61 protein-coding genes, 2 tRNA genes and 1 pseudogene (1 of these 64 only partly in view) are annotated in these 57,302 nt (G+C 46.8%); 10 read left to right on the forward strand and 54 right to left on the reverse strand.

Annotated elements, in window-relative coordinates; all coding sequences use genetic code 11:
• Window positions 1-244: 244 nt before the first annotated feature.
• From KI809_RS09220 to KI809_RS09235, 4 genes are read right to left on the reverse strand one after another with little or no spacing between them, the layout of a single operon-like run.
• Window positions 245-1,510: a glycosyltransferase family 2 protein gene (locus tag KI809_RS09220; protein WP_214171256.1), complete on the reverse strand. Its 1,266-nt coding sequence runs from the start codon at window positions 1,508-1,510 to the stop codon at window positions 245-247.
• Window positions 1,500-3,968, reverse strand: a complete 2,469-nt coding sequence (locus KI809_RS09225; RefSeq protein WP_214171257.1) for an AAA family ATPase — start codon at window positions 3,966-3,968, stop codon at window positions 1,500-1,502. Before KI809_RS09225 ends, KI809_RS09220 begins: the two co-directional genes overlap by 11 nt.
• Entirely contained in the window at window positions 3,968-5,224 is a 1,257-nt protein-coding gene (locus KI809_RS09230) for a metallophosphoesterase family protein (RefSeq protein WP_214171258.1), read from the reverse strand. The genes KI809_RS09225 and KI809_RS09230 overlap by 1 nt, the downstream gene beginning before the upstream one ends.
• A 40-nt stretch (window positions 5,225-5,264) precedes the next feature.
• Window positions 5,265-5,669 carry a (deoxy)nucleoside triphosphate pyrophosphohydrolase gene (locus KI809_RS09235; RefSeq protein WP_214171259.1) on the reverse strand — a complete coding sequence of 135 codons (405 nt, stop codon included), beginning with the start codon at window positions 5,667-5,669 and terminating at the stop codon, window positions 5,265-5,267.
• Between the two features lie 204 nt (window positions 5,670-5,873).
• On the opposite strand from KI809_RS09235, the gene KI809_RS09240 reads away from it, so the two are divergent.
• On the forward strand, window positions 5,874-6,479 hold the full coding sequence (locus KI809_RS09240) for a lytic transglycosylase domain-containing protein (protein WP_214171260.1): 606 nt from the start codon (window positions 5,874-5,876) through the stop codon (window positions 6,477-6,479).
• Window positions 6,480-6,515: 36 nt separating this feature from the next.
• Here KI809_RS09240 and KI809_RS09245 read toward each other — a convergent pair whose 3' ends face one another.
• The 19 genes and pseudogenes from KI809_RS09245 to KI809_RS09335 all read right to left on the reverse strand — a co-directional run bounded on the left by KI809_RS09245 (window position 6,516) and on the right by KI809_RS09335 (window position 25,137).
• Window positions 6,516-6,794 carry a DUF3820 family protein gene (locus KI809_RS09245; protein WP_246559325.1) on the reverse strand — a complete coding sequence of 93 codons (279 nt, stop codon included), beginning with the start codon at window positions 6,792-6,794 and terminating at the stop codon, window positions 6,516-6,518.
• 52 nt (window positions 6,795-6,846) lie between these two features.
• Entirely contained in the window at window positions 6,847-7,107 is a 261-nt protein-coding gene (locus KI809_RS09250) for a hypothetical protein (RefSeq protein ID WP_214171261.1), read from the reverse strand.
• On the reverse strand, window positions 7,107-7,289 hold the full coding sequence (locus tag KI809_RS09255; protein ID WP_214171262.1) for a hypothetical protein: 183 nt from the start codon (window positions 7,287-7,289) through the stop codon (window positions 7,107-7,109). Before KI809_RS09255 ends, KI809_RS09250 begins: the two co-directional genes overlap by 1 nt.
• Before the next feature lie 408 nt (window positions 7,290-7,697).
• Entirely contained in the window at window positions 7,698-9,440 is a 1,743-nt protein-coding gene (locus tag KI809_RS09260) for a tetratricopeptide repeat protein (protein ID WP_214171263.1), read from the reverse strand.
• Window positions 9,427-10,167, reverse strand: a complete 741-nt coding sequence (locus KI809_RS09265) for a dolichyl-phosphate beta-glucosyltransferase (RefSeq protein WP_214171264.1) — start codon at window positions 10,165-10,167, stop codon at window positions 9,427-9,429. Before KI809_RS09265 ends, KI809_RS09260 begins: the two co-directional genes overlap by 14 nt.
• Before the next feature lie 530 nt (window positions 10,168-10,697).
• A complete protein-coding gene (locus KI809_RS09270) occupies window positions 10,698-10,976 on the reverse strand; it encodes a hypothetical protein (RefSeq protein WP_214171265.1) in 279 nt (92 codons plus the stop codon).
• Between the two features lie 38 nt (window positions 10,977-11,014).
• A pseudogene (locus KI809_RS09275) lies at window positions 11,015-11,464 on the reverse strand (JAB domain-containing protein); the annotation flags it as partial.
• A 47-nt stretch (window positions 11,465-11,511) separates the two neighbouring features.
• Window positions 11,512-11,742, reverse strand: coding sequence for a hypothetical protein (locus tag KI809_RS09280; RefSeq protein ID WP_214171267.1), 231 nt, complete (start codon window positions 11,740-11,742; stop codon window positions 11,512-11,514).
• A gap of 126 nt (window positions 11,743-11,868) precedes the next feature.
• Window positions 11,869-12,474 (reverse strand): hypothetical protein, encoded by a 606-nt coding sequence (locus KI809_RS09285; RefSeq protein ID WP_214171268.1) that lies wholly within the window; start codon window positions 12,472-12,474, stop codon window positions 11,869-11,871.
• Window positions 12,475-12,993: 519 nt separating this feature from the next.
• A complete protein-coding gene (locus KI809_RS09290; RefSeq protein ID WP_214171269.1) occupies window positions 12,994-14,562 on the reverse strand; it encodes an ATP-binding protein in 1,569 nt (522 codons plus the stop codon).
• On the reverse strand, window positions 14,538-16,115 hold the full coding sequence (locus tag KI809_RS09295) for a radical SAM protein (protein WP_214171270.1): 1,578 nt from the start codon (window positions 16,113-16,115) through the stop codon (window positions 14,538-14,540). Before KI809_RS09295 ends, KI809_RS09290 begins: the two co-directional genes overlap by 25 nt.
• Window positions 16,112-17,149 carry a DGQHR domain-containing protein gene (locus KI809_RS09300; RefSeq protein ID WP_214171271.1) on the reverse strand — a complete coding sequence of 346 codons (1,038 nt, stop codon included), beginning with the start codon at window positions 17,147-17,149 and terminating at the stop codon, window positions 16,112-16,114. The genes KI809_RS09295 and KI809_RS09300 overlap by 4 nt, the downstream gene beginning before the upstream one ends.
• Window positions 17,150-17,162: 13 nt before the next feature.
• Entirely contained in the window at window positions 17,163-18,284 is a 1,122-nt protein-coding gene (locus tag KI809_RS09305) for a DGQHR domain-containing protein (protein ID WP_214171272.1), read from the reverse strand.
• 1 nt (window position 18,285) lies between these two features.
• Window positions 18,286-19,794, reverse strand: a complete 1,509-nt coding sequence (locus tag KI809_RS09310; protein WP_214171273.1) for a RelA/SpoT-related domain-containing protein — start codon at window positions 19,792-19,794, stop codon at window positions 18,286-18,288.
• A gap of 43 nt (window positions 19,795-19,837) precedes the next feature.
• Window positions 19,838-20,836 carry a ParB N-terminal domain-containing protein gene (locus tag KI809_RS09315; RefSeq protein WP_214171274.1) on the reverse strand — a complete coding sequence of 333 codons (999 nt, stop codon included), beginning with the start codon at window positions 20,834-20,836 and terminating at the stop codon, window positions 19,838-19,840.
• Window positions 20,829-22,313, reverse strand: a complete 1,485-nt coding sequence (locus KI809_RS09320) for a DEAD/DEAH box helicase (protein ID WP_214171275.1) — start codon at window positions 22,311-22,313, stop codon at window positions 20,829-20,831. The genes KI809_RS09315 and KI809_RS09320 overlap by 8 nt, the downstream gene beginning before the upstream one ends.
• A 6-nt stretch (window positions 22,314-22,319) precedes the next feature.
• A complete protein-coding gene (locus KI809_RS09325; RefSeq protein ID WP_214171276.1) occupies window positions 22,320-22,721 on the reverse strand; it encodes a hypothetical protein in 402 nt (133 codons plus the stop codon).
• 1 nt (window position 22,722) lies between these two features.
• A complete protein-coding gene (locus KI809_RS09330; RefSeq protein WP_214171277.1) occupies window positions 22,723-23,730 on the reverse strand; it encodes a ParB/Srx family N-terminal domain-containing protein in 1,008 nt (335 codons plus the stop codon).
• Between the two features lie 414 nt (window positions 23,731-24,144).
• On the reverse strand, window positions 24,145-25,137 hold the full coding sequence (locus tag KI809_RS09335; protein ID WP_214171278.1) for a helix-turn-helix transcriptional regulator: 993 nt from the start codon (window positions 25,135-25,137) through the stop codon (window positions 24,145-24,147).
• Window positions 25,138-25,379: 242 nt separating this feature from the next.
• Here KI809_RS09335 and KI809_RS09340 point away from each other — a divergent pair, with 242 nt between their 5' ends.
• Window positions 25,380-25,949: a hypothetical protein gene (locus KI809_RS09340; protein ID WP_214171279.1), complete on the forward strand. Its 570-nt coding sequence runs from the start codon at window positions 25,380-25,382 to the stop codon at window positions 25,947-25,949.
• 28 nt (window positions 25,950-25,977) lie between these two features.
• On the opposite strand, the gene KI809_RS09345 is transcribed toward KI809_RS09340, so the two are convergent.
• A complete protein-coding gene (locus KI809_RS09345) occupies window positions 25,978-26,313 on the reverse strand; it encodes a helix-turn-helix domain-containing protein (RefSeq protein WP_214171280.1) in 336 nt (111 codons plus the stop codon).
• A 149-nt stretch (window positions 26,314-26,462) separates the two neighbouring features.
• Between KI809_RS09345 and KI809_RS09350 the strand changes: the two genes are divergently transcribed.
• Window positions 26,463-27,122 (forward strand): hypothetical protein, encoded by a 660-nt coding sequence (locus KI809_RS09350; RefSeq protein WP_214171281.1) that lies wholly within the window; start codon window positions 26,463-26,465, stop codon window positions 27,120-27,122.
• Between the two features lie 152 nt (window positions 27,123-27,274).
• On the opposite strand, the gene KI809_RS09355 is transcribed toward KI809_RS09350, so the two are convergent.
• The 4 genes from KI809_RS09355 to KI809_RS09370 all read right to left on the reverse strand — a co-directional run bounded on the left by KI809_RS09355 (window position 27,275) and on the right by KI809_RS09370 (window position 29,682).
• A complete protein-coding gene (locus KI809_RS09355) occupies window positions 27,275-27,724 on the reverse strand; it encodes an FtsZ/tubulin family protein (RefSeq protein WP_214171282.1) in 450 nt (149 codons plus the stop codon).
• A gap of 140 nt (window positions 27,725-27,864) precedes the next feature.
• Window positions 27,865-28,215 carry a hypothetical protein gene (locus KI809_RS09360; protein WP_214171283.1) on the reverse strand — a complete coding sequence of 117 codons (351 nt, stop codon included), beginning with the start codon at window positions 28,213-28,215 and terminating at the stop codon, window positions 27,865-27,867.
• Window positions 28,216-28,251: 36 nt separating this feature from the next.
• Window positions 28,252-28,617: a hypothetical protein gene (locus KI809_RS09365; RefSeq protein ID WP_214171284.1), complete on the reverse strand. Its 366-nt coding sequence runs from the start codon at window positions 28,615-28,617 to the stop codon at window positions 28,252-28,254.
• A gap of 135 nt (window positions 28,618-28,752) precedes the next feature.
• Window positions 28,753-29,682 (reverse strand): hypothetical protein, encoded by a 930-nt coding sequence (locus KI809_RS09370; RefSeq protein WP_214171285.1) that lies wholly within the window; start codon window positions 29,680-29,682, stop codon window positions 28,753-28,755.
• A gap of 210 nt (window positions 29,683-29,892) precedes the next feature.
• Between KI809_RS09370 and KI809_RS09375 the strand changes: the two genes are divergently transcribed.
• The 7 genes from KI809_RS09375 (at window position 29,893) to KI809_RS09405 (ending at window position 33,335) form a co-directional block, all read left to right on the forward strand.
• Window positions 29,893-30,195: a helix-turn-helix domain-containing protein gene (locus KI809_RS09375; protein ID WP_214171286.1), complete on the forward strand. Its 303-nt coding sequence runs from the start codon at window positions 29,893-29,895 to the stop codon at window positions 30,193-30,195.
• Between the two features lie 2 nt (window positions 30,196-30,197).
• Complete coding sequence (locus KI809_RS09380) at window positions 30,198-30,854, forward strand: ImmA/IrrE family metallo-endopeptidase (RefSeq protein ID WP_214171287.1); 657 nt, start codon at window positions 30,198-30,200, stop codon at window positions 30,852-30,854.
• A gap of 109 nt (window positions 30,855-30,963) precedes the next feature.
• Window positions 30,964-31,218, forward strand: a complete 255-nt coding sequence (locus tag KI809_RS09385; protein WP_214171288.1) for a hypothetical protein — start codon at window positions 30,964-30,966, stop codon at window positions 31,216-31,218.
• Window positions 31,219-31,230: 12 nt separating this feature from the next.
• Window positions 31,231-31,566, forward strand: a complete 336-nt coding sequence (locus KI809_RS09390; RefSeq protein ID WP_214171289.1) for a hypothetical protein — start codon at window positions 31,231-31,233, stop codon at window positions 31,564-31,566.
• Window positions 31,566-32,081 (forward strand): hypothetical protein, encoded by a 516-nt coding sequence (locus KI809_RS09395; protein ID WP_214171290.1) that lies wholly within the window; start codon window positions 31,566-31,568, stop codon window positions 32,079-32,081. Before KI809_RS09390 ends, KI809_RS09395 begins: the two co-directional genes overlap by 1 nt.
• Window positions 32,074-32,877, forward strand: coding sequence for a HesA/MoeB/ThiF family protein (locus KI809_RS09400; protein ID WP_214171291.1), 804 nt, complete (start codon window positions 32,074-32,076; stop codon window positions 32,875-32,877). The genes KI809_RS09395 and KI809_RS09400 overlap by 8 nt, the downstream gene beginning before the upstream one ends.
• Before the next feature lie 59 nt (window positions 32,878-32,936).
• The gene (locus KI809_RS09405) at window positions 32,937-33,335 is read left to right on the forward strand and encodes a hypothetical protein (protein WP_214171292.1); all 399 of its coding nucleotides are present in this window, start codon (window positions 32,937-32,939) and stop codon (window positions 33,333-33,335) included.
• A 34-nt stretch (window positions 33,336-33,369) separates the two neighbouring features.
• Here KI809_RS09405 and KI809_RS09410 read toward each other — a convergent pair whose 3' ends face one another.
• The 26 genes from KI809_RS09410 to KI809_RS09535 form a co-directional block, all read right to left on the reverse strand.
• Window positions 33,370-33,981, reverse strand: a complete 612-nt coding sequence (locus tag KI809_RS09410) for a hypothetical protein (RefSeq protein ID WP_214171293.1) — start codon at window positions 33,979-33,981, stop codon at window positions 33,370-33,372.
• A 406-nt stretch (window positions 33,982-34,387) separates the two neighbouring features.
• Window positions 34,388-35,164, reverse strand: a complete 777-nt coding sequence (locus tag KI809_RS09415; RefSeq protein ID WP_214171294.1) for a DUF3631 domain-containing protein — start codon at window positions 35,162-35,164, stop codon at window positions 34,388-34,390.
• On the reverse strand, window positions 35,161-35,529 hold the full coding sequence (locus tag KI809_RS20515; RefSeq protein ID WP_246559326.1) for a helix-turn-helix transcriptional regulator: 369 nt from the start codon (window positions 35,527-35,529) through the stop codon (window positions 35,161-35,163). The genes KI809_RS09415 and KI809_RS20515 overlap by 4 nt, the downstream gene beginning before the upstream one ends.
• A gap of 192 nt (window positions 35,530-35,721) precedes the next feature.
• On the reverse strand, window positions 35,722-36,069 hold the full coding sequence (locus tag KI809_RS09425) for a hypothetical protein (protein WP_214171295.1): 348 nt from the start codon (window positions 36,067-36,069) through the stop codon (window positions 35,722-35,724).
• Window positions 36,070-36,078: 9 nt separating this feature from the next.
• Window positions 36,079-37,284, reverse strand: a complete 1,206-nt coding sequence (locus KI809_RS09430; protein WP_214171296.1) for a tyrosine-type recombinase/integrase — start codon at window positions 37,282-37,284, stop codon at window positions 36,079-36,081.
• Between the two features lie 178 nt (window positions 37,285-37,462).
• Window positions 37,463-37,539: transfer RNA gene (locus KI809_RS09435), tRNA-Pro, on the reverse strand.
• A gap of 8 nt (window positions 37,540-37,547) precedes the next feature.
• Entirely contained in the window at window positions 37,548-37,907 is a 360-nt protein-coding gene (locus KI809_RS09440; RefSeq protein WP_214171297.1) for a MerR family transcriptional regulator, read from the reverse strand.
• 10 nt (window positions 37,908-37,917) lie between these two features.
• The gene (locus KI809_RS09445; RefSeq protein ID WP_041971884.1) at window positions 37,918-38,196 is read right to left on the reverse strand and encodes an integration host factor subunit alpha; all 279 of its coding nucleotides are present in this window, start codon (window positions 38,194-38,196) and stop codon (window positions 37,918-37,920) included.
• A 93-nt stretch (window positions 38,197-38,289) separates the two neighbouring features.
• Window positions 38,290-40,695 (reverse strand): phenylalanine--tRNA ligase subunit beta, encoded by a 2,406-nt coding sequence (gene pheT / locus KI809_RS09450; protein ID WP_214171298.1) that lies wholly within the window; start codon window positions 40,693-40,695, stop codon window positions 38,290-38,292.
• Window positions 40,696-40,740: 45 nt separating this feature from the next.
• Window positions 40,741-41,757: a phenylalanine--tRNA ligase subunit alpha gene (pheS, locus tag KI809_RS09455; RefSeq protein ID WP_214171495.1), complete on the reverse strand. Its 1,017-nt coding sequence runs from the start codon at window positions 41,755-41,757 to the stop codon at window positions 40,741-40,743.
• Between the two features lie 77 nt (window positions 41,758-41,834).
• Complete coding sequence (gene rplT / locus KI809_RS09460; protein ID WP_214171299.1) at window positions 41,835-42,188, reverse strand: 50S ribosomal protein L20; 354 nt, start codon at window positions 42,186-42,188, stop codon at window positions 41,835-41,837.
• 110 nt (window positions 42,189-42,298) lie between these two features.
• Window positions 42,299-42,496 (reverse strand): 50S ribosomal protein L35, encoded by a 198-nt coding sequence (rpmI, locus tag KI809_RS09465; RefSeq protein ID WP_214171300.1) that lies wholly within the window; start codon window positions 42,494-42,496, stop codon window positions 42,299-42,301.
• Window positions 42,497-42,515: 19 nt separating this feature from the next.
• Entirely contained in the window at window positions 42,516-43,028 is a 513-nt protein-coding gene (gene infC, locus KI809_RS09470; RefSeq protein ID WP_214171496.1) for a translation initiation factor IF-3, read from the reverse strand.
• Window positions 43,029-43,185: 157 nt separating this feature from the next.
• A complete protein-coding gene (thrS, locus tag KI809_RS09475) occupies window positions 43,186-45,096 on the reverse strand; it encodes a threonine--tRNA ligase (protein WP_214171301.1) in 1,911 nt (636 codons plus the stop codon).
• Window positions 45,097-45,168: 72 nt separating this feature from the next.
• Window positions 45,169-45,243: transfer RNA gene (locus KI809_RS09480), tRNA-Val, on the reverse strand.
• Window positions 45,244-45,268: 25 nt separating this feature from the next.
• The gene (locus KI809_RS09485; protein WP_337833299.1) at window positions 45,269-46,402 is read right to left on the reverse strand and encodes a glycosyltransferase family 9 protein; all 1,134 of its coding nucleotides are present in this window, start codon (window positions 46,400-46,402) and stop codon (window positions 45,269-45,271) included.
• Window positions 46,403-46,550: 148 nt separating this feature from the next.
• Complete coding sequence (locus KI809_RS09490) at window positions 46,551-46,733, reverse strand: hypothetical protein (RefSeq protein ID WP_214171302.1); 183 nt, start codon at window positions 46,731-46,733, stop codon at window positions 46,551-46,553.
• A gap of 18 nt (window positions 46,734-46,751) precedes the next feature.
• On the reverse strand, window positions 46,752-47,801 hold the full coding sequence (locus KI809_RS09495) for a glycosyltransferase (RefSeq protein WP_214171303.1): 1,050 nt from the start codon (window positions 47,799-47,801) through the stop codon (window positions 46,752-46,754).
• On the reverse strand, window positions 47,798-49,768 hold the full coding sequence (locus KI809_RS09500; RefSeq protein WP_214171304.1) for a glycosyltransferase family protein: 1,971 nt from the start codon (window positions 49,766-49,768) through the stop codon (window positions 47,798-47,800). The genes KI809_RS09495 and KI809_RS09500 overlap by 4 nt, the downstream gene beginning before the upstream one ends.
• On the reverse strand, window positions 49,765-50,820 hold the full coding sequence (locus KI809_RS09505) for a glycosyltransferase family 2 protein (RefSeq protein WP_214171305.1): 1,056 nt from the start codon (window positions 50,818-50,820) through the stop codon (window positions 49,765-49,767). Before KI809_RS09505 ends, KI809_RS09500 begins: the two co-directional genes overlap by 4 nt.
• Complete coding sequence (locus tag KI809_RS09510) at window positions 50,804-52,099, reverse strand: radical SAM protein (protein WP_214171306.1); 1,296 nt, start codon at window positions 52,097-52,099, stop codon at window positions 50,804-50,806. Before KI809_RS09510 ends, KI809_RS09505 begins: the two co-directional genes overlap by 17 nt.
• A 36-nt stretch (window positions 52,100-52,135) precedes the next feature.
• Window positions 52,136-53,380 carry a class I SAM-dependent methyltransferase gene (locus KI809_RS09515; protein ID WP_214171307.1) on the reverse strand — a complete coding sequence of 415 codons (1,245 nt, stop codon included), beginning with the start codon at window positions 53,378-53,380 and terminating at the stop codon, window positions 52,136-52,138.
• A gap of 132 nt (window positions 53,381-53,512) precedes the next feature.
• Entirely contained in the window at window positions 53,513-54,652 is a 1,140-nt protein-coding gene (locus KI809_RS09520; protein WP_214171308.1) for a glycosyltransferase, read from the reverse strand.
• On the reverse strand, window positions 54,649-55,920 hold the full coding sequence (locus tag KI809_RS09525; protein ID WP_214171309.1) for an ABC transporter ATP-binding protein: 1,272 nt from the start codon (window positions 55,918-55,920) through the stop codon (window positions 54,649-54,651). The genes KI809_RS09520 and KI809_RS09525 overlap by 4 nt, the downstream gene beginning before the upstream one ends.
• Window positions 55,920-56,795, reverse strand: a complete 876-nt coding sequence (locus tag KI809_RS09530) for an ABC transporter permease (RefSeq protein ID WP_214171310.1) — start codon at window positions 56,793-56,795, stop codon at window positions 55,920-55,922. Before KI809_RS09530 ends, KI809_RS09525 begins: the two co-directional genes overlap by 1 nt.
• A gap of 3 nt (window positions 56,796-56,798) precedes the next feature.
• Window positions 56,799-57,302: the end of a radical SAM protein gene (locus KI809_RS09535; RefSeq protein ID WP_214171311.1), read on the reverse strand. Its footprint extends 759 nt past the window's final position; only the last 504 of its 1,263 coding nucleotides appear in the window; its start codon lies off the right edge, out of view; its stop codon occupies window positions 56,799-56,801.

The raw sequence follows: 57,302 nt of genomic DNA on the forward strand, positions 1-57,302 counted from the left end.
CACGCCAGGGTCAAAAGAAGGATCGTTGCCATGAATGGCCTCCTTGATGGAGATGGACAGCGATCTATCTTTAGCCAAATGAATGCCAAGCGTAACTACATGATTTAGTTAAGATACAACCAGCGACACCTGAACTGAACCTGAACATCAAGCACCATACTTAAACAGCAACTAATGTGTTCACATTAAAATTGCAGCCACCTGCAAACAATGAACCCCAGGCTATGTGTCGGTCGGCCGGTTGTCAAACTGGGCTGTTCTGCACCATTCTTAATAACTCAAGCTGCGCTTTCACCCCGGTCACAGGCTCCAGTCCGGCCATGGCCAAAAGCTCCGGGACCGCCTCTTCAGGCCCGCACCGGAGTAAAGTCTCAGAGAAATGATGGATCAGCTTCATGGTCCTCAGGGCATCAAACCATTCATGAAATGCCGCCAGCAACGCCTCATTGGTCTTTTTCCCCCGACAAATCCGTTCCCATGATCCCATAAACCCCTCCCGCTCAAGATACTGGGCCAGCATCGGCGAAATGCTCTTGGCAGCAGTAATTATCGTCTCACCAGGCGCCTCCAGGCAGCCTGTTGCCAGCGAGAGCCACTCCCGGAGCAGGGCAAAGCATTCGGCCCGGTAAAAGGTAATAGAGTCGTGATCGCCTGCCAGGGCCTTTGAAACGGAGCGGCCGGTGCCGAACGGAACCCGGTGGGACGGTCGCGGTGAGGGATAAACCGTTGTGCCGCAGACCATAGCAATACCAACGGTCTTTTTCAGCTGCTGCAGAAAGTAGAAGTCTTCTCCGGCGCGGCGGCTGTTCATCCCGCCACAGCGGAGATAAGCGCTCGCCGTGCAGGCCATGGCGCTCCCGACTGTATGAAAGGCATAGGGTGAGCCGGCATAAGACTGGCCAAGCACATAGCAGCGAAGAAACAGTTCATACCGGTCAATGATATCCTGCCCGGCAGCAGTCGGGGCGTTCTGGTGGCAAAACGGGATGACGGCGCCGCCAGCGGACGACCTCCTGAAATGCCCGGCAATGGCCGTCAGGTAATCTTCACCCACCAGAGTATCGGCATCCAGGGCCACCAGCACTGGCCCGGCTCCATTCCAGGCAAGCAACGGCAAGGCAAGATCAAAACCGATCTTCCGCGCCATCCCCACCCCACCATCACGCACCGGCAGTTCCAGGCCGGGCGAGGCAGCATCGACCCACGCCAGATGCAACGGCAGTCTCTCTGCCAAAGCCGGGAGCATCTCCAGGGTTGCCACATTGTCGGCCTTGTCCTGGGGATCGGCATCCTCGCGATGGTTAACCACCACCACGACGAGAAACTGCCGGAGCAACTCAGGATCGGTATGCACAAGGGAGTCAAGGGTCAGAGAGAGGTTGTCGCTTTCGGCAAGGGATGGGATGACCACCGCACCGGAGAAACCGGCAGCATCAATCCCGGAAAGAGACCAGGGAGACCGGATGGCCCGCCGCTCAAGATAGGTTGCCAGCCTCAGTCTATCCGGCATCAGTAACCAGGAGAGATTCCTCACCGATTTGCAGCATCTGGTCGGTGATCTCGGTGAAAGCCACGTCATGACTGACCAGGAACAGCTGGTCGTACCAGTGCTCGGTCACCTCTTCCCGGCCAACGTCGATGGCGCGGAAGGCGTGGGCCAGATTTTCCCGACGCGAGGCATCAAGGTTCGAGGTCGGCTCATCGAAAAACGCGATGCGCGCGCCGATGGTCTGGAGCAGGGCCAGCCGCAAGGCAACGACGGCGCTCATGGTCTGGCCGCCGGAAAGCTGGTCGTCGCTCCGCTCGCGCAGCACGCCATCAGCCAGGTCGCGCAACATGATCTGGTAGTGCTCTCCCCAGATCAGCTCCTCGTCGGTTTCGCTAATGGTCCGGTAGATCCGGTCCGCCCTCAGGGTGATCTCCTCGCGAAACCGCTCGGACAGCTGCGCCGACACATTCTTAAAAACCTGGTTGCGCAGAAACTTGACTAGCTTCTCTTTCTCCTCGTAGTTCCTGATCTTGGCCTGTTTGGCATTGATCTCCTCCTGGAGGCGTTTCAGGCTGGCCACTTCTTCTGTCAGCCGCTGCCGGTTTCTCTCCAGTTCAGCCAGCTGTTGCCGGCAGGTTGCCACCTCGGTCAGGAAACGATCCTTTGCCCCTCTCAGCTCCTGGTGTCTCTCAGAATGGTATGCCGCGCGGCACCGCTCCAGCTCAGCCTGCTTGCCGGACCTGGCCGTGTGCAGCTCCTCCAGGGCTGTTTGCCATTTGGCCAGAGTCTGGCTCCGGTTTTCAAGATCATCGGCATCCTTCAGGTGCGCGTTAAAGGTGTCACGCGCCGCCTGGAAGCTTATGCGCTCCTGTTCACAACTTTTGATCAACTCGTCCAGACCGGAAAAGACCTGCAGCTCGGTTTTACGGGCACTGACAAGCGACACGGCTGTTGTCTGCTGCTCCTTCAGCACCGCCAGTTTATCGGAGCGCTCGCGATTTTTCCGGAGTCGCGCCTCCAAGGCAAGCGCCTGCTTGTCAAGCTCCTGCAAGCGCACCTTGCGGCCATGCAGCTCTTTTCCTCCCTGTTCCGCTTCTGAAACCTTGTGGGCCGCCGCTGTAATCTGCTGATCCAGGGTGGCCATTGCGCGATCAAGGTCGTCAATCCGTTCGCTAAAGAGATCCTTGGACGACTTGTCGGCGACATAAAGACACTGCTCCTGAAAAAACGGGCAGCTCCCTGCAGCCAGCTTCTCTTTCCCCTCCACAAGACCGGCGCGCCGCCCTTCCAGTAGAGCGCGCTCTCCCTTAAGCTGGTCCAGCTGACTGCGCAACTCCGGAAGCGCGGCAGCGGTCTGTCGCAACGTGTCATCGACCTGCAAGTCAGTTCTGGCCTTTACCAGGCCGGCATCTTCCTCTGCCAGCTGTTTGCCGATCTGCGCTATCTCGACCTTCTCATGGCCAACAGCCTGGGACAAGCGGAGCGCCTCCTTTTCCAGAGAAGCAATTTCATGCTCTATTGCCCTGCGCTGCTGCTCCCTGGCCCGAAGCTCTGCCAGACGCAACTCGGCCTGGTCGTAGGACTCCTTCCCCTTGCGGGACTGCTCGACCACAGTCCTGGCTTTCCTAGCCTCATCCACCCGCAGTTTCTGGGTGGCGATCTTTTCGCCGCCATCTTTGACACGGCCTTCAAGCAGTTGAACCTCGGCTGTAATAGCAGTTATCGCCTTTTCCCGTGCATCCAGGTCCGACAGGGCTGCCTCCAGCTCCTTGAGCGCTCCCCCCTTCTCTGCCAGTTGCTGCTCCACCTGTCCCGCTGTCTCCCTGTTACCGGCCAGCTCCAGCTCTTTCTGCGGCAGCACCGCGACCTGTTCCTGCTTTACTGCAACCTCGGCGGCAAGCACCTTCATCTTTTCCTGCAACGCCGAGAGTAAGGAGCTGGTTCCTTTATAGGTCTTGCGCCAGGCATCAATGCCAAGGATCTCGTCAAACGCCTCCTGCCTTTTGGTGGGCTGTTTGATGACAAACGGCCCGAGAAAATCGTTCTGGAACGGTCCGATCACCAGCTTGAACTGCTCAGCCAACGGTCTGCCATTATTGAGGCCAAGTAGTTCAGCAATCCTCGCCTCGGTCTCCTCGATCCGGGCGTGCTCCTCCACCTCAAAGGCTCCGTCGCGCTCCTTGGCCAGTAGCCATTTGGACGGGGTGCCGACCGTACGGCTCACCTGCCAGGTCGTGTCATCGTCAGTGCGGAAGGTAACTACTATTTCTCCACGCTTGGCGCCGATGGAGAGAAAGCGATCGACGTTGGAGACGAAATCGCGGGCATCCACCCCGAACAAGGCATAGCCGATTGCCTCGAAGATGGTGCTCTTGCCTGCGCCGTTGGGGCCGGAGAGGACGTTGATCCCTGCCGAGAAGCAGAGTTGCGTGTCGCGATGGGACTTAATGTTCTTCAGCTGGATCGAGAGTATCTGCATCAGGCTGGCTCCCTCAGCAGCAGACCAAGCAGCTCTTCGCCGTCAGTCTCACCCTTGAGGACCTGATCACGGATGGCCAGCGAAAGCCGAACCAGCTCCTCTTCGTGCCCCTTGTAGTCGCTCTTGGCCGAGACCAACTCCCGGAGAACGTCCCGCTCAATCTCAGACAGGCTCCGCTTGGCCACTGCCTCCTCTTCGCCACTACGGGTCACCAGTGAAAGATGGTTCTTGATCTCCACATGCAGCGGATTGCAAAGCTCGGTCAGTATCAGCTTCAGCCGCTCGCGCCCTAGTTCGAACGGGTGAAACGCCACCCTGCCGCTGAGCCTCAGCTCCAGCAGAGGCCTCCGGTTATCAGCAGTGCTGCCAAGCTTCTCGTTAACCTGGCAACGCAAGCGCTCCAGGGCATCAGCCGCGTGTTCTGCCCCGTCAAGGTTGATGGCCATAACCAACATCGGGCGGGGATTGCTACGGCGAAACTGGTGGTGATACCCTCCTGACTCAACGGTAACCAGGTAATACCCCTTGTCGTACTTCTCCTCGCCAAAATTAACGCACTCCGGAGCGCCGGGGTTGAAGGCGTAACTGCGGCCTTCAGGGGTTTCTATGGTGTAAGGTTTGTGGCCATGTCCGAGGGCAACGTAATCAAAGACCTCTGCCAGCGGTAGCGCCTCTTCCGGCTTCATATTGCCTATCTCTACCGGCGAATAGTTCCAAACCCCGACATGAAACAGCAGGAGATTGCTCCTGGTGGTTACGGCCTCGCAGATTCGCGCCACATGGGCTCCGGCCTGAGTGCCGATGTAACCGAGGCCGTAGATATTGAGGCCGTTGATTTCAATGTGCCCCCCCATGCCGGTCTCGGGATCGAACGGGTCAAAGTGATAACCGCCGCTTTCGGTGCGTGAGGGGCGCAGCAGGCGGATGTATCCCATTTGGGATAGCGCCTCCATCCATGAGATGCTGTCGCGACGGTGGATCCAGTCGTGGTTACCCTCAACCGCGATGCAGGGGATCCCGGCGTCCTTGAGCGGCTGCAGGGTCTCGATGGTGCGGGCAAAGGTACGCGGCAGGATCTGGCCGGTGTGGAACAGGTCGCCACTGATCAGTACGAACGTCACCTGCTCGACAACGGCGTCAGCAACAATAGCTTCAAGCATGTGGAAGAAGTCTTCGTAACGCTCGGCCGCACCGCTAGAGGTGCGGTAGGTCTTGCCAAGGTGAATATCGGCGGTATGGAGGAATCTGATGGTCATAGAATTATGGTTTCTGTCCACAGGGCGGACGCTGGTAATATCAAGAACGTTGCAGAAGCAGCTCAATCACCGGCAGATCTGCCTCAGCCCAGTCAGGGGTGAGTAGCTCTTCCGGTGCCAGCCAGGCAATGGCGGCGTGTTCATGGAGCACGATCTCGCCGGACTCGATTGTACAGACAAAAGGGAACAGTGTCACCGTAAAGGTCTGATAATTATGGGTAGTAGAGGGGAGAGCCTCTCCCACACGCACCTGTACCCCCATCTCTTCAACCAGTTCACGCCGGAGACATTGCTCCGCAGTTTCACCCGGCTCGAGTTTGCCACCAGGAAACTCCCATTTGAGCGGCAGGCTCATGCCGGCGCTGCGTTGAGCAGCAAGGACCAGGCCGTCACGCTCGATGATGGCGCAGGCCACCTTGATATGGTTATTGACAACATGGCTCAAAGCAAACCGTCCGGAGAGATCTCATTTACGCGGCCTTGCCGCCGCTTCTGTATATAGGCCTTACACTTTATGGAAATAGATGTCAATCCACTCCATGGCAAGGGGCAGACAATCAGATAATCCATGGAACAGCTTGATTAATTGTGCTAATAATAACAATACACGTTGCTGATCACCTCAACTCCGGATAACAGGCTCGCGTCAATGAGAATGATCGCTGGTTGCTGCCTCGCTATAATACTCTTTTATGCCTCTGCCGCCAAAGCTGAAGATCTCTGTTTCGACGAGGCAGGGATGCAGTATGGGATCAATCCCCAAATACTCAGAGCGATAGCAAAGGTCGAATCAGGGTTCAACCCTAGAGCTGTCAACAGGAACACCAATGGCAGTTACGATTTCGGGGTGATGCAGATCAACTCTCTCTGGGGGCGTACCTACGGCGAGGAATGGTGGAGCACCCTGGGGGACCCCTGCACCAACATCAAGGCCGGGGCCATGATATTGGCTTCATGCATGAAGAAATACGGCTATTCCTGGGAAGCCATTGGCTGCTACAACAGCCAGACACCGGGAAAGCGCAACAAATACGCGATTACGGTATTCAAGCAGTTGCAACGCATCGAACGCGACGAACGTCTGGCTTCAGCCAAATCCATCAAGGATAATCCCAAGGATACCAGCGCGGTACCGGTCACCAAGCCGCTAGCAGCCCAGCAACAGAGCGTCCCTGAAGAGGAAAAGCTTGCGCTGCAAAACCAATCCCCGGCCGAAACAGAACCGGAACAGTCAATCGCTCTCTCCGGAGAATAGCAGCAGCCCGGATTGCGAGGTATGGCTTGTTTTTGTTTAATTACTCCCCGTTCCTGGTGCTCTACCCGGTCGCAACGGTTCAAAAAGATATTCCAGCCCATTGGCCTTGATATCATAAACCGCTTGTAGCATCCGCCCCAGCTTTCCCTCGGGAAACCCCTTTTTAGCAAACCAAACAACATAGGGCTCAGGCAGGTCTATTAACAACTGGCCCTGGTATTTTCCGAACGGCATACGCATTTCAGCCAGCTCAATCAGGTCGTCGGGGTTGCCGGACGCTTCAGTACACGGGCGCAAGGTATCCATGCTCATCATAATGTGCCTTTTTTACCTTATTTGAGGATGACAAACAGATCCATTGAATGAATCACTTGCCCAGCTTATCCTCAAGCCTTTTGATAACCTCGGCAACGGTGCCCTCTATATCGTCGCCGCGAACGGTAAAGTAGAGAAATTGCCCCGTGTAATGCGACCAGTAGATGTCTTCAACCGGAAGCGGCTCAAGCAGGGAATCAATCTTCTCGTAAGAGATGAACGGATCACCGTCAGGCCATTTCTTGTCGAGCTTGGCCTGCTGGCTATCAGTCAGAGGGATCCTGTAAGTAATCGCATAGATTTCGGCCTTCATTACGGTTTGATATAGGCGTTCAGGCCGATAGTAACCGGCTTGCCGTCAACCATGACTGAGGTGACAGTATTCCCCCTGGTGCTGGCAACGACCAGGGTCTTGCCGGATGCCGATGGAGTGGGCTTCTCCAGATCGATCTCAATGCAGAGCTTGTTGTCTTTGATGTCAACGGTCATGGACATGTTCTGTTCCTTTCTAGATCTGCCATGTGTTTAGCCACTCTTGCGAAGCTTGTCTGGGAAATGCCTTTTACAGAAATTGCAAAGCGCCTTGGGATATCAGACGTAGCCATAAGAAAGCGTTGTAAGAAACTCGGTATTGAAACCCCTCCTCAAGGCTATTGGTTGAAATCAGAGGTACGAGTTTTTAAATAGATTAGCAACATTAGTTAAGAGGTTTTGTGGTTAATGGATACCCACATAAATTGTGTGGACATTTATTGATTTGCTTAACACGGACAAGGTAACAACTAGTTTTACCTTTAACTTCCCAACGTTGAAAGGTTGAATCTCCTTGAAGTTAGACAATAAGTGTAACGTCCCTTGAAATACCAAGACTGGCTCAACTGACAAGATTCAGAAGAAATTTCTTCAGTGACTCAGCTTCCGAGCAAGAATAAGCTCAAGATTCCTCTGCGTATCCAAATCTTTGGGATTTATCGTAAGGGCAACTTGGTATTCCCTGATTGCTGCATCCAAATTTCCTTTCTTTGCAAGTGCATTCCCCAGGTTATTGTGGGCCTGAGCGTGATCAGGGTTTAGAGTAAGTGCCACCTGGTATTCCTTAATCGCTGAATCCAACTCACCTTTACGAGCAAGAGCAACTCCCAGGTTGTTATGGGCCTGTGCGTAATTGGGATTCAACGTAATAGCCATTCTGAATTCCATTATAGCGGCATCAATAATTTCTTTCTTAGCAAGAGCCAATCCAAGATTGTAATGAACCTCTGAATCCCTAGGGTCTATTCGCAGGGCTTTCAGATACTCATTGATCGCTCCATCCAAATTACCTTTGTCGGCAAAAGCAGCACCCATAGCAAAGTGAATAAAAGAACTTTCCGGAGATTTTTGTAGTGTGTCAGAAAATAGACTTATCTCGTCGCGCCAAACCGTATTTCTGTTTATTGTCCCAATAGAATATACCACTACGACAAGCAGTAAGAGGGCAGAAAGAGTTTTTCTTCGATAATCATTATTTATTATTTTCATAGTGGATAATAATCCTAACATCAGAGCAAAGCCAATGGATGGGAAGTAAGCATATCTTTCAGCAAAAGTATTTTCCCCAAGCTTCCTGATATACAGAACTGGTAACAATGGCATTGTTATTATTATTAATCCGAAAAAAGCAGACTTACATTTTTTAAACAACACATATCCCAAAACAATAAATGCGACAACTATGACAAGTGAATATAACCATACAATATCTGTAATAGAATGTACCGGATGTAGAACATAGAAAGCATTCAGATTAACCGGCAAGATAAGTTTCTCGAGGTACTGACTAAAAAGCGGCACAGTATTGATTATTACTTCAAATGTGCTGAGTTCCTGATACCTGTTGGATGGAGCCATGCCACTTAAAGCATTAAACCTTAAGATCAAATATATTCCGATAATTACAATAAATGACAGATATCTCATGATACTACTGCGTATATTGAATTTTTCCTTACCGTAAATGCTGTCATATATGGCTAATATAGGCAGCAGAGCGATAGTCGTCTCCTTGCACAGCATTGAGATACCAAAAAAAATCAGAGAATAAACATGGCCTTTATCAAAAATAACTGTGGATTTCATATGAGAATAAAGGGAGAGCAGGCAAAATAAAGTGAATGAAAGCTCTGGCACACAAGCTATCCAAGCAATCACTTCTGTGTGAATAGGGTGGACAGCAAAGACCAGCGCAGAAACAAGAGGAACAGATAAAAATGTATTTTCAGTGGTTAATTTATCATTACGAACAAGTAAGGCAGCAACCCAAAAGACAAGTATTGTCACAGCAACGTGAAGAATAATATTTACAAGATGAAATCCCCACGCCTTAAGTCCAGCGAATACATGATAATTAATAAGGTATATAACATTCATCATGGGGCGATAATAGTTTGATATCCCCTTAGTTTCGGCATGAGTAGCATCATTCCAAAATATATCCGGGATATATTTTGTGTCAGTGATCCATGGATTATTTACTATTTGAGCAATATCATCATAAACAAAATCATTATATAAAGTATTAGCGTTGACTATTATTGCACAAAGCACAATTACTAATAATTGAATTTTAGTTACATCCAACTTATACCTTATTTTAAATGCTACCATAGAACCCTCTTAAATAATTTAAACGCACTTTCAACACATCGGTAAACATTAGCCAAGAGTCTCTAAACAGTTTAACTTTAGTAATTGGTATATCCGTCCAGTTTACTGAAACCTCTTCAATTTTGTATCCTTTTATTTGACTAATAAAAAGCAATTCAACATCGAATCCAAAACCATTAATCTGCTGAAGCGGAAAAATTGTTTTTGCTGCCTCTTCTGTAAAAAGCTTAAACCCGCATTGCGTATCATGTATGCCTTTAACCGTCAGTAACCGTGCAATAAAATTAAATATTGAGCCAATAATTTTCCTATGCAAATGCGCTCTTATAGTACAGGAATTGTCCTTTAAAGCACGAGAAGCAATCACCACAGCAGCACCGGAATCAATATATTTTTTTAGTCGATCTAGCTCATTTATTGGTGTTGCACCATCAGCATCGGCAAATAATCGAAGTTTACCTTTAGCCAGCAACATGCCAGTCTTAACAGCATATCCTTTCCCACAGTTATGCGATAATCTGATGAGTTTAATATTGGGGTTGTTCTCAGAATAACTCTTTACAATAGCTGACGTGGAATCGGTACTCCCATCATCTACGACAATGATCTCATAACTAATGTTATTCTGGGATATGTACGCCAAGATACTATTGAGATATCCGGGAAGGCGACTTTCTTCGTTATACGCTGGAATTGTTATTGATATAGCAGGAAAGTGATTTTCCATAAAATCCAAATACCGAAAATACTGGAATTAGCATCGTTCATTATTCAATCTACGATATTTTGCAGCATTAGGGCAAAAGAGGCGATGGCAAGAGATACACTTCATTATGTCTTTGTCCTGTTTTCAGCGACACTAGCAGGAAGCAGGCGGAGTAAGAATTTACCCTCTTACTCCGAGCTCTGCAAGCTCATAATCTAGTATAGAACCTACAGGTGTTAATCAGATTCCAATTAAACCCGTCAGTGCGGTCATAAAGAGTGTCATACAAAAGCATCAAGGGGTTACGGCAAATACCGTAACCCCTTGATTTTAATGTGCGACACCACTTTAACTGACGCTTTAACTATTTGATTCATATAACTAATCTCCAGTTGTATTTTCACAGATATACCAAAACATATACTTAAACATAATTCTTTGGTGTACAATCTTGGTTTATCCGCCAAGGGATTAAATTTTTTCCGTAAAATAGCTTATATTGATTTTTCATGCCACTCTTAATACTGAGAGCCACAACTCCGCCTTACGATTTAATATTCATCTGGAAACAACACTGTCGTTACAGACCGGTCCCATTCCGTTATTACCCATATCGTCGGCAACCCCTCTTTCTTGTATACCGAGAAGAGTCGCTCACCTTCCTGTAGTGCCAACTCATTGCTACCCCTATCTTCATCGCAGACATCGCCCCAGTCACCGGCCATGTGCCGATTCAGCGACAGCATGACTTGTTTGGCAAACTCCTCGTTGATAGCTATCAAATCATTAACGCCCCTGGTTACAACCAGTTGCCCAGGATTGAATTTCATGATCGCCACTCCTTCCCGTATTCTGTGTTGTGCATTTCTCATAACAGCCCCAAACTTACGAACGAGGCATAGCTGTCACCGATTATGATGTGGTCAAGTACCCGCACACCGATGACATCCCCCGTTTCTCTCAACCGACGCGTTATTTCTATGTCTTCCCGGCTCGGTGTCGGATCACCGGTCGGGTGATTATGCACAAGGATGATCGCCGCCGCCGATGACAGCAGAGCCGTCTTGAATACCTCCCTAGGATGAACAATGCTCTGGTTCAGAGAGCCGACCGATACCTCATCTACGCAACAAATTCGGTTCTTGCCGTCCAGGTGAATGGCCAGAAAATATTCTTTTGTCTCCTGTCGCAAATAGCCGAATGTAGTGAATACCTGCTCCGGGCTGTTGTACCGGGTAAACGGCGGCAAGTACCGGTTAAGCTCTTCCTTTATGGTCAACGTTTCATAGACCGCCCTGATTTGTTTAAGTTTGATCGTTCGTGTTTTGGCCGGAACCTGTTCCTGGCCGAATAATGTTTCGACGGTCATGGTGTCATCCTCCTCAGTCGGTTGGTGTCTATGTCGATGGTGTAGCCGTTGGTTTCCAGGATGGCCCAGAGGTCAGTCAATGCCGAACTGAGCAGTTCGGCGTCATCCTTACCGATCTCATATTCTTCAATGGCACCTGATACCCTCTCGATGCTTTTGATCGCTGCCGCAACAGCCTGCAATACCGTGCGGTTGATATGCCCTTGCGGTGACAATTGTAGGCTCATGACGCTTTCTCCTTTCAAATAAGCTGGTTACGCAATACTCCTTTGCGGACGCACGTCAGCCCGAAAGGAAACCTCTGGCGGTTCCTCGGGTTGATCTTTACTGAGTTTGTGGTCAAGGGATGGTTGTTAAGGGCTGATGCGGTTTAGCAGAAAGCATTCCCGGTTATCGGTACTGCCAAAGATATATTTGTTGTTGTGATGATTCCTGGCTCCAGTAAAATCTCGGTCCAGCCAGTCGCACCGAATGAGTAAGTTTGCTTCCTGGTGGCCGGAGTTAAGATCAAACTGTACGGCATCGTTATTAAGATACCTTCTGGTACGTGGCGACGGGTCGAAACAATGCAACCAGCCGTCTTCATGGTAGAACGCCAGGATGTAATGCCAGAAGTTATTACTTGAGTGAACACAGAGAAGTGCCGCGCCGCCATCTTCGATACAGCCGATGATTTTACTTTTTTTACGTAAATGGACCTGTGTGCCGTAGATTAGTTTGGCTTCGACGGCAAAGCTTTTGTACCGGGGGTCCCGGTAGCTGTTGAGCAGATAGGCCATCTCCCTTGTTGCCCGTTCCGATGTTCCCCGAGAGGCGTCGCCATCTAGGCAATCTTTGTAAACTCTGTAGACGATGAACGGTGGCACCTCATGTCGGTGGAACAGGTAACTCAGTCCATTAATGATGCATGAGGGCGTGCAATCATAATTTGAGACCTGTTGTCGAAAGTTTGATTTCATAACCTCCTCATTTCTTCAAAAGTTCATTACACTTCGGTATCGGTATGTTGCTGCTCTACGACATTACCTCCTTATGCAAATTATTTGGCGGGCAAAAATAAGAAATGCCGACACTGTCTGGGGGTAAGTGTCGGCAATCCTTATATCTTGTTAAAACAATAGGTATGCAGGGGCTTTAATCAGGTCAAGTTATGATGAGCAACAAAGATGGAAAGATGAAATCCCTTGCTAATAAAACCACTATGCTTAATTCAACCAGCTGTTACATAATATCAACAATTACCTCTTAAATCAAGCACTTATGCAGTTATTTGTGCTATTATTGACAAAAAAGTAAATAAAATAACGCTAAATACAAGAAAAGAGTCACACAGGTCCGAAAAACGCCTGTTAGTAGCCGTTTTGACTCTTTTACCTCCACATTCCTTAGCCATCAGTAGCCATATTAAGAGATAACGTCCTTTTCCTTCCTGATTCTGCCAGTTTGCCCTTTTTTTGTCATGACCGAAGTATTCCTATTTATTTTCCCGAATAAACAACACCATTCATCTTGTGATTTGCATAGGTCGAATTCGTAAAGTCGGCAAATATCTGTTGGAGGATATCTTCAGGTTTTTTACTTGTGCTGTAGTTAGCAACGATAGTTTTAGCGACATGCTTCAGCAGTTCTTTGCTATCTATGTGCTTCAGCTTCCGCCCATCAAGCACATGTTCCAACAGAACTGGCTTTGGGTCAAATGATTCCATTTTTTCACGCAACATATCCAGCCGTGATTTCATCTCATCAGAGATTCCATGTACGGCAACTTTTTCCAGGTTCGACAACGACAAACGAGAGTTCTCTATGGCTTGATGATAATGTTCTTCATCTATGTACGTCAGAGGGTCATTAATCAGTTTTTCTAGTTGTTCAAGAGAGCCCTGAATTCTTGCACTGGCTATTCTAACGTTAGAAGACTTGCGACACGCGCTACTAAGATGACGACCTAGAGCATGTGCTTGCTCCAGGAATCTCTCAAAGTTGGGAGTGTGTTCAAATCCGTCTCTGCGTGCGTTAGGCTTAAGGGAATTATCAACTACATGAATCTCACCAAATTGCCAGCCGGAGAACCGAGGCTCTGAGAACTTGTCATCTAGGCAATGTTCGCCACCTACCTCAATATTCCCTTGCCGGATTCGGATTCCTTTCACGTTCAGAGTGTTTGGCAATGTAGCCAGAAACTGAGTCCTGGCGTACCAACCAAGAGCAATGGTTTGTCCTTCTGTGCCTTTGAATTGGAAATATTCTATTCCTTGGATGAAGTCAGAACTATTAGTTGAGAGCTTAACTTCATCAGCATACGGGCGGAAGACCTCACGGCCATTGACGAGAATCCGATAACAGCGGTAATCGCTTACTTCAGATAAATATTCGTGAATTGCTGGGGCATGCAAGAAAACTTCATGGTTATACGAAACTGGGGCGCTGTGAGCTAAGTAGTCATTTACCGACTTAAAGTTCATCAACATATCTGAGTGGAACCGGTGAACATTACGAATGGTCACACGGAAAAAGTGGTCTGGGGTCTCTTCAACAACATCATCATATTCCAGCGTAGCGACTGACTGAATCATTTCAGAGAGCGTAATATTGCGCTGGGTATCTGCCGCAATAGAGTCAAACTCTTTTCGGTTCCAGCGAACAACCGAAACCAACTCGTCTCCCTTGGAACGGGTTTCAAAAATCAATTCATCGCAGTACGCAAGCCCACCAAGTCTGCCTATGCCACGAAAACCTCTTTGATTCGTCCCTTCTTTCGGGCTACAACCTATATTGGTAAGTACGCTATGAGCAATGTCATTATCAAGTCCTTGGCCGTTGTCTTCGATTGTAATTGACCGGTCGTGGCCACTAAGTGTGATGGAAATATGGGCGGACGTTTGATCGATAAGCCCGCTTTCTACTGCAAGATCAATAGAATCAACTGAGTTCTGAATATACTCCCGATATATCATCAGAGGGTTATCGTACATTCCTGATGTCACGATATCGAATAACTGCCTACCGATAACCGGTTTCTTTTCTATTTCAGATACCACTCTAGCCATTTCTTGACCTCTTCATTTTTGACCGTATTAAAAGCCTGCTTGATTGCCTCTTTCGAACAAGGAGACACGGCATCGTGAAATTCGAAAAAAACTTCGTCCTGCGAGCTTAGGAGCCGCAGAATGAATTCGCGAAACGCCTCTACGTTCCCGGTTCCTGGCTTTCTGTCCGGATTGTTTGGGTAAATTCTTGCTTCATACTTGTCGCGATATCTAATTAGTTCTTCCGGCATGTAGAGATTAGCTATATATTCCTCATACGTTTCCCCGATTGCCCGCAAAGCAAGTGTCGGCGTGGGTGAAATGGCTCCGTGGGAAGCTCCCTTGATGATTTCAATGTTGCGAGTAAAGCGTTTTGTCCAGCGTGCATCATGCAGGTAATCGATATTCCTGTCAGGCTTGGGGGATACGTAATCACGGGCTCTGTTCAAGTGTTGAGGAGAATTGTCCTTAATCGGTGCAAATCGCATCGGGTAGCTGTAAATCGCCGCTGCCGCCTTGCCATCCGCATGACGCCATGACTGGTTGATGTCAATGTTGATCTTCAAACGTTCGTATAGGTCACGCGGAGTGTCCTTTTCGTTGTAAAGCATGTAGTTCGAAAACTCTTTAAAACCGTGCCTCTGTGCAACATTGACGGCATTAATGTAACGGTCTCTGTAGCTTAATCGGTCGAAAGCTATCCGCATCGGCTTGATGTGCAACTGCTCAAGCAGCGTAATGTTCTCTTCATTAATATGTGTCGCCTCAAGGCCCTGGTTAAAATCTATGACGCGACTGCGGGGTGGTACAGTACCTTGTGTTTTTTCGCCTCTTCCGTAACCTAATTCGACAAGATCTTCGACGATTCTGTTCAGACTTGGAGATGCCAGCACGTTGTTGTCCATCAACTTCAGGCGGGATTTATCGCCGTATAATCTACGCATTTCACGAATCATTGGCTTGATGTCTATATAGTCGCAATACGTTGGTTCGATCTCCGGAACACCGCACCACTGACATTTATGGGTACAGCCACGTGTAGCGTAAGCATAGTAAGTATCGTTGACGGCGTATAAATTTTGAGGGAGAACATCGTATGCAGGGGGGAGAGAATCTATGTTCGTGTCGTCATCAAATCCGATTTTTCGAGCGGTATCGAGGATGCCAACGAAAGGCTGAATTCCAGTCTCTTCAAAGATGTCATTCGGCATGATAGAGGCCATAATGCCACCGACAAATATCTTGTGGACGGAACCACCCACCGCTTTCTTATAAAAGTTGATGGTTTCAATAACGTTCTTCCAATCGAACGTAAAGAGAGTGGTGATGTAGATCCGATCCCACAGGAGCTCGTGAGAAAAGAGGTCTTGCTCTTTGACAACAGACTTGTCGCAACCATTGACGAAAACTATAGTGTCGCCACGTCGTTTGTGGAAGGTCGCCAGCTTTAGTAACCCAATAGGCGGATACCAGAGGCTTTCGTCGTCACGCTTCTTTGCGCTCCCAGATTCTGCAGCCTTTCTAAAACTCACAGAACCATGCCGATAGTCAGGCTCAACCAGAAGGACTCTCAAAGTGACACCTCGTTCTTGAGAGCCTGATAAACATCTTGCGCACCTTTCTTTCCGCCTACATAGGCGAACCTACCTTGTGACGACCAGTCGATGCTTGACTTTAGAGGTAAAAGCATGGACATGAAGTAATCAATTGAAAAATCAGCTTTTGGATTACTCTTTACAATGTCCCCAAGTAATTGCATCAGGGCGTAAAGCCCGACACCCTTAGTGATTAGATTGCTGCGATGGTCTTTCCAAGCATCCGAAAAGATTGTTTGCACTGCTTTCCAGAAGCACAGGACAACCTGGTATTTCCCTTCAATGGATATATCGAGTATTGTTCTGGTCTGGGCAAGAAAAGTCTGAACAGTCTTCTGCATCATACGGAAAGAAGTACGTCGTTTGAGACCTGAAGTGGTTTCACCGCCATAGCGAATGAGTTGATACCAGGGAGAAGCTGGGTCCTCATTTAAGCGACGGGAAATAAAGAGGTGTGGAGCATCCTTGGTAAGGTCAGACAGCAGCTTGCTTTCGTGATAATCAGTAAGTGAACTAGAGAGTCCTTTCGCCTTACTGTTGATAACATTAAAAATAGCCATCTCTTGACGAAGGTCTAAACCAAGATAAATCATGAAGGCAAGGGGTAAATCTACTCCTCCCAATTCACCAAGCCGATGCTGACAATCAACTTGCGCTAAACAACGGACTCCATCTTCCAGTGTAAGGAACGCTGAATTGCCAGACCCTTTTTGTATTGACCAGGACCGGCATAATTCATTGCGTAGGTTAAAAATTAGAGGAGGTGTTGAGCTTGCATGACGAAGTATATAATTTCTAAAATCAAGGCTATGGTTTCTGTTATATGGGCGTTGATACCCTTCCCCAGTATCTTCGTTTAGGATGTCAGAAAAAGAGTTTTTGCAAAGAAATGAAGCTGTTGCAAACCCTAGAAAAACCTCTAAGCCCCCAGCTACACCGACAATACCAGGGATAGTCGTCGCAGTATTTTTCTTCATTTTGAAGAAATTAACTGCAAAACAATGACGTGTCAACCTTTATCCGCATTCACTTATTTTGGATAAGATTCTTTACTTTTGTGACACCTGACTCCGAGCTTAATCCTGAAAACAATTGTCCAGCCATCCAATCATCAGATTTCAAGCTACTAGAGTCTATAATGTTCTCAAATCTCTCTAAAGCAGCGTCGCTAAAACCATTCAGCTTTACCACCTCACCCAAAATCCCATTAATTGCCTTTGCACCCAAGGTTTTTTGAATATAGCAACTCTTGTTGTATCTAGTTTCGTGCAATTGTTGCTCTTCGTCGTAATTGAATTCAGTTGAAAAGCATTTTTGCCACTTTTTAGCAACGATCTCCCAAGCAGATTTTATTATTGCAGATATTTCTTTAGAAGCTGTTTCGGTGAATACTATCAATTCATGGGGCTCACAACCTATATTGTATCCTGAAATACCTATATATTTATCAACAATAGCCTCAATTGAATCACTAAATGTGTTTACACCTACAACACCTAACACTACATCGGAATGAATATCGAATTTAATTGCTTTATACCAGACACTATTAGAATCTTCTTTTAGTTCATATGCAACTTTAATGGCAATGTGCTTACTTACTTTTGTTATGCGTTTTTCGAGAATTTCATAATTGTGATTTGCAAGCTCAGCTAAATCTGTACGTATTCGCTTAGCTTTAGAGTTAATGTCTGTAAAAACATTTACCTCCGAAGATCTGTTTTCGTTGCTTATTAATAGGATTATAACATTAAAAATGTAGTCATTCAGACAGGGATCCTTCTCAGCAGCAACACGTACTCCTTCAATTCTGTGTTGACCATCCACTATTCTGAATATGTTTGATTTATCGATATTATCAAAATCTATTTCTTTTGTTCCATCCTTTGTGACAACATGTTTTTTTATTGTTTCTTTATCGGCACCAAGAATAATAGATGTCGGCAAAATCTTGGCTTTTTCTGGATCAAGCATGTACTTAACTATTTTTCTATAATGTTGTGGCTCAGGTTTCCTTTGATATCCGTAGTCAGATTCACCGTATACCATAACGTGGCTGTATGCTGTAATTATCCGCAACGGTAAAGCGAGGCTAATATATTCTTGATTGAACTGTTTGTATGACAATACAGTGAATTTGTTGTTCATGCTATTCTCCTCGGTTCATATGAATCAAAATGTTGTCAATACCATGTTCAAGCTTAATCACCAGCTTTTTATCTATAGCATCATTTTCTTTCATGTTTTTAATACATTCCTTAATCATCATTGGGACAGATGATTCAAATTGTCCATCGTTCACATCTTCAATAAACATTTTATAATCACCATCAAATGCCTGAATAATGTAAGCAGATAATATTAAATTGCGGTCGTCAACATTACGATCTTCATCCCAATAATCATTGATATAATTAATTTGCTTAATTAAATCTACATGACAAGTGGTTGACAAATATATCTTAGCCGATGGAATGTACTTTATATACTCAGTAGTGCAAATTACTATATAGTCATTTACTTTACCAATATCAAAATTTGGATTATTTTGAATTATTTGTTCAACTAAATATTTATTTAATTGCTTGATGTATTCAGTGAATGCTGGCCTGTAATTCACAATGGACACTTCATCATTATTTTTTTGAGAAAACCACGACATGAATGCGGATTCAAGAATCATTAACTTATAATCGCGATTTCTTATATTAACATAGTGCTTAACATCATCATCATCAGATCTTATCTCCAATGATTTAAAGTTTATCTCAGGAATAGTATTATCAATTGTCACACCGATGGCCTTGCAGAAATGTATAAGTTGCGGAGATATGTCAGTAATATCATAATCTACTTTGAGCTTTTCACAAATAAGTGGTGAGAGCCTTTTTTGCAACAAGTCACACTCGGTAATGAAATTTGACCTTTCATTATATTCTTTATCAGATTCACGTATATCATGTAAAAAATGTTCTAATTCACTTAACAACATGCCAATTCTATTCATAGAAACTTGAACTGTGCTTTTTATAGGACTTACTTTGTAGTCTTTGTAAAAGATAGTGTGGTCAAGATCACCCCAGGCAGAATCAATTTTGCTCTTAATTTGAAGCTCAAAATTACATTCATTTTGATAGGCTGCTTTTATATTGTAAATTGAAAGACCGTTCTTCATTGATAATGGCTGGTCTTTGATGTCTATGAACTTAATATGCTTTTTTTCTAAATTTGATAAATTGTTCATAATTAAGTCGTATACTTTATGACAATCAGTTTTTAGTTCTGTAATTATCTTAATACCAATGATATCGCCAAGCAATTTAACCTGTCTTTTTATAACCTCAGGCTTATGCATTACATCATCACAACTTGCCAAAGCTGAATCTACAATAAATTTCAACCCATCACTTTTCCTTATAAATTTTTCACTTAGGCTGACTGGATCTTTTATCCTGTAAACAATGCTGTATAATTTTTTAGTTGCGACTGAATTGCTTATTATCAAATCGAATTTTGAGGCATTATCGTCAAGTATGCTGGCCAAGTCGGTTTTTATATTGTTGGCAATAGTATCTAATTCATTTTTTATGGCTCCAGTCTTATAATAAGATATAACCTGTTCAAGTATTGATACGCTATTATCAATAATATCCGGCATATTACTACCTCTTGATTAAAATTAACCATCTATAACAACTAATCTAATTTAACTTTTCTATCAATTTCTCTATTCTTTTATGGATTCTATTAATTTCAAAAATGCATTTGTCCCTGATTTCTTTTGAGAGAGACAATAAATCTTCCTCTGTTTCATGTTCAACTATCCAACTTCGGAATTTATGCAATGTCTTATAGCAGCCATCACTGTGCCCTTGGTCAACTGCGGCATCATAGGACTGTTTAAAGTCCTTTTCACCTGAAAGAAATTTGTTAATGGTCCTAGGTTTTGCTGCAAGTATAACCTTTAGCTTATCACGAACATCTGCTGCTCTAGGAATCTCACCAGTTTTAACCTTAGTGATAAAAACACAATCAAGCTGCTCATAATCTTCCTGTAATTGTCTGATGTTTTTTATTTTCAGATATTCTTCATAGTAGCTCCAGCGATTGAGGTCAGTATCACTGGCTGATTTCATGAACTCGTAGGTATTAATAAGTTTGTTGACAGCATTGGTAGTCATGCTCAGTTCTCTGGCGATCTCTTGCGTCGGAATCCCTATAACCTTATGACGTCTATATAGATAGCCAGCTTGCTCATAGGGCGCCCAATCTTTCTTTCCGATTATGTGATATTCGCCCAGCAGGGCGAAGACCAAGTCATCACTGATGTCGCCGGGCAGGACTTTGCACTTTATACGGCCCCATTTTACAGGGTCCTTCTCAGACAAAAGGCGGTACGCAGCCAGTCGGCTGTTCCCTTCAAGCACCAGATTCCCGCGTACAATGATGGGCTCGTGAAGCCCGCCATTATTCTTAATGGATTGCACCAGCAGCTTAACGTGCTCCATGTCCTTGAGGGCTTCAAATATCTCATTCTGTGTAGGTTCTTCTGACGCCATCCCTACAATTGTGTAAATACGAGGGTTTTCAGGGAAAAATATCAAATCATTATGAGATACATAGCCAACCTGTACGGCAATTTCATCGCCGCGTAGCGTCAATGTCCCGTGCTCTACGTTCGACAAAGCGACCTCAGTCATTATTCACTCCTGCATTCAGAATTTCACGGAGAATCCTGCCAAACTCATACGACATTATTCGGCGATACTCTTCCAGGTCTATGTCGTTTTGAACAAGTTGTGCTGCCGCATGTTTGGCGGATAAGAGAACATCCACCCATTCATCAATAGAATCCTGCATGATAAGGTTATAGACATAACAAGTCTTTTGTTGTGAAATACGGTGAATTCGGTCTTGAGCTTGTAAGTAGTCGTCCAAGCTGAAACAACGGTCATAAAAAATGGCGTTATTGGCAACAGTAAGAGTTAGCCCCTCTTTGGCTGAACCAGGTGTGGCTATGAGAACTCGTGCAGCAGGGTCGGTCTTGAAACGTTTGATATGCTCGTTACGATCTTTGATCGGCAGTTTCCCGTATACTGTGCATGGAGAATGTTCAATTAGTTCCTTCGCAAGCCAGACTGCATTCTCGTTGAATGATGTCCAAATAATAGTCTTCTCACCTTTAGAAGTGCTTTCGCTGAGGAGTTCCCGAAGAGTATCCATTTTACCTGGCGTGGTACTGTATCCACCATCAATTAGCCTGGGGTTAGATGCGACCTGAACCAACCGCAGCAGCAGCTTAAGAGTAGAATCGGAAATGTCCTCGACAGGCTTGCCGTTTTTGAGAATCACGAGGCGGAGCTCGTTAATTAGCTGTAGATAAATTTCCAGTTGGCGAGATTCCCAAGAGCATTGGACCGATTGAATAACTTTGTCTGGTAACTCAATAACACCGGACGTTTTGGTTTCACGAACCGCAAATGATGCAATTCGAGAAAAGATTCCCGAGAGCTTTTTTTCAAGGTCTATCTGCCGTCCTATATCATCGTACAGATCATTATCAAGATTGGTCTCTCGCTTAAACTCGGAAAAATTGGTGCCGAGACTCTTACCTTGATCCAAGAAGTAAATTTGAGCCCAGATGTCGTAGGGTCTGTTTGCCGCAGGTGTTCCTGTCATAATTACCCGACGTTTGAAGAAGGGAATCAGTTCAAAGAATGTCTGAGTAATCTCTGAATCCGGTGTTTTGATCTTAGCAGCTTCGTCGAGGATAACCCCCACGTCGCGGGTCTTGGAAAAAAGTTTAATTCTGTCCTTCTCGCTTTTTATCGTTTCGTAGTTTGCAACCACGAGCCTTACCGGGCTGTTTAATACATAGAAGTTTTCTTGTCTGTTCGCACTCAGAAACCGAGGTTTTATGAAGCAATGGGTAGTAAGCTCATCTGACCAGTTTTGGATTAGAGACTTCTTGACAACCAGGATAACTGTATCAACGGCCTTTTGCTGAAGCCAGTTTAGCAACAGATCTATTGCTATCTTAGTCTTACCAAGCCCCTGTTCATGGAATATCGCACCATATTCGAGATTACAGAGGGCCATGACAGCATCATGCTGGTACGGGAAACTCTGATGCTTCGTACTTAGGTCCGGCTCTTTTCTTAATAAGATTTTTGACATAGCCTCTCAGCTTATGAAACAGTGCAATATTTCAACTGATTCCTTAGGCAACATCATCTGTGTTTTCAGTCTGTTCAGGAGGTTATGAACAAACGACCGCATGTCCCATGGAACCGCTAGGACAAGGCGAGTCCCTGGATTCGTGCTACAGTGGGAGAGGTATGCTCTCAATTGGCTCATAGTGTGCTCGTTCTCCAGGTCTTTCCCTGTCTTGGCTTCTCCGATAATTGTTTGCCGCAACATATCGATTCGAGCATATACATCTGGCACATGACCACCAATCTTGGGTGGTCGGTCTTTTGCAGCATAAATGCTAGTATCTGCTAAAATCACTGCTTGTGGGTCTAGGCTTGATACTCTTTCGATGATGGCTTTTACCAGGCGAACGTGGTTGAGCGACTCACCCATTTCAACCTTCTTTTATGATGTCATTACAGATGTCTGTTAGCTCATCTTTCAGATCAAGGAGAATGCGAACTTTTTCGGATTCAGGGTTTCGACGCATTTCCTTGATTTCGTCATACGTCAGTTGCGTTATCTTGTTGTAAAGAACCTTAGCTAACTGCTCAATGGTGTAAGCGTTCAAGTCTGGAGCAGGACTTGTGTCAAGAAGCTTAAGCGCTTCCTTAGCTCCACGTTGTAAGAAGACTTCCTTGGCCTTGGTATGACCCAATATTGACTTAAGACTTCTGACAGTATTCAAAGGCGAAAGCAGCCCTTTGTGAACCCAAGCTGAGAAATCTGACAGCGTAAATCCTGAGGCAATAACAGCATCTTTTACTGGCTTCTGTTGTAACTCAACAAATGCACTGAACCGAGAAATATCAAACTGGTCGTCTGAGCCTAAAATCGGACGATAGTACGTTTCCATGTCATTATATGCATCGATATACTTAAGGACATCCTGTTTCTTGCCGCCGCAAAAGTCGATAATTTCACTTAAGGTCAAATGTTCGCAGTTACGGAGATAATTGAGATATTTTGCCTTGGAATACGCATCCCAGTCTCTTGGCCCCACGAGATGCGCCTGTAGCCTAATGGCCTCGATATTCTTTTCGCCGAGAGAGTCGTAAACTATGGAAGGGATTCGGCTCCAATCTCCCTCTACGTTTTGCTTCTTGAAATCCTGGTATATAGATAAACGTGTATTACCTTCGATCACCAAATATCGTTCACTGTCTTTGCGCAACAAAATGATTGGGTTTATGATTCCCTTCTGAGTCCGAATAGATTCTCTCAAACTTACAAATGTTGAACTGTTGCTCGAAGTTGAACCGTCGCCGGCAGAAGTATGCTGAAGAGCTAATTTAATGGCATCATTCGTTACGTCCTCATAGAACTCAACGAATTGGGCTATACGAGGATTGTTAACATCAAGATCTATCTTTTCGATTTCAATGTGCTCCAGTCTGCTCATAACACCTCCTCAGAGTAAAATCTGGAAAAGCATCTACCCGCAGCATTCCCTCCCGCTGCATACCGATGCTAAAAAGCTCCTATAATCTTGATGTTTCATCAATATAATTCAGAAGTTGAGTAAATTGTAAGGCTGGATACTCATATCAGAATTTCAGCCAAATATCCACTTGAAACACTTTTCATAAAAAACTTCTATGACATAGGCCACGACGACGTAATTCGTTTTGAATATTCCTTTGGGGGGCAATGCACGGCCGCTTGTCACTATTTTTGTTATGCTGACCGTAGAGGGCTGGCGGGATAAGCAGAGCTGAAGTAATCGAGTGGGTAAAAAAAAAAGGGGGGTACAGAATAGTGATTATCACGCAGAACTAAGGCAACCTCGCAATCAGTTACGCTCCATTTTTGCTATCTATTTTGCCCTCATATACCGTTTTGCCGTGGCAATAGCAACCTCAGCAAATTCCTGCCGTAAACTCTTCGGCCCAAGCACTTCCGCCCTCTCGCCATACCCCCGCAGCCACCAGCGCAATTGATACGAGTCGCTAATTGTTGCTTGAAGCTGCCAGCCTTCATTCCTCTCGACAATTTTCTGATCTACGGCAATCGGTGTTTCTCGGAGACGTTTGATATCTGTTTCATCGTAAAAAAGCGCCTTCAGCTTGATATTGTCACCGACCGGAAAGCTCAACTCACGTGAAGTGTATTCATTCAAATCGAAACCGTCAGGCACTGTGGCCGGAATCTCGGTAAGGGTAACAGCCAGAAAGCGGTGCAGGAGTAGCAACCTCGGATTATCATGTTCGTTCAATGTGGCGATTAGATACGTCAACCCGTCTACAAAGGCCATTCCTAGCGGATTTACTGTGTGTTCTTTAACTCTGACGTTCACGTTGCGGTACTGTGCCTTGAACCTGCGTTCTTCCAAAACCGCCGTATAAACCTTGTCCATGATATCGTTCGCAATACGGGGATAAATCATCGGCAGGTTGCGTGATGCAACCTTAATCTTATCCGGCCAGCGTGAAAAACTGGACTCTGAGGTGAGCTTACTTTTCTCGTTCGCGGCTCTGAAATATGGTTCAAGTCCCGCCATCGCTCCGAGAGGAAACATTCGTCCCAGGTGCTCCTCAGCAAGCTTGAAGGTCAATACAGACACCGGGTCCATATTCGATATGCCAAAAGCGGGGGCATCTTTGCGCCAACTCCAGCCAGCGGGATTTTCACCGTCACAGTCGAGAGGAAATTTGTTCAGTTCCAGTGATACCAGATCACGCTGGATAGTCCGTAACGATGCTTCTATCCCATATTCATTGATTAACCGGTTCAGTATGGTGGTGGTCGATATTTTCCCGCGGGGTGGAAACATCTTCAGAATCAGCCATTGCCTGTAGAGTGCGCTCATATTCATGCTCCATAAGTATTATATTGCGCGACATAAATTGACGCGCACTGATTATATAATACACTACACAGTTGAATATACAAGCTACAACTACCCATAAACACAGCTGTTTTAGTTAATTGTGACGAAAGCTATCTATAACGTTAATGGGTACTGCAAGCAGGATACCCTGGCAATAGTGAAGCTGTTGAAGGTAATAACTGAGAAGGAGAAGGCAAAGTCTGAATAAGTGGAGGTGATAGGTGGCAATACGCATATTTAACGATAAGCACGGCATTTCAGTCCAAAATTTCCTTGAACGGGCTATTGATGTTCAGTTCAAAGAGCAGCAAAAGCATGAGTTCTGGATACTTACAACCGCTATAGATGTCACCTTAATCGAGCCGGTTATTAAAAGTTTGCAAGAGTCAATTCCGCTCACGGATATTTATTTGGCATTCGATATTTCTCAAATCCCAGAGGCGGTTCAAGCCTATAGCAACGAGGCGTTGTGGGTGATTAAAAGCAACCTGCAAAATTCAGGTATTAATTTTGAGTTTACTTCGCTTAAGCACCATAAACATGCGATGAACGGCAAAGGGTATGCAATCATCCAACGATGTCATAACAAGATCACTGAAGGCTTGGTAGTCATCACATCGGCAGATTTCACGAAGGCAGGTTTTTGCGGTAAGAATGTTGAACTTGGACATCATTCAACGACGAAAAAGGATTTGAGGGCGTTTGAAGATCTCTACAAGTATCTGGTGAAAAAATTAGGCTGCGAAGTCACTACGTCTGCTAAAGAACCCCAGTTGCAGGCTCCAAGTTAATGTGGAGGCAGGAGAAGTAGGCGCCGGCTTACTTGGATGAAACGTTAACAACGATTTCCAGGATATTTTCCTGAAGCTTTTTGCTGGTAATAGCCCGGTAGGAATCGAGAAGAAGCTTCTCCGAGGCACCTACCGGCATTTCATCGGTAGGCTCCGAGAAGAGAGCCTGAACAGGTATTGAAAGCGCCTGAGCTACAAGCTGGAGCTTTTCAGCATTCATCATGTTTTTTCCAGATTCATACTTCTGGAGTTGTTGTGGCGATACGCCGATTTTTTCTGACAGCCGGTCCTGACTCCACCCGGCTTGTTGCCGTAGCATACGTAACCTGAAGCCTATTTCTTCGCTGCTGAGTATTCTTGTCACGTTGCACCCCGTTTAGGGGGAAGAATACCCTCAGAAGCTCGCGCAAAGAATAAACCGGAGAATGATATATTTTAAACCCCAGGTTGAGTAAATTGTGCGTTATGCTACCCTGTACTTGCTGCTATCAAACTATGGAGGCAAGGACACCGATGGAAACTATTGCTAACTACGTCATCAAAAATAATAAAAAAATGGGCCATTGGAGCGCTTTGCTTGAAGAATGGATATTATCAATAGAGCGGTTTAGCAGGATTGCAAAAGGGGATGTGCCATATTGGTATAACGAACGCGCTAATGTTGGAGTTCTTGCAGCAGCCGCGTGGAGATGTGGAAGAATTGCACTCGAAGAATTTCAACACGAAAAAGCGATTGACGTTTCATCTGATAAAGAATCTGACCGTACTACTGGGAAATCAAAGAACGGTCGCTGTGACCTCTGGATTTGCGATGACCGTTCAGAGGAAATTATAGAGGCAAAATTCAAGTGGCTAAACATGTGCTCTGAAAAAATGGATGACTTTGCTAAGAGCTGCTTAGATGCAGCGGTTGATGACGCTATAAAAACCTATAAAGCTAGAAACGACAATACTACTAAGGCAGTTGGTGTGTCTTTCTTGCCGGTATATGCTAAGGCAGACAAAATTGGAGATATTGAGGCACTAGATGAAATCATAACAAAAACAATTAAAAGCGCCTGCAAAGCGCCTGCTGACTTGGTAGCTTGGAGCTTTCCAAACCGCTTGCGCAAATATATTAGTGAGAGCTCCAACTATCTTCCAGGAGTAATTTTGCTCGCAAAAACGGTCTAATAGATCAGATGTATTGGCTAATTGACAATACTTGAAATAGGATAGCGGTGTGACTGGAGGTTATAACGACAAAAGCAACATCTGATAAAAAAAGGAGAAAGGGGGCAATACGGATTATTTCCAAAAAATACGAGTCTGCTGACCTCCCCGATTCAGCCGTTGTCTTCCATAAACGATCTTTTCCGCTGGAATGCCGGAATACGGCGTAATGTCTCATCCCACATCATCACCCAGTTTTCAGAACTGCACAACAGCATCGCAGTGCTATCACGGCTATCATAGGCCAACAATTCTGATGCCTTAATCGTAATAAGCATTACATCCTCTCCTAACCCTTCATTTACTACGACACCGCTCGTAATCGGTATGTCGATGAAAATCGAGGATCTCAGGTAGCGGAGTGCGCTGTCAATATCCTCGGTTGACATGTCGGCTGACCCGGTAATTCGGCATAGCATGTCTTTAATATTGGCAGTCATTACGCCCTGTCGTCTCAGGCAGGAAAGCGCTTTCTTCGCAGCCGCTACCCCCTTGTCAGGCCCTGTACTGACCCCCATACCAATGATACGCATGATTCTTGTCTTGTCATCAGTCTCCGTCATGGGTGGCCCCGTATTGTTAATGTTGATGTAAAAGAAGTTAAGGCTGGTTTCAGAGGCGAATAAAACTGGCTGGGCTGGGAGTGAAATGGGAAATAACGGCTGCGGAGGTTATTCCATTATTTCCCATTGTGAAATAGCCGTTAGACAGTCTCATCACCACTACCGATCTCCTGATCTCCATCGTCCGGTTCTATTTCCTCGTTGGATACCGCTAAATAGGCTTCCACTAGTCGCGCTGGCAGCTTCCTGGTCCGGCGAAAATTGGATTCCATCCCCACCATCAGGAAGTCATCGAACGGCACAAGAACATAGCCAGAGTCCAGCATGTTCTTGCCGATACTGCCGATAATCTCGTCTGTAAGCCGCTCAACACCGGCTATACCCCGCAGTTGATCCCACCCGATCCGGTACGGTTCGCTTTCTTCACCATTGAAGTCTTCGTCGTAGATTTCTTGAAGGATTCTTGCCGTTTCTACCACTGAACGTGCCATGACGTGCCTCCTTACGTGTGAGTTGTAGCTGCACTGTTACAGGAGCTTTGCCTTGTATTCATCACTCAGCATCCAGGAACATGTTCTGCTCTCCAGATAGACTTCTGCCGCCTGATTACCTCGCACATCATCTTTCAGCACCACCAGGCCTCGGTGATACCCCTGTGCCAGCCATTTGTAGAGGCGGCATTCATGGCCGTAGACAGTGATATCGTGAACTCCATCGGCGATAGTCTTCGCGACATCAACGTACACGTGCATCATGTTGCCGAGATCGATACCAAACCGCTCCTTGCCGATGGTTATGATGATCTCCTTAAACAAGCCGGAAAACCAGACACCGTAAATATCGTGGAATCCTATTTTTGGGACAACACCGCCACCTTTTTCAGCCGCTTTCACCGCAGCCTCGTATGCCCTGACACGGGAATAGAAATCCGCTTTGCATAGGCTTCCACGTGACTTCCTTTCGACAGGGATTGAAGTCAGTATGGCATAGGCACACGACAATCCGTGACGCGTGCGTGGTGGGATAATTCAGAATAAGTTTTCGCCTACATCATTGCCCAGCCACTCCGACATCAGTATGAGGTCGTATGAGCGTTCTGCGTCAAGTAATGAGCGAACTTCCGTAAGTAATGCCTGCTTCTGCTCGACGGAAAAACCGCAAACCTGGTCGATATAGAAGAAGTGCCCGTAACGAAATTTCGAGAGATGTTCGATAAAAGCGTCAAACCCCTCGATAGAATAGAGCTTGTGAGTAGCTATACGTTGCAGCCAAACGTCATCGCCATCAATCACCGGAGTACCTGCCGGGCACTTGCAAGCGATGGCGGACATGATCTTCCTTCCGGCGGAAATGCGACCCACCAGAAGGGTACTGAAAAAGATGGCGCGGAATAACAATGCAAACCTGAAGTACTCCTCATTGGTCACAGAATACTCATCCACCATTTGCAGGCCGTTCCCATCCAACCACCAGGAAATGTAATGCCTTAAGAGGTCCAGGCAAGAAGGTATTGCCGTCGAGAGGGTTTGAAGTTTCTTGACGCGGCCTTCCCAGAAATATGTCTCGGCATCATACAGCATTCCCAGGTGCCCACAAGTGAGCCCTTGGGTAGCCGATTCAAATGCTTCCCGCATTTCGCCGGAACAAAGGGTAGATATCGCATCCCGGTAGAGTGACATCTTGAGCAGTCGCTGGTATGGCGCAGAATCAAATCCGCCTTTCAGTAAGACCTCCAAACCTCGGCAGAGTACAATCTTGTGCGGAATCTCAGAATAGAAGGGCACTCGCTTAAGTGCCAGGGATCGTCTGAGGCGGTCCAATGCGGAGACGAAATCCGGTGATTCGCGAAGGAAATAATATCGGTGGAGATTGGTACTCAGATTCTTCATTTGCAGGTTCCCCCGCACTTCATTACTCAAGATATCGAGCGCAATCTCCTCCGCGCAGTAACCGCACATAATGCCCCCTGTAATAAGATGGGTTTGCCGACCTATGGAGTGCCAACGCTAACCGATTATCTCATAGGTGAGCGACAAATAATGTCGTGCACTGGGACAGGCTATTGAGAACAATTTAAATTAGGTGGCGACATGGATTGTATTGACAAGCATATAAGATTATAATAAACATATCTGCTAATCAGCATATTAGTTGTAGGGGGGGAACAGATGTCTAAAAATGTGAGTTTTGGATCGTTTATCGCCGAAACACGCAAATCGAAGAACCAAAGTCAAAAAGAGCTTGCCACACAAATTAATATCTCTCCCCAGTATCTTAACGACATTGAGCACGACAAGCGTTTCCCTAGTTCCCCCCAGTTGATCGAACAAATCGCCGCAGCACTTGAAATCGGTCCTGATTATCTGTCATACCTTGCAGGTCGAATTCCTGAAGAAGTCAAAGATCAAAAATTGGATCAGGCAACTTTTCAAAAAGCAATGCTGGCATTCCGCAAGGCAACAGGTAAATAGCGATGCCTAAAATCATCCGTGATTCTACCGGGAAATTCAGACAGCGCCCTCACTATGAGCAAGGCGAACTCGACATGGAGTGCGAAAAAATCGTCTGCGAATTCTTGCGGTCCCTTTACGGAAAAATTGAATTTCCAATTGCGACGGATGACATAACCAAGCTCATCGAAAAGCACACCTCGGATTTTGACCAGTACGCAGACTTATCGGAGTATGGGGAGAGCGTTGAGGGACTTACGGAATTCTTTCCAAAGGGCAAGCCCAAGGTTTCAATTTCAGCAAAGCTTTCTGAAGCATCGAATTACGAGAACCGTTTTCGCACAACAATGACGCATGAACTGGGTCATGTAATTTTTCACGACTATCTATACAAAATGGAACTGATTGAATCCGGTGCTGCGTCTATCCAGATTTGCAAACGGGATGACATTATCTCGAAATCTAAATATGCGGGAGCGAGAGATTGGATGGAATGGCAAGCTGGGTATGCTTGTGGTGCGTTTCTGATGCCTGCTTCACACCTGAAAAAGACCGTCGATAATTTCTTGGCTACGAAAGGCGCGGATACTGATGGTCTTATCGATGCCGTTGTGACAAGATTTCAAGTGTCAAAGGACGCTGCTCGTGTCCGTTTGTCAGTAACTAATCATCTGAAATAACAGACGCTTGCAAGGACAATAAAAAATCCCTTGCTTTTTTATTGTCCATTAGCTACGCTAATCTGCGTATCTGCTGATACAATAATTTTGCAGCACAAGGAGTATACCCATGGACAGTGGCAAGAAAGAACATCAAGACAACGGCAAGGAAAATGTGGCGATCATCATCAACAGCAACGAGTATACGGTTCACCGGGGCCACCATACCGTTGCAGAGCTGAAGGCGCTTGACCAGATCCCTCCCGCGTACGAACTCAACCTCATTCTCGACAGCGGCTTCAACCCTTTACCGGATGACGGCGGAGTGACAATCAAGGGTGGCGAAAAGTTCATCAGCAACCCTAGAGACGGCGTATCGTCTTGAGGAGGGTTCGCCATGAATTTCCCTCAAGATCAGATCGACGAACTCAAACAGATGTTCCCCGGAGTTAGCTACGCCACCGAAGGTGGGTTTGACTACTTCTTGTTGCCAAGCGTCAAACTGCCCGGCTCATGCCAACCAGGACAGACGGAAATATTGCTCTGCCCAAACGTCCGGGACGGTTACAACTCGCGACTGTATTTCCCCAATAGAATCCAGTGCGGGAAGTCGCCAAACTGGAACGGTAGTACGTTTATCTTCGATAAACAGTGGTATGCGTTTTCCTGGCGACTCTCACAAGGGTTGCGATTGCTTCAAATGGTAGTTTCACATCTGAAAGGACTTCAGTGATGATCCACGTCAAGCTGACAAAACTGTTATTCGATACTATGCGGGCGGACTTGCTACGCCCGCATCCATTCGCGCATGAGCGTGTAGGGTTCATTCTGGCAAAAAAAGAGCAAACTGACGACGCTCTCACTATTTTTGCAACCAGCTACCAACCTATCCCCGATGGTCAGTACGTGAATGACCCCAATGTAGGCGCAAAAATCGGCGCAGAGGCACTACGCGGGATAATGCAGAAAGCATATCAATCGAAGGATTGCATTCTGCACGTCCACCTTCATGAGCACTCGGGACCACCACGATTCAGCAAAACGGACCTTTTCGGCTACAACCAGATGATACCTGCATTCCATAATATCGGCGGAGCCGCAGTCCATGGAGGAATGGTATTCAGTTTCGATAGCGCCATCGGACTTATCTGGACTTCAAAAGACGGCGAACCAGTGCCAGTCAACAAGCTCTCAATAGTTGGCTACCCGCTTCAAATTCAGAAAACAGGAGTAGGCGGCTATGTGTGATGATCGCTACGACCGACAGTCATTTTTAGGCGACAACTCTCAAGACAAAATCCGAGCCTGCACAGTCGGAATCATCGGATTAGGCGGTGGCGGGTCGCATATCTCGCAGCAGCTGGCGCATATTGGGTTTCAGAAATACGTGCTTTATGACCCAGACATCCCAGAGGAGACCAATCTGAACCGTCTCGTCGGAGCTACCGCTAAAGACGTTGAGGATGGCACCCCGAAAGTCATCATTGCCGAACGCCTCATACGCGGACTTGATCGCGATGCAGACATTTATCTGATTCAGGAAAACTGGCAGGACAATCACGAGCGACTGAAAACATGCGACATTATCTTCGGCTGCGTCGATGGGTACAAAGGCCGAATGGAGCTTGAAACATTCTGTCGCAGACGGATGATTCCGTACATTGATATTGGGATTGACGTCCATCAGGTTGAGAATGCTCCCCCGAACTTGAGCGGCCAAGTAATTATTTCCATGCCTGGTGGCCCCTGCATGCAGTGTCTGCAATTTATCACCGAGGGGAAAATGGGGAAAGAAGCTGCAAAGTACGGTGCTGCCGGTCATAACCCGCAGGTAATCTGGGCCAATGGAGTAGTCGCCTCGACCGCGGTCGGATTCGCAGTAGACATCATCACCGGTTGGACAAATGAGATGCCCTGTATTCACATGTGCTACGAAGGGAATCTCGGAAGAATGATTCCGCACCCCCTATTGAAATATAAGCCCCAGACATGCATCCATTATCCGCCGGATCAAGTGGGTAAAGCTATGTTTTGTTTGCTGTAATATACTGTGTCTATTTATATCTTAAATTATATATGAAGCTTAAAACGGAAGAGGTTAATATGAATAAAAAATCCATTGAGTTTGCGCTAGTTGTCATAATGGCTGTACTACTTGTTTTTATGTGGTTTTCTAAAGCAATAGGAGCAGACTTCACTACAACGAGCACAGCAGTAATCAATAGCTTCCTTTTGTTGGGAGCCGCAGTAGCGGCATGGTTTGTTTTCAAATTTAGATTAGGCTGGGTGGTTCTCGCACCGTTACCCCTTATTTGGCCCAAATGGTGGCCGGTTCTTGTTAGTATTGCCAATGATGGTAAAAGTCCGGCGTCACCAGAGGTTATTAATATTATAGAGTCACCATGGTATAGTGCTCCTTGGTATATCACTTCTTACTGGAAGTGGGGCGTTGAGATATGTTTTGTTATCTTATGGATAATTTACTGGAAGCTTGAGGATTAAGCCCATGTGTGGTCGATTTTGTTACAGCCATCCCCTATGATACCTGTAGATTATCCGAAAGCCCATTCAAACCTATTGGTTTGATGTTTGTAATATTTTTCTCCCGAATACTCTTCAAAGAGTATCCTATCGCACCATCGTTCGCCACAGCTCTGAGATCTATATATTTGCTATTAAACACCCTCTTGTTTTTACTATTCAGCACCTTACTTGCGGAGTCCATAAGTATACCTTGATGATCTGTGATGCTTTTTCTGTAATATCTTTCATCTGACTTGAACAGCATATGAATATGATACTTGCCATCTTTTTCAATATTACGTCCTTGTTCAAAGAATGCGAAACCAGTAACGCTTTTTTGGGTTTTCAAATAATTCCTTCTAAAAAGTTTCTGGTTATAATAATGCAATAATTTATTGGTAAATTGGCATCTTTCCTCAAATGCTACATGTGGCCTAAAGGTTAATGTTATAAAAAAATAGTATGGTCCAAGGTCAATTATAAATTTGAGATATTCATCAACCAAAGTATTTCTATGTCTTGGCTTAATTTCACCGTCTAACAATATATCACGGTAAATCTTCAATGAATCCGATGATCTAAATAAGATATTTCGAGCTATTGATGTAATGCTATTATTGTTCATAATAATCTCATAGTATAACTGTAGTTATTGTTGTTAAGCATGCATGCATTAATTTACCGCAACATGATATGCTATTGTTCTATAATCAAGAAGCTCATTATACAGCCTCACTCTTTATCAGTGTTATCAGGAAGTGGTCCAATAAGTGCCAAGCATCAAATCAAACCATATTTCCCTATTTGAACTTTTATTTACAGAACTAACTTTTATGCCTTTAGAATCATTTTGGGTATCTAACGTATTGTTTTTTTATTTCACTTCTATACAGAAATTATGTTTTACAAATTTATTCAAAAATTATCCAAAGTGATTTTGTTGATTTTTATAAAAATGTTCATATTTATTTTGCAAATATATTTCCCGCAACAAACAAATTTGTTGCGGGAAATAGTTGCTACTGGCACTATTAAATAAGTGATTCAAACATATCCCTTGAATAACCTTTCAATATCCTATCATCAAATCTAATATCACGGCTTTCGATACCATACAGTTCTAAAATGCTAGCAAGTTGTTTAGGGTGAATAGGCTTACCGTTATTATAATCTGACCATATCTTATCCTTATTGCTCAGATTTAATATTAAAGCCTCAGTACTAATTCTTTTCTCTGTTATTTCAAAAATATCAGAAATATCCTTCATCAGTTTGGGTCCCTGTACGCTTATCGCAAGTAAAAGCCGTCGTAATTTCGCAACCCTTTTATCTAGTGTCATCAGTCGAATCGACAATTTCGTAGCCTCCTGCTTTCTGACACGGTCATAATCAAAGGGAGATAGAGCCGCTAGATTGATGATCGCTTTACGGTCTCCCTCGTCTAATCCTTCAAATACACTGTGCTCACTGGGTATTGATGATGATAGTTCATCTTGCCTTGGCTTCTGGGCATCAAGCAAAGCTTGTTGAAGCCGCTTTTTCATGTCCCCGATCTTTATAACAAGTTTGGCCTGAGTAGCCTCACCTAAGGCTTTCACAGACCACTTCTTGATACTATCCTTATCTCCCAAAACGCCGAAAACACCTGCCGAGGGCTTCTCTGGGCAAAAGATATAACAAGCCTGTTCTTGGTCAGATTCGCACATAACATAAAAATAATGCGGCTCACCATCAGCTAAAATTTCATCTGGACAGGGCAATCCGTGACTTGCCATACGGTTTTTGAATTTGTCGATATTAGACCTCATTGCCATCCCTCCCCTTTCGCAATTTTCATGATTATTGACAGTCTCCACGCAGCAATTCTTGGCCCTAAGTTACGAACCGGAGCTGGAAAACGACCAGATTTTACCCCCGCCCACCAGGTTGACCGCGAGACAGGAATACGTTCTAGCACCTCGTTCAATCGAATCAACCTATCAGTAGTGCTATCGCTCTGGCCGCATAGGTTACCCATTCCAGGTGGTTTGGCATTCCCGCTACCAGATATTTCATCGCCTGGTTCAAACAGCTGCACTCTTAAAATGTCCCTCAACTCCCTACCCAACTCACGGAACCGACTCTCGATCAACCCCTCTACATCCAACTGCTCCACGACTTTCTTTACCGCCATGCGTTCCTCCCTGGGCAACAAAAAAACCTGTGCTAGTACACCATGACCAATAGGTCATAATGTCCAGCACAGGTTCGCGAGGAGTCCGACAGACTGATATTCAGCGAAATGCTACCGGGGTCGTTCCTGTTGCTAATTTTTTCAAGCCGTCATTGGCACATACATAATCGTGGTGACGACTTTTTATTGGGGTCAGTATACCATTTCCGCTTCTAAAAGCAAGTCCTCTCGATAATACAACATTAAATGGAAAGTTGGACCGCAATCCGGTGCAAAATTCATGATTGCAGGATACACTTCAATCTCGAATATTGTTTTATGGTGTTCTGAAGTATGTTTATTCCTAATTCCCCCCAGGTTGATTGCCAAGTCTACTGGACCAGAATAGACAGATTTTTTATTCGAGAGTGTTGATAAGCCGACCGATTCTAAGCGCCACCAGGGATCAGTACAGCCAACCTTCCCAGTATTGAAACTGCCAAAACCACTTTTTCGTTCGAGGACAGGCTTTAGATCAGTTGGGCCGATTTTGATTTTCATGTACTATATCTACCTTCCTAATTTTAGGTTTTCCAGATAATCTGCCCAAGCCTGCATCATCTTCTTACGCTCCGCCAGATGTGCAGTTCTGTTGTAGGCCCTGCCGTTGGGGTCTTTAACCGCATGCGCAAGTTGGTGTTCGATGTAATCAGGTCTGACATGAAGGACTTCATCGAGTATCGTACGGGCCATGGCCCTGAAACCGTGGCCACTCATCTCGTCCTTTTCAAATCCCATGCGTCTCAATGCTGAAAGAATTGCATTATCACTCATGGGGTAAAGCGGTGAACGGGGGGATGGAAAAAGATACTTTGAATGACCTGTCAATGGATAAAGTTCTTTTAGTATATCTACAGACTGAGAAGCCAGCGGAACGATATGAGCAATCTTCATCTTCATTTTATCAGCTGGAATCCGCCACTCAGCTGCTTCAAGGTCAATCTCTGACCATTCAGACTTGCGAAGTTCACCCGGCCGGACAAATAACAGCGGAGCAAGCTTCAACGCACATTTCACCGGAAATGTTCCTTGATAGCCATCAATTGCTCTCAGAAGCGGTGCAACATCTTTCGGATCGGTAAGTGCTGCTCGATGCCCTTTCTTGTACGGTGGCAATGCACCAATTAAATCAGAAGCACAATCCCTCTCAGCCCTGCCTGTGGCAACAGCATACCGCAACACCTGACTACAAGCTGAACGTGTCCTGTGTGCCGTTTCCAGTGCCCCACGACCTTCAATACGACGTAAAACCGAAAGTAGTTCTGGAGCCTTCAATTCATTTACGGCAATCTTTCCCATCCACGGGAAAACGTCACGCTCAAAAATTGCCAGCATCTTGTCACGGTAACTGTCAGACTTGTTCAAGAGAAACTTACCGTGCCATTCGCGGGCAATTACCTCAAAGCTGTTTTCATCGCTTTCTTCAATCGACGCTTTTTTAGCCTTCTTTACTTCACCTGGGTCAATTCCATTGGCAACCAGTTTACGAGCTTCCTCACGCCGCTGACGGGCATCAGCAAGAGAAATCTCGGGGTAGGCCCCAAGAGCAAGTAACTTTTCCTTGCCCTGCAGACTATATTTCAATCTCCAGAGCTTTCCGCCAGTAGGAGTTATTAGTAGATAAAGTCCTCCACCGTCAAAAAGAGTGACCTGCTTTGCTTGCGGCTTCGCATTGCGAACCTGCAACTCCGAAAGCGGCGCAATCCTTTTAGGCATGCGATTCCCCCCTTTTTCGGTATACGGGTTTCGGTATCGGTATATTTACACTTACAGTATATACCGAAAGTCTTTGGATTTGAGTATACTTGGATGGATTATATAGGACAACTGGAAAAGAAAAAGCCTCGGATTTCCGAGGCTTTTGCACTTGTCCGGACTGTGCCGGACTTTGAAATGGTCGGTGCGACAAGATTCGAACTTGCGACCACTAGACCCCCAGTCTAGTGCGCTACCAGGCTGCGCTACGCACCGATAAACATTCAGCTTACTAATATCTTACTGCAAATCTGCAGTTCTTCCCTGATCTCGTGAAGCAGGGTTTTAATCTCTTCAGAAGGCTCCCCGCATTCCTCAGGTGGTGTCAGCGGTGGGGCCGCCAGACCGGTTATCACCCTGCGGGCGCCTTCTATGGTAAGTTTATCTTTATAGAGCAGTTTTCTTATTGTAACCAGCAGATCCAGATCATTTCTGGAATATAAACGCTGTCCAGTTGAGCTTTTCCTCGGATTAAGCTGGCTGAATTCGGTTTCCCAGAACCTCAAAACTGAAGGGTTAAGGGAAAGAGCCTTCGAAATTTCGCCTATCTTGTAATAAAGCTTATCAGGGAGAGGAAGGTCCATCTCCAGACAATTATTCAGCGTTCAAAGAAGCCTTGAGAACCTGGCTCGGCTTGAAGGTAAGGATCTTTCTGGCAGTAATGGTGATCTCTTCGCCAGTCTGGGGGTTTCTGCCACGGCGATCAGCCTTGTCTTTTACTACAAAGTTGCCGAAACCGGCAATCTTGATTTTGTCACCGGTCTCAAGTGTTCCTTTGATAATATCGAACACGAGTTCTACCAATTCTGCCGAATCCTTCTTGGAGAAACCAACCTTTTCATAAATTTTTTCTACTATGTCAGCTTTGGTCATATCTACCTCAAAATATCTAAATTTGTTGACTTAGTTCCTTTACTGAAGGCCGGAAGGTATATAGCATAGGGGGAAATTATAATCAACCCCTTTTTACCGGATGGAAGCGCCAATATTATTCACAAGAGCATTGACTACACGTTGATGGAGGGCGCTCACTTCCTCGTCAGTCAAAGTCCTGTCAGGAAGCCGATACCTTACCCTGATGGCAATACTCTTATGCCCTTCAGGGATATGCTCTCCCTTGTAAAGGTCGAACAGGGAGACTTCTTCGATTTCCTTGATTTTTAAGGTACTGATACAGTCGTTTATGGAGTCTGCCGAGACAGCATCGGGGAGCAGCATGGCAATGTCCCGTGACGCATCAGGGAACCGGGAAGGCGCCGTAATAGCGGTAGTCTCGCGAACCAATAGAATGAGACGACCCATTTCCAGCTCAAAGTAATAAACCGGTTTTTCGATGGCATAGTTTTCCTGAACAGTCGGGTGAATCTCCCCGATGGAACCGATCCGTTCTCCGGCAGCAAAGATGGTGCAGGCCTTGCCTGGGTGATAGAACGGCTCGATGTCCCGCGGCTCGAATTTCACAGCCGGCACCTTCAGCGCATCAAGGATGTTTTCGACAACACCCTTGGCATCGAAGAAATCTGCCTCACCCTTGCCCTGATTCCACCCTTCCGGGTTTCTGAGTCCGGAGATCAGGCCGCCAAGCACCAGCGGTTCGCATGGAGAGTCGTGTTCCGGCTTGACCAGGTACACCCTGCGCAATTCAAAGATGCGCTGGTTGAAAACCCTGAAGTTCGCATTGCGGGCCGATGTCTCAAGCAAGCCAGGGAGCAGTGTGGTGCGCATGACCGAGTGTTCGTCGATCAATGGATTGAGGAGTTTGACATGGGTCGCACGGTGGTCGTCCCCGGCTAACAGCATCCGTTCCGGCACGTCCAGCGGGCTGAAGCTGAAATTGACAACTTCATTGAAACCGTAACTTACCAGCAGATCCCTCACCTTGCGCTCGATACGCTGGTGAAGCGGTGGGCGATCAGAAACCACACGTGCATATGGCATGGTGACTGGGATATTGTCGTAACCGTACATCCTGGCCAGCTCTTCGATCAAATCTATCTCCCGCTCCAGGTCAACCCGGTAGGAAGGCACCGTAACCTGCAGCGTTGCACTATCAACAGCTGTGACAGCGCATTCCAGGCTCTCAAGAATCGACTGCGCCACGTCCGGGGCGATGAAGACACCAAGCAGTCCTTCGACTCTCCGATGCCTGAGAGTTATGATCCGATTGGAAAGTGGTACCGGATACACATCGATCATTCCGGCTGCAATGGAGCCACCGGCGAGCTGACAGATCAAGGATGCCGCCCGATCAAGGGCCCTGGGAACAGCTTCTATATCAGCGCCACGCTCGAAACGATGGGATGATTCGGAATGAATCCCCAACCGCTTGCTGGTGCGGCGAATTGCCGAAGGGTTAAACCAGGCGCTTTCAAGCAGAATATTGGTGGTTGTATCGGAGATCTCTGAATTTTGCCCGCCCATGATCCCAGCAAGAGCAACTGCCCGGGCGCCGTCCCTGATCGTAAGATCATCGGCCGTCAGGGTTCGCTCCTGGCCGTCAAGGGTAATGAACTGCTCGCCTGCTGCTGCCCTTCTGACAACGATCCGGCCCTCAACAAGCTGATCGTGATCAAAGGCATGGAGCGGGTGACCATACTCCATCAGCACATAGTTGGTCACGTCCACGACGTTGTTGATGGAGCGCATCCCCACCGCATTTAGCCGGCCGACAAGCCAGGCAGGAGACGGCCCAATTTTGCACCCTTTGATGTAACGGGCAGCGTATCTGGGGCAGAGATCTGCGTCCTCGGTAACAACCGAGGCGAACTCCAGTGCCGACCTGCTCTCTTCAACGATTTGAATCTCCGGCTGAGTGATCTTTTTGCCGAGCTTTGCCGCAACTTCACGGGCAATGCCGATGACGCTAAGGCAGTCAGAGCGGTTCGGCGTCAGACCAATTTCAAAAATCACGTCTTTCATTCCCAGGGCGTCGAAAACCGGGGTGCCCAGCACCAAATCGGCAGGCAGGATCATGATTCCGGCAGATTCATCGGCAATGCCGAGTTCTTTCTCGGAGCAGAGCATGCCCAACGACTCTTCGCCACGAATCTTGGAGCGTTTGATCTTGAAATCGCCGGGAAGAACCGTGCCGATCTGGGCCAGGGCAACCTTGTCGCCAGCCTTGAAATTCTGTGCGCCGCAAACAATGTCCAGAATCTCGCTGCCGTTGTTCACCTTGCAAACCGAGAGCTTGTCCGCATTAGGGTGCTGCGCCTTTTCCTGGACCTGGGCGACGACAACACTGTCCATTCCGGTGAAACGCTCTTCAACCCGTTCCACCTCAAGACCAAGCATGGTAAGCATGGCCGAGAGATCAGCAGGGGAGAGATCGACTTCGACGAATTCCTTGAGCCAGTTATAGCTAATTATCATATGAATGAACTTTCAAGTATCCACTTAAAGGTAATAAGGCAACTATCAGAATTGTCTCAGAAACCTGAGATCATTTTCAAACAGCAGTCTCATGTCGTTAATCCCGTACTTGAGCATGGCAATCCGCTCGATCCCCATGCCGAAAGCAAAGCCGGTAACCGATTCAGGGTCGTACTGCACATGCTTGAACACTTCAGGATCTACCATGCCTGCACCGAGTATCTCAAGCCATCCCGACTGCTTGCAAACCCGACACCCCTTCCCTTTACAGATAACACAGGCGATATCAACCTCTGCAGACGGTTCAGTGAATGGGAAAAAACTCGGGCGGAGCCTGACGCCGATATCCTTGCCAAAGTACTGAGTAACAAAGATGGTCAAAATCCCTTTCAAGTCGGCAAAGGTAATCCCTTTGTCCACCATGAACCCTTCAATCTGGTGAAACATCGGTGAATGGGTAGCATCATAGTCGCAGCGATATACGGTGCCCGGAGCAATAACCCGGACCGGCGGCGCATGATTGAGCATAGTCCTGATCTGGACCGGTGAGGTATGGGTTCTCAGCAACAGGTTGTTCTCAACGAAAAAGGTATCCTGCATATCACGCGCAGGGTGATCCTTGGGAAAATTCAGTGCCTCGAAGTTGTAGTAATCGAGCTCGATCTCAGGTCCTTCGGCAATCTGGAACCCCAGTCCGGCAAAGATATCGCTGACCTCTTCAATAACCATCGAGACCGGATGCTTGGACCCTTTGGCAAGCTGGCGACCCGGCAGAGTAACATCGATTCGCTCACTGCTGAGCTTTTCGGCCCTGGCTCGCTTCCGGGTAAGTTCCAGAACCGATTCGATCCGCTCTTCCAACAGGTCCCTGACGGTGTTTACCACCTGGCCAAGCTTCGGTCTCTCTTCAGGAGTAAGAGCGCCGATCCCCTTCATTACGGAAGTCAGTTCGCCTTTTTTGCCAAGATATTTAACCCGCAAATTCTGGAGTTCTTCTTCGCTGGCAATTGAGTCGATCTCTTGAAGTGCCCTGGATTTGAGCTGTTCAAGTTGTTCATTCATGGACATATATTTTGGCCTTTTGATAAAAAAAGGGAAATGAGAGTAGCTCCCATTTCCCTTTTATCGGATCGCAAACTTTAGACGCTGGCTTTAGCCGTGGCTGCGATTGCAGTGAACCCGGCAGGGTCTGATACTGCGATGTCAGCCATAACCTTGCGGTCAATGGCAACATTTGCCACTTTGAGCCCATGAATCAGCTTGCTGTAGGTAAGCCCGTTGAGACGTGCTGCTGCGTTGATGCGGGTAATCCAGAGTGCACGGAAATCCCTCTTCTTGACACGACGGTCGCGGAACGCGTAATTAAGTGCGCGATCCACTGCCTCTGTGGCACTCCTGAAAAGTTTACTCCTGGCACCGCGGTAGCCTTTTGCGAGCTTTAATACCTTGTTTCTTCTCTGTCTCGCTTTAAATCCTCGTTTTGCGCGTGGCATGTTCTACTCCTCTTTTTCTCTGTATTTCACCTGATCCGCAAGGGGAGACGTTTCCTCACGGTTCTCGGCAACTGGTAAAACGTGAACAGTGACACTGATCACGTTTCTTATTACATGTACGGAATCAGCCTGGCAATATTCTTGTGGTCAACAGCAGCCACAATTGCACCCTTACGCAGGTTGCGCTTGTTCTTGGTGGTTTTGGAAGTCAGAATATGGCTGGTAAAGGCATGGCTTCTCTTGATCTTGCCGGTGCCGGTCTTTTTGAAGCGCTTCGCTGCGCCACGGTTGGTCTTGATTTTTGGCATTTCAATCTCCTTGCTTTATCTATTTTTTAGGGGCGACAATCATGTACATGCTGCGCCCTTCCATTTTTGGTCTTACTTCGATTACTGCAATCTCCTGAAGCTCTTCAGAAATTTTTTCGAGGATTTCCAGGCCAAGGTTGGTATGAGTTATCTCTCTGCCGCGGAACACCATGGTGATCTTGGCCTTATTACCCTCTTCCAGAAACCGCTTGACATGCTTGACTTTAAAGTCAAGGTCATGGTCATCGGTTTTTGGTCTGAGCTTCACCTCTTTGAGTTGAACCTGAACCTGCTTTTTCTTAGCTTCCTGAAGCTTCTTGCTCTGCTGATACTTGAATTTCCCGAAATCCATTATTCGACAAACAGGGGGCACCGCTGTGGGCGAAACCTCCACAAGATCCAGTTCCTTTTCTGCCGCCATAGCCAAAGCGTCACCAAGTGAGAGAATGCCTATCTGTTCGCTCTCCGGGCCGATAACCCTTACTTCACGTGCCCTGATGGCCTGATTGATGTTTACGGTCGGTTTAGCTATGGTACCACCTCCTGAAAAAAAGAATTTGTGCTGACTCCATCTGCTGCATTGCGTTCGCTCTTCGTCGCTGCCGCGTACCCTTATAAAGGGTATGCCTCACTCCCCAGAACTCGCAAGCCTTGCATATGAAGCTATAACAAATTCTTTGGGTCGACGTTTATTTATGGTCTGCGGATGCCTTTAAAATGAACTCGGCAAAGGCATCTGCCGTCATTGGTTCAAGGTTGCTACCATCACGGAAGCGTGGAGTCACGGTTGCGGTTTCCACTTCGCGGTCGCCGATGACCAACATGTATGGCACTTTCTGCAACTGCGCTTCCCTGATCTTGAATCCGAGCTTTTCGTTCCGGAAATCTTTCTGGACACGAATACCGGCAGCGCGCAATGTCTGATAAACCTGCTGCGCATATGGCTGCTGGTTGTCGGTGACTGTCATGACCATTGCCTGCACAGGGGACAGCCACACCGGGAAGTTGCCGGCAAAGTGTTCGATCAGGACGCCGATGAAACGTTCAATCGACCCGAGGATTACCCTATGCACCATCACAGGTCGCTTACGGTCGCCGTTTGCATCAACGTAGGTCAGGTCAAACCGCTCTGGGAGCGTAAAATCGCACTGGATTGTAGCACACTGCCACCTTCTGTCAAGACAATCACGCAACTTGATGTCTATCTTCGGCCCGTAGAATGCGCCGTCACCCTCATTAATCTCGAACTCGCGACCACTGTCCTTCAAAGCGCCGAGCAAGGCACCGGTGGCGCGCTCCCAGTCCTCATCGGAACCGATAGACTTGTCAGGCCTGGTGGAGAGTTCCATCTCGTACTCAAAACCGAAGATCCCCATCACGTCATTGACAAAGGATATGACCCCTTTGATCTCGGCATCCAGTTGCTCCGGGGTGCAGAGGATATGGGCATCGTCCTGGGTAAAGCAACGCACTCGCAGCAGGCCGTGCAGAACTCCGGCGCGCTCATGGCGATGAACCGTGCCAAGCTCGAAAAAACGGAGCGGCAGGTCGCGATAGCTCCTGAGGTGAGACTTGTAAATCATCATGTGCGACAGGCAGTTCATCGGCTTGATGCCGAACCCTTGCTCATCAACCTCGGTGAAATACATGTTCTCGCGGTAGTTCTCGTAATGGCCGGACCGCTGCCAGAGTTCGGTCTTGAGTATCTGTGGCCCTAAAACAATATCGTAATCTCTTTTAAGGTGCTCTTTGCGCTCAAAGTCTTCGATAATAGTCCGAAGCAGCGCCCCCTTCGGATGCCAGATAGCAAATCCGGCCCCAACCTCGTCGGAAAAAGAGAAGAGATCAAGTTCCCGCCCGAGCTTGCGATGGTCGCGGCGCTTCGCCTCTTCCAGCCGCTCCAGATAGGCATCCAGCTCCTTCTTGTCGCTAAAGGCAGTACCGTAAACTCGTTGCAGCATCCGGTTGTTTTCATTGCCACGCCAATAAGCGCCTGCAATCGAAGTGATCTTGAAAGCCTTGCACCATGAGGTTGAAGGCAAATGTGGACCACGACAAAGATCAACAAAATCACCCTGACGGTAAAGCGATACCGTCTCAACATCAAGATCGCTGATGATCTCGACCTTGTATCCTTCACCCATCTCGGCAAACAATTTTATTGCATCGGCCTTGGAAAGCTGTTCACGCCTGATCGGAATATCGGCCTTGGCCAGTTCCCGCATCTTCTCCTCGATCCGCTCAAGATCTTCGGTAGTGAATGGCTGCTCGACATCAAAGTCATAGTAAAAACCGGTCTCGATGGAGGGACCGATGGTAACCTTGGCCGCCGGGAACAGGGCTTTGACCGCCTGGGCCATGAGATGTGAAGTCGAATGCCTGATAATGTCAAGGGCTTCCGGGCTCTTGTCAGTAACAATGGCAACAGCGGCGGCATCCTGTAACGGAGCGTAAACATCAACAAGCTCGTCATTGACCTTACCGGCAATGGCTGCCTTGGCAAGTCCGGCGCCAATCGAAGCAGCAAGGTCACGTACTGTTGCCCCGGCAGACAAAGTCCTGGTGGAACCATCCGGCAATGTTACGGTAATATCGCTCATTACTGGCCTTTTAACAGAAAGAGGCATCGAACTTCGATGCCCCGTATCCGATGTTGGTGCAGATGAATTGCATGGTAGGCGCGGGCGGTTTCGAACCGCCGACCCCTAGCGTGTCGAGCTAGTGCTCTACCCCTGAGCTACGCGCCTATAAGCAAAACGAAGGTGATTATTATCAATGCCTGCCCGCGATGTCAAGCAAATAGTTAGGCAGTTGAGGCGTTTTAAGATTCAACAGCGAAACTGTTGCGGTAAAAACCTCGTCAGGGAGAATTTCTGCCATGCAGCGCGCATTAATAGGGCAGCGCGGCGTATACCCGAATTGAGTACAGGGAGAGCAGTTGAGATGCCGGTCTATGACAATATGATCAGCTCCTCGGGGCGCCCATTTCCTGGCGATACCTGACCCAAAAAGGGAAACCGTGGGCCGTCCCAAGCCAACCCCGATATGCAAAATGCCGGAATCACCGCTCACCAGAACAGCACAGCGGTCTACCACCGCAGCCGATTCCAGCAGGGAGGTCTTGGCTGCTAAATTGAGTGCTGCCGGCAGCCCCCGGACAATCGCTTCTCCCTCCCTGGCATCTTCCATCCCCCCAATCACAACTACCGGGACTCCCTCATCGGTCAGACGTTGCGCCAAGGTCCTGAACCGGTCCACTCCCCAGCGCCGCTCCGGGATGCTGGCACCAGGGAAAATGGCTACAAACTTACCACTATTAAGAGGCCTAAGCAGTTCTGTGGCCCTGGCTGCGGCTGCAGAAGGCACTTCAAGCCAGGCGGTCTCAATATGCTGGGGGGAGTTGATACCGAGAGGCTCCAAAAGTCTTAAAAAACTTACTACTTCGTAATCGTCGTGCGAGTAGGGAATCGGAAAGCTTAACAGCCTGCTTCTTTCATTAGTGGCAAAGCCTATCAGTGTTGCAGCCTTAGTCAGTCTTGCCACCACAGCCGAAAGCCGGTGCCACTGCTCGGTATCGATGACGACGTCATACTCTTTCCGGAATACCGAAAGAAACTCATGCGGAACGTCATAATTCATAACTGATCGTAAAAGCGGCGAAAGCGCAAATATGGAAGAATTACGCCGCTCGGCGAGGATATCTATCGCAATATTGGGGAACCGCTTCTTGAGCAGTTGTACGGCCGGCAAGAGATGAACAGCGTCCCCAATTCCACCGGGACGAATGATCAGAATCGACGAGACGACCCCGTGATCGGATTGCACGGGGGAGAAGATACTAAGAATTCGTACGGCCAAACAGCCGAAGATCATATCAATGATCTTGAGCATTCGGATAATTTTCACAATGCAGTTCCAATATACGGAATATCATCGCCCCAGGCACGTTGTACGGCGACTAGTTATAAACGTCGGTAATCCGGCAATAGAGAGAATAGTTTACAGGGAGAGACATCAAACATGGGATTGACTCGCTCGCCGGTGAAATCGAGTCCTACGGTGAGCCCTGAATGCACTCAAACACCTCATTCGGCAACTGCCTTATTTTGTTCGGCTTACATGACACCCAGTCGTTAAACTCAAGAATCTGCCAGTCAGTATGGCTGAGCTTTGAGAAATGGTAGGCAGCACCCAGACCGCTGGGACCGGCGCCGATGATTATAATTTTGTTATGCATAGATCACCCTTTATTTGCTTAATTCGTTTTCTGTTGGTAACAAGCTACTGCTTTCCGCCATTCATCGAGTTGGCACTTCATAGCTATCCAGAGAGCATACTTTTTTGAAATAGCCACAAGTAATGGAAAAATCATAGCATGCCCTAATCCGTGCCCATGTAAGGCTGAGGCCTTAACAACGGCACCAGGATAGCCAATAAGGGCCAGAATCGAAGAACATATCTTCTGCAGGGGTATATACTCATAATTTAACCGTAACGCCTTAAACGGGTATAATCTTCTGTTTTTTCTGCAGAGGTATTCCCCACCCACATAATTCGCCAGAGTCTTGAAGTAAGCGGCAAGAGTTGCTCTACACACATGCCTGACAACAAGTGAAGTGTCAAACTCGAAACGTCCTCCGAGAGCTAGCAATCGAAAGCAGATGTCAGGATCTTCGCCGCCAGGGCGACGAAAAACTTCATCAAACCCCTTGACTTCAATTAACATCCGCTTTCTAAACAGAGCATTTGATGTTCTAAGGTAAGGGACTACGTCCTTGACAGTAAGGTTTTTCACATGAACCGGGCGAATCCGGAATCTCCCAAGTGTCGGAATATGATTGAATTCATCGATATATTTTACAAACTCCGCTGCGAATCTAGAGCCCTCTTCCACTATGCTGTCCAAAGGACCGCCAATCCCGATTACATCCGAGGAGAGATGCTCGATATGCCCGATACACTGTGAAATCCAAGAAGCTGGCAGGCGACAATCGTCGTCCGTAAAAAGGATGAACTCCCCACGAGAAAGGCTGATACCGACATTTCTGGAATATGAAACGCCTCTGTTTTCGTGATGAGCTGTGCGAAAATTGATTGAACAGCGATTGGCAAAACTTTTTAAAACCTCATCTGTGTTATCAGTGGAACCGTCGTTAACAACAATTACCTCAAAGCTGTCCCTGTCACATGACTGAAGATCAAGTGTTACAAGGCATTTTTCAAGGTGTTCTGCGCGATTGAAGGTGGCAATAACAACGCTGATAAACAACGGAGACTTTGTCATTTCGGATTTAGTGGTTCTCACTTATGGCTCTTCTTATCAAACCTGCCGATTATTCGTTTAATTGCTATGGCAACGTACTCAGAAAAACGTCTTTCCTGCCGCAAGGCATGCATCAGTTTTTCATATATCATATTCAACTGGATCAAGTCGAGGTGAGCTGGATTTGCAACGATTTTCAGGAGAATATCAGCAGCCTCTCCAAAGTCTCCGACCTCACAAAGCAGCAGTCCTTTTTCGTATAATGGCCAAAAACTTCTCGGTGCAAGGTGGATAGCATTGTCAAAACAATCCATAGCATGAGCAGTTTTACCCAAATCACGCAACAATAGCCCGGCCCGATGGTAAAACAGGGAATCGATATGTGGCCAAAGAGGGTGGGACCCTAAGACATCCAAACCTTTACAAACCAAATCAAGTGCATCTTCTTGCCTCCCGAGCTGAAGGGAGATAGCAGCCCGCTCAATGAGCAGTTCAGGCATATGTTCAGATACGCCTTTTCTATCAAATGACCTGGCCTCCGCCATAGATTCAACAGCCATACCCATGTTTCGCAATGCGGTTGTTTTTACTATTGCCATTGGGATTTCATGCCATAGGTAGTGGAACGGAGGATGGAGCCTGATGGCATCTTCCGCATGACTTAAAGCAATTGCCCAGTTACCGATTGCCAGATTGGCATGGGCAAGTTCGTAGTGGGGATAGAACCATTCCGGATACAACTTTGACACAGCTTGCCAGTTTGATATCGAGCCATTGAAATCGCTTGCGAGATGAGATGTCACAGCAGATTCTATTCCTGCAAGCAGAGGCGTTCTCTGCTGCCATAATTCAAAAATAGCCGGAATTCTGTCCATCATTCCAAGGAACAGATATGACCTTACCAGCCATTCAAGCCTTGCAGTTGTCAAAGGAAGCTTCTTGCCGGCAAAACCTTGAAGCTTCCCCGCAATAAATTCAGCAACACCGCATGTGGGTGGGGCGTAGACAGCTTCTATTTTCGAGAATTCCGGGCTGGAACCGGACTCTACCTCTTTTAGTGCGGTAATGACCTCTTCAGGTTTCTCCAGAACGAGCGCACTGCCAAGGTCATGAAACATTGTCTTAATACCACACGCAATGATTAGTACCGGTCGCCCCAAGATGATTGCATCAAGGATAGTCTCTGAATTTCCCCTGTTCATGACTGCGTCGGCAGCCTCCAAGAGGTCCAGAGTATCAACCTCCGAGCCATGGACAATCACATTAGGTGCAACCCTGCGAATCACCTCCTTTTCTGTAGCAAGGTTCTCATTGGGATGCAGTTTAACGACAATTTCCCATTTATCCTGTACCGCAGGCATCATCAACACATTAAGAACCGAATCACGGAATTGGCGGTCGTCCTTATTGTGAATCGTTAACCTGCTCCTTAGAGGAGAAGTCGTATAAACAAGCAGTTGCTTTTCTGTCCCTATCCCCAATCGCTCACGAATCTCGTTACGTCTGCCTCGGCGAGCGAATCGTCCCCATGAAAGCAGTCCTGAAATCGCCAGCGATTCTTCAGACCAACCAGATTTGCGAAAAAGTTGGTATTCCCATTCATTGGCGACAAACAGAAGATCCAGCGGCAAGTCATAGTTGTTAAGCTCACAATTATTCAAAGAGAGTTGGGCAACCTCTTCTACCGCAACTACAGGTATTGCCCGAACCTTTGCCCAGGCAAACAGTTCCAAGGAAAAGGGTTCAAACGACGCGCCAAGCATGACAACGGTACAATCATCAGGAAGGAGCTCTGAAAGCTGATCCACTCTCTCGATCACAATATTCTCAAATCGAGATCGATCCAGAGCAGCGGCAATTCCAGGCGAAAGGCGCATGGAATTTTCCGAAATAACACAAGTAATATTCCAATCAGGAAGCTTTTCGGCTATTAATGACAAATTGTAAACATGCACAGGGCTGGTGGGATAGAAGAGCAGACAATTCTTTGTCAACAGAGCATCAGTCATCTCAGAACATTTTTAGCAAAAGCCGTGACCTGATGAATTTTAGTCGATAAGCGAATGGAGAAGGACTGCAATGATATCTTGAGGGGAAAAAATGGACTACGTTCTCTATTAAACGAGTCATTAATGCGCGACACTCTGTATATTTCCCAACCGATTACCGTCCTTGCCAACAGCCCCTCATATCCACCTTCTGAAAGAACAGCGCTGAACTCCTCATGCTTGCGTATCAAGGTATCAAGGATGGTCTGCCTCACCAAGTCATGGCTTGGGTGATGTTTCATGTTCCCGGTTGGATGGCACCCTCCAACCAGCGAATTGGAACTGAAACAGTTCATGCCATGCCGACGATAACAGCCGTGCACCTCGGGTAATAGCAAAGACCCCCCGACAAGATTGGCAAAGTGGCTTATATAATTGTCGGCGCATATCCTGAAATGGTCAATGGTATCAGGCATTACCAGTTCCAGGACCGCCTTGCGGAACATCATTGAGCTCGTAGTTGCCCAAAGCCAGAAAGGCCTATGAAGAGATCTCGGCCCAATGAATCTGAATTTCCCTTTGGCCTGCAGATCTGCATGGTGGCCGGACAGTATCTCACTTCGCTCGTTAATCTGATACTGGTCAGAAGATGTAAAAGCCACCGGCTCCATCCCCAGATGGATACGAACATGCGAACTGATAAAATCTCCCAGCAGCAGATCATCTGCATCCACATACGTGACAAACGATCCGCGAGCATGAGCAAGTCCGGTCTTGAATGCACCAAGTTGCCCTTTGTTCTGGTCATGGCAGACAAGTTCAAAACGCTCACCACCTGCAGAAGAATCAATAAAATCTTTAATTACTCGCACTGATTCGTCAGTTGAACAGTCATCAACTACCACAACATGAAAAAATGGATAGTCCTGACAAGCAATGGAGCTAAGACAGTCGGTTACATATGATGCATAGTTGAAACTCGTCACCACAACGCTGACCAACGGAGCCGCAGTTCGGGTCTGTTCAAGCCTGGCATCTTCCAACACATCCCTGACCTTATAGTGCCCAGCCATATTCTTCCTCTTCGACAACTTTTTCCTGGAGTGAAATATAGTATTTAGGATCATTGATCTTTTCCGGCAGCATCACAGGTCTGGCCTCCTGTGCAGTGAAAAGAGCTGCATAATCACCATGAAAGCCGTCGCAAATCTCTTGCAGCGAGCAGCATGAGCATTTATCAGCATAAACGTAACAGCAATGGCATTTTGCCCGGACTTTTGCATTGGCGCGATAGAGCTCTTCCAGAGATTCTGTTCCTGAGTGCCCAGTGCTGCCATTAACGCTCCTGCTTATCCCTCGATTCAAGGCAATTGCCGCCTTGAGAAGCCGTGGATGAGTGGCTATCGATTCCCGTACTTTGAGGGCCAGCTGCTGCAGCCTTCCTGGATAAGTTATCGGCTCATAAACGGCATCCTCAAAAGGTATTGGCTCAGAGGTGTCGCCATCTTTCATCCGTTGGCTCTGTAGCCCAGTCCACGACCACGAAGCGTAATCCCACTCATGAATGTCAAACGGCAGCTGTTGGAAATTGTAAATAGACTTACGATAACGCTCCTCTACCATACAGAGAGGGAAATAACGCACGTTACACTCCACATCCCCCTGCTCCAGAATATCCATCGCCGCCATCAGGTACCCGGAGACCTCGCTGTACGTTGGTACATTATCCACAGATCTCATTCCAAGCTTCTGCTGGTCCTCAAACGGATTAAAAGCAATGAAATTAACTACCCTGGCGCCTGATTCCACAGCGAGACGAGCTATCTCACTCAGTTGAGGCAGTGCCGTTTTTGAAAGCACGCAGTTGAATCGGAACGGAATCCCCACTTCGGCCAGATTCTTGAGAGCGACCATCTGCTTCTCATGGGCCCCCTTGACCCCAACAATGGTGTCAAAGGCATCGCGTAACCCATGAACACTTATCAGAAGGTCGCGAACGCCTGCCTCCTTGAGTTTTATACACGCGTCTTTCTTTGACAGGACCATTGCATTGGTGATAAGGGTCGGCAACAAACCGATCTCCCGGCAATAAGAGACTAGTTCATGGATCTCGGGATAAATTGTCGGCTCCCCCCCCTGGATGTCAATAGAAGTGTTTCCATAAAAATCCACCAGGGTCCTGCAGATTTTTTTCGCCTTTGACAGTGACATGAAGGGGTGTTCCGGGTGGTCACGGCTCTTGATCCGGTCAAGAAAATAACAGAACTGGCAGTGGAAGTTGCATGTCTGGCCAAGCCAAAGAACCCCTCTCTTTGCCAGAACGCGTTTCGTGGTCTTCCTGAATTCGGTCATTAATAATCTCGCAATGTCTTAAGAGATAGGAAACACTTACAGCTTGACTGCTACGGTAAGGGCTGTTGCACAAAAGTTACCGTTTGCATCGGCAAAACATGACGGCACCATCGATATGTTACCAAAGAGCTTTGTAAATAACTCTCTGAGAGATCGCTCGCTGAAGAAATGTAAGTGATGGGGGTTATTGTAATCAGTCTCTCCGATCGGAACCTCGATTAGTATCCGACCTCCTTTTCTCAGAAGACTCCAACATCGTACAAGATCACCATGGGGGTCTGTCAAATGCTCGACTGTGTGAATGGCAATGATCAGATCGAAAGTATCATGCTGAAAACCAGCTTCCTCCAATGTACCAGCCCTGATGTCAATACCCAATGTTCGCCCTGCCAGGGCTGCAAGTCCAGCATTTACATCACAGCCATAAACGTGATGACCTAGCTTCTTAAGTCGTTCCAGAAGCTTCCCTTCGCAGCATCCCAGCTCTAAAACAACGGCCGGCTTTTCATAAAAGCTATCAAGAATATGAAAGAAATCGAGGAATTGCATTCTTGAGTTCAGCCACCCCTGCCACTGGGTATCATCTGTGAGACTCGTTATTCCCTGATGTGCACAGTTCTGAGTGAAGTATTCGTAGCCGTCATAGAAATCAACAATTGCATTGCCTGATGGCACATTAGCTACAAAAACATGAGTGCAGGCTACACATTCCATAATGAAATAATTCCAGACATTTACGCACAATAGGCGGGCAGAACCTTTGCATACTGGACATACAGCATTTTCTATATTGGATGGCATGAAGGATTTTTTCATCCATGACCATAAATAGCGGAAAGAATATGCAATATAATCTTTGTTTAGCTTCCGCCAGTTGAACGATTTCAACCTATTTAATAGATCGTCACGGTGATAATTAGAAACTTGGAGATTTTTTCCTCCTTGACTAAATACGTCAAGAAATTCTTTTAACCGATTACTGAGAAGTCGTATATCGGTTACTCCTTGGGCATAAAGTCTCTGAGCAATGGATGTCGCAATATCAAGATCTTTGATAGTTATAACAACTGTGCCGGTAATAGTGTTGAATGAGTTATCGTTGTTAATAGTGTAGGAACCACATTTACCCTTCTTTATGTCATCGACCACTGTAACGTCTATATCGTCAAGCTCTCCGATCAAATTGGACAGCAACAAACCATAATAACCAGCACCGTATATTACAATGCTGTTACTTCCGTTAAGATAACTAATAATAAACTGCTTCTGTTCAGAAGTCATTTCAAGCCCTACATATCATTTAGTATTTAATACACACCAATTTAAGCAGATTTCCAACAACAGCAATGGAGCACCACAAGCTGAATTATTGCGAGATTAAAACTAGCTTTTTTTACCAGTAAACCTCAAAAGCTATAAACTGAACCTTTTCGATATTTTTTTTAAAAAAGGCATATTTCTCTTAGCTCTGGTAGTCCACTCAAGATCATCTTTTTGCTGAACAAACCAATAAGTTTTTTTGCAATTCAAATTGAACCTCGGCTCTAAAAAAGATTCCGGGTTTTCGTACAGATCGTGGTAGACACTTACATAATGTTGAATCATCTCCGGCTCTGACCAGTACTTCTCCATCCAGGCACGAGAAAGTTTACCAATTGAGGTGCGAAGATCCGGATCATGAAGGAGCGCAGAAAAAGCTTGTTCTGCATCTTCAAGATGAAAATTCAACCACGGCAATTCATCGGCACCAGTCAGCTCGTGTAATACCTTCTGTATCCTGCCATCAAGCCAGGCAAAAGTCGGAATTCCCTGTGACAACCCTTCCAGGCTAGAAAGGTGATACCCGCCCGTAACAATATCGTCAACGGAAATATGACTTTGCCGGCGCTCCCTTAAGCATTGGTCGTGAGGAATATTTTGCCGTACCCTGACAGTAACAGCGCAAAACTGACTCTTCACCCGATCAAGAAGACGCATTATTTCCGGGGCGCCCTTAGTATCCCAACGCAGCAGAGGGTCATAAGAATACCATGCTGATCGTGGGGAACTCGGTGCAAAGAAAATCGATGGCTCAGCAGGTTTTCGAGTTAAAGGAGTATATTCTTCGGCACTAAGAGGTACAATGTTCGGTACCAGTCGCGCATGAGGATAGTACCGTTCCTGATGCTGGGCGATAACTATTTTCGGAAATGGATCATCTTTTATCTGATCAAGAATCTCTTTGTTGTTGTTAGCTATAAAGTTAGCCGTTGAATGAAAATGTCTTACTACTTTAGCCCCTCTTGCAACCATACGGCCGAAATCGAAGTGAAACGGGTTGTCAGCCAAATCCATCCAATGGTGAAAATGTAAAATATCTGCCGTCTCTATCAGTGCAAGAATATCTTCATCATTCGGGATCCAGGTCAAGTCATTCTCAAAAACCCTCGTCCCGTAGGCTACTGGATTCAGGACTACAAGCCGTGCAGAAATCCCGGTGTGTCGATTCAGGGCGTTCACGATCCGTATCGGACTACCTGCAAGCGGAGTGAGTGCCAAATGAAGGGCTTTCACTGGTCTTGCCTCATCAAGTCAGCGGGATCTGCTCCCTGACCTACAAGAGATGCAAGGCAGGGCATTTGGACACAACCAATGGCATGGAGACCGTTATAGCCTGGGGTTGTCACCCGGAGCAAGATTGACCTCTCCCATGCGCCCAATTGCCGGATATAGTTACCGTCGAACGCCGAAAAAGATATCTGGTAATTACCCTGCAGCAGTAATGAAGAAGGAAACTCAAGACGCATCCTATACTCGCCAGCATTTCCAGGCAATAGAGTCTCGACGCACCTTGTGGTCCCACCGAATACCCGTTGACCTTCAGCGGTCTTTATGAGAAAGCCTATCTGCACTCCGCTGTCAATATGCTCATTAAGAGCATACCCGAGTTCTATCACCAGCGGTTGCCCCGTAACAGACCGGTAATAGCCGTCATCGGTTTGCTTTTCGTCAGAGACAATTTCAGCATCTCGGAACACGAGTGCTCTGCTCTCCTCAGGCACCCCCTTTACCATAGCAGCCATACCATAGCGCTCTTCATAGTCAGCGATGACTCTTTCAGGATCATTCTTTTCGGAAACCTTGCCGTCAGCGACCAGAACCGCGGAAGTGCATATTCTCTGCACCTGATACAGGTTATGCGAAACAAACAGCACTGATGTGCCATTTCCCAGCAATGCCTGAATGTGATTAAGGCATTTGATCTGGAAACTCAAATCACCTACCGCCAGCACTTCGTCAATCAGGAGGATTTCCGGGCGAAGATGAGCTGCTACAGCAAATCCCAGACGAACATACATACCACTTGAATAGTGTTTGACCGGAGAATCGATGAAATCTGCAATACCGGCAAAATCGATGATAGAGTCCAGTTCCCGATCGATTTCATGCCTGGACATGCCTAATATTGCGCCGTTGACATAAACATTTTCCCTACCGGTCAACAGAGGATGGAATCCGGCTCCCACCTCGATCAGCGCACCGACCCTCCCTGAGACCCTGATCTCGCCCCGGTCTGGCATAAATATGCCGTTAAGCATCTTAAGGAATGTCGACTTACCAGCGCCGTTGGGGCCGATCAGACCGATGCATTCTCCTGGAGCTACCTCGATATTCACATCTTCAAGAGCCCAAAATTCGCCGCGGCGCAAGCGCTCGCCTGATGGCGAGAAGCCAATAAAACTTCGCAACAAGTCGGTTGCGCCATAAAACATGGTATGATTTAGGGTCCGACAGTATTTCTTAGCCACTCCCCTGACGCTAACCACGTTCTCTGCAGTCATCAGACACGCTCTGCGATTTTTGTTTGCGCTAAAAAGAAAAGACGCCAACAAGTGAGAAAAAGCACCAAACAGAAGATGCTGGTAATCAAAAAAGGCTGCGTGTCGCTGGTACTACCCTTCAGCAGGAGATCACGCGGAACATTTATCAGGTAATTTAAGGGATTCCAGTAATTTAATCGCGACAGAAGCGAGTCTTCCCGCATTGGATAGAGTATTGGGGTGATGAACAATATCCCGGTAAATCCCAAATTTATAAGATTGCCTATATCGCGGAAAAGAACCGAAATGAGTGACAACAAACACCCCAGCCCGAAGGTAAGCAAAAAAATTGGGATCAGGGCAAGAAGCGCCAGACAGCTCATTGGTAAAGATGGTAAGATTCCATAGTAAAGAATAAGTGCTCCAAGAAGGACCAGGCGAATGGTGAAGTCTACCAAGCCTTGGATACAGGCAGCGACCACAAGGGATACCTTTGGGAAATTGATCTTCACCACCATGCTCCCCGCATTAACTAATGACGCTGCGGATGAACTAACGCCGGAAGCAAATACCCCCCAGATACTAAGACCTGTAATGGCATAAAGAGCATAAGGGATTCCTGTCTCCGGGATGTTTACTACCCCCGAATTTCTCATCACAAGAAACATTGTAGCAGTCACCACTGGCATGAGAAAGGCCCATAATACCCCCAGAGCGGATTGCCGGTAACGGGCCTTGAAGTCGCGCTGAAATAAGCGCCAAGTGAGTTCCCTAGAAGATAACAGTTCTGTGATCATCATCCTCTGAACACGAAACATCCCGGCGCCGCCTTCATGGATAACGCCGGAAGGGGTGTATATCAATCGCTTCATGTCACGTTTTTCATCGCTAAGCATAGTTCACCCAAAATTTGAACATCCCCGATTCTCGGCCATAATATGCTCAACTTTTTTTTGATGACGAATATAGTGACAAGGATCATGGATTGAGCGGCCCTCAGTTACAGGCCTGACCTCAGTTGTGCCGAAAACGCCAGCATAATCACCATGCAAGCCGTCACAGATATCCTTTAAGTTGCACTTCATGCAGTCAGCACCATAGACATAATGACAATGCTCCTGGGCATGCAATCGCGCAATTTCACGATAGCGCCGCTCTTTGACATCCCTGCCCGCTGGAGGTGATGTAAAGAGCTTGTATGTTGAGTACAACAATGGACCAAACACCGGATTTGCAGCTAATCGTTTAATAATCGTTTTGCAACGATACATCAACCTGTTAGTGCTCGGCTGAACCGGCGGAGTTAACGGCCCTTCCTTTGTCCTTTGAGAGCCAAGACCGGTCCAACCCCATGAAGCAAAATCCCATTCGCATGGATCATAGGAAAGTTGCTGGAAGTTATA

The sequence above is a fragment of the Geoanaerobacter pelophilus genome, from assembly GCF_018476885.1.
In the GTDB taxonomy this organism is placed as follows: domain Bacteria; phylum Desulfobacterota; class Desulfuromonadia; order Geobacterales; family DSM-12255; genus Geoanaerobacter; species Geoanaerobacter pelophilus.

What these genes read in the sequence shown, in the direction of transcription:
- rplT (WP_214171299.1), bottom strand. Translation starts at nt 42,188, where the DNA reads ATGCCACGCGCAAAACGAGGATTTAAAGCGAGACAGAGAAGAAACAAG.
- KI809_RS09285 (WP_214171268.1), bottom strand. Translation starts at nt 12,474, where the DNA reads ATGAAATCAAACTTTCGACAACAGGTCTCAAATTATGATTGCACGCCC.
- KI809_RS09415 (WP_214171294.1), bottom strand. Translation starts at nt 35,164, where the DNA reads ATGAGGTCTAATATCGACAAATTCAAAAACCGTATGGCAAGTCACGGA.
- pheS (WP_214171495.1), bottom strand. Translation starts at nt 41,757, where the DNA reads ATGAATGAACAACTTGAACAGCTCAAATCCAGGGCACTTCAAGAGATC.
- KI809_RS09330 (WP_214171277.1), bottom strand. Translation starts at nt 23,730, where the DNA reads ATGAGCAGACTGGAGCACATTGAAATCGAAAAGATAGATCTTGATGTT.
- KI809_RS09255 (WP_214171262.1), bottom strand. Translation starts at nt 7,289, where the DNA reads ATGTCCATGACCGTTGACATCAAAGACAACAAGCTCTGCATTGAGATC.
- KI809_RS09325 (WP_214171276.1), bottom strand. Translation starts at nt 22,721, where the DNA reads ATGGGTGAGTCGCTCAACCACGTTCGCCTGGTAAAAGCCATCATCGAA.
- KI809_RS09510 (WP_214171306.1), bottom strand. Translation starts at nt 52,099, where the DNA reads ATGACCGAATTCAGGAAGACCACGAAACGCGTTCTGGCAAAGAGAGGG.
- KI809_RS09265 (WP_214171264.1), bottom strand. Translation starts at nt 10,167, where the DNA reads ATGGAAAATCACTTTCCTGCTATATCAATAACAATTCCAGCGTATAAC.
- KI809_RS09320 (WP_214171275.1), bottom strand. Translation starts at nt 22,313, where the DNA reads ATGTCAAAAATCTTATTAAGAAAAGAGCCGGACCTAAGTACGAAGCAT.
- KI809_RS09355 (WP_214171282.1), bottom strand. Translation starts at nt 27,724, where the DNA reads ATGACGGAGACTGATGACAAGACAAGAATCATGCGTATCATTGGTATG.
- KI809_RS09245 (WP_246559325.1), bottom strand. Translation starts at nt 6,794, where the DNA reads ATGATGAGCATGGATACCTTGCGCCCGTGTACTGAAGCGTCCGGCAAC.
- KI809_RS09525 (WP_214171309.1), bottom strand. Translation starts at nt 55,920, where the DNA reads ATGACTGCAGAGAACGTGGTTAGCGTCAGGGGAGTGGCTAAGAAATAC.
- KI809_RS09405 (WP_214171292.1), top strand. Translation starts at nt 32,937, where the DNA reads ATGAATAAAAAATCCATTGAGTTTGCGCTAGTTGTCATAATGGCTGTA.
- KI809_RS09375 (WP_214171286.1), top strand. Translation starts at nt 29,893, where the DNA reads ATGTCTAAAAATGTGAGTTTTGGATCGTTTATCGCCGAAACACGCAAA.
- KI809_RS09335 (WP_214171278.1), bottom strand. Translation starts at nt 25,137, where the DNA reads ATGAGCGCACTCTACAGGCAATGGCTGATTCTGAAGATGTTTCCACCC.
- thrS (WP_214171301.1), bottom strand. Translation starts at nt 45,096, where the DNA reads ATGAGCGATATTACCGTAACATTGCCGGATGGTTCCACCAGGACTTTG.
- KI809_RS09230 (WP_214171258.1), bottom strand. Translation starts at nt 5,224, where the DNA reads ATGACCATCAGATTCCTCCATACCGCCGATATTCACCTTGGCAAGACC.
- KI809_RS09315 (WP_214171274.1), bottom strand. Translation starts at nt 20,836, where the DNA reads ATGACTGAGGTCGCTTTGTCGAACGTAGAGCACGGGACATTGACGCTA.
- KI809_RS09425 (WP_214171295.1), bottom strand. Translation starts at nt 36,069, where the DNA reads ATGAAAATCAAAATCGGCCCAACTGATCTAAAGCCTGTCCTCGAACGA.
- rpmI (WP_214171300.1), bottom strand. Translation starts at nt 42,496, where the DNA reads ATGCCAAAAATCAAGACCAACCGTGGCGCAGCGAAGCGCTTCAAAAAG.
- KI809_RS09310 (WP_214171273.1), bottom strand. Translation starts at nt 19,794, where the DNA reads ATGCCGGATATTATTGATAATAGCGTATCAATACTTGAACAGGTTATA.
- KI809_RS09250 (WP_214171261.1), bottom strand. Translation starts at nt 7,107, where the DNA reads ATGAAGGCCGAAATCTATGCGATTACTTACAGGATCCCTCTGACTGAT.
- KI809_RS09270 (WP_214171265.1), bottom strand. Translation starts at nt 10,976, where the DNA reads ATGAAATTCAATCCTGGGCAACTGGTTGTAACCAGGGGCGTTAATGAT.
- KI809_RS09400 (WP_214171291.1), top strand. Translation starts at nt 32,074, where the DNA reads ATGTGTGATGATCGCTACGACCGACAGTCATTTTTAGGCGACAACTCT.
- KI809_RS09395 (WP_214171290.1), top strand. Translation starts at nt 31,566, where the DNA reads ATGATCCACGTCAAGCTGACAAAACTGTTATTCGATACTATGCGGGCG.
- KI809_RS09390 (WP_214171289.1), top strand. Translation starts at nt 31,231, where the DNA reads ATGAATTTCCCTCAAGATCAGATCGACGAACTCAAACAGATGTTCCCC.
- KI809_RS09440 (WP_214171297.1), bottom strand. Translation starts at nt 37,907, where the DNA reads ATGGACCTTCCTCTCCCTGATAAGCTTTATTACAAGATAGGCGAAATT.
- KI809_RS09410 (WP_214171293.1), bottom strand. Translation starts at nt 33,981, where the DNA reads ATGAACAATAATAGCATTACATCAATAGCTCGAAATATCTTATTTAGA.
- KI809_RS09445 (WP_041971884.1), bottom strand. Translation starts at nt 38,196, where the DNA reads ATGACCAAAGCTGACATAGTAGAAAAAATTTATGAAAAGGTTGGTTTC.
- KI809_RS09500 (WP_214171304.1), bottom strand. Translation starts at nt 49,768, where the DNA reads ATGACTGATGCTCTGTTGACAAAGAATTGTCTGCTCTTCTATCCCACC.
- KI809_RS20515 (WP_246559326.1), bottom strand. Translation starts at nt 35,529, where the DNA reads ATGGCGGTAAAGAAAGTCGTGGAGCAGTTGGATGTAGAGGGGTTGATC.
- KI809_RS09305 (WP_214171272.1), bottom strand. Translation starts at nt 18,284, where the DNA reads ATGAACAACAAATTCACTGTATTGTCATACAAACAGTTCAATCAAGAA.
- KI809_RS09225 (WP_214171257.1), bottom strand. Translation starts at nt 3,968, where the DNA reads ATGCAGATACTCTCGATCCAGCTGAAGAACATTAAGTCCCATCGCGAC.
- KI809_RS09490 (WP_214171302.1), bottom strand. Translation starts at nt 46,733, where the DNA reads ATGCATAACAAAATTATAATCATCGGCGCCGGTCCCAGCGGTCTGGGT.
- KI809_RS09430 (WP_214171296.1), bottom strand. Translation starts at nt 37,284, where the DNA reads ATGCCTAAAAGGATTGCGCCGCTTTCGGAGTTGCAGGTTCGCAATGCG.
- KI809_RS09370 (WP_214171285.1), bottom strand. Translation starts at nt 29,682, where the DNA reads ATGTGCGGTTACTGCGCGGAGGAGATTGCGCTCGATATCTTGAGTAAT.
- KI809_RS09505 (WP_214171305.1), bottom strand. Translation starts at nt 50,820, where the DNA reads ATGGCTGGGCACTATAAGGTCAGGGATGTGTTGGAAGATGCCAGGCTT.
- KI809_RS09530 (WP_214171310.1), bottom strand. Translation starts at nt 56,795, where the DNA reads ATGCTTAGCGATGAAAAACGTGACATGAAGCGATTGATATACACCCCT.
- KI809_RS09385 (WP_214171288.1), top strand. Translation starts at nt 30,964, where the DNA reads ATGGACAGTGGCAAGAAAGAACATCAAGACAACGGCAAGGAAAATGTG.
- KI809_RS09260 (WP_214171263.1), bottom strand. Translation starts at nt 9,440, where the DNA reads ATGGTAGCATTTAAAATAAGGTATAAGTTGGATGTAACTAAAATTCAA.
- KI809_RS09240 (WP_214171260.1), top strand. Translation starts at nt 5,874, where the DNA reads ATGAGAATGATCGCTGGTTGCTGCCTCGCTATAATACTCTTTTATGCC.
- KI809_RS09515 (WP_214171307.1), bottom strand. Translation starts at nt 53,380, where the DNA reads ATGACTTCTGAACAGAAGCAGTTTATTATTAGTTATCTTAACGGAAGT.
- KI809_RS09350 (WP_214171281.1), top strand. Translation starts at nt 26,463, where the DNA reads ATGGAAACTATTGCTAACTACGTCATCAAAAATAATAAAAAAATGGGC.
- KI809_RS09380 (WP_214171287.1), top strand. Translation starts at nt 30,198, where the DNA reads ATGCCTAAAATCATCCGTGATTCTACCGGGAAATTCAGACAGCGCCCT.
- KI809_RS09290 (WP_214171269.1), bottom strand. Translation starts at nt 14,562, where the DNA reads ATGGCTAGAGTGGTATCTGAAATAGAAAAGAAACCGGTTATCGGTAGG.
- KI809_RS09220 (WP_214171256.1), bottom strand. Translation starts at nt 1,510, where the DNA reads ATGCCGGATAGACTGAGGCTGGCAACCTATCTTGAGCGGCGGGCCATC.
- KI809_RS09280 (WP_214171267.1), bottom strand. Translation starts at nt 11,742, where the DNA reads ATGAGCCTACAATTGTCACCGCAAGGGCATATCAACCGCACGGTATTG.
- KI809_RS09360 (WP_214171283.1), bottom strand. Translation starts at nt 28,215, where the DNA reads ATGGCACGTTCAGTGGTAGAAACGGCAAGAATCCTTCAAGAAATCTAC.
- pheT (WP_214171298.1), bottom strand. Translation starts at nt 40,695, where the DNA reads ATGATAATTAGCTATAACTGGCTCAAGGAATTCGTCGAAGTCGATCTC.